Genomic DNA, 57671 nt, shown 5'->3' with positions numbered 1-57671 from the left:
TTGGAATTAGAAAAATCAAAATCACAATAGTTCTTTGTGCCAAATTTAGTTATAAGATAATAATTTTTACTATTCGTTGCTTCCAAAAATTCATCAAAACTATCCCACACAACCAAATTCAACTTACCCCAATAATCTAAGCCTGCCCTTTTAACATGCTTATCATCAATAGAAAAACCTAATGGTCTGATTAAATGAAGTTTTGTATTAGTACCTACACAAGTTCGTGCAATATTACCAGTATTAGCTGGAATTTCTGGTTGATATAAAACAATATTATTCATTATACACTAAAACGGAAGTTTGCCACCAAACATTCTTCCAAGACCCTTTCTTTTAGATTTATCGTTCATCATTCCACCAAATTGTTTCATCATCTTACGCATTTCCTCAAATTGCTTTATAAGTTTATGGACTTCGCTTATAGGTCGTCCACTTCCTTGTGCAATACGTTTTCTACGTGGAACACTTATTATATCTGGATTTTGTCTTTCTTCAATAGTCATTGATTTTATAATAGCCTCAATATAGACAAATTGTTTTTCATCAACAGCATCTAAATTCATATTCTTAAGTTTACCCATACCAGGGATCATACCTAATATATCTTTAAGACTTCCAAGTTTTTTCACTTGTTCTAATTGAGATAGAAAATCTTCAAAAGTAAAACTTTGATTTAAAATTTTATCTTGCATTTTTTTAGCTTCATCTTCATCAATGTTCGCCTGTGCTTTTTCGATAAGAGTAAGTACATCCCCCATACCTAAAATACGGGAAGCCATACGTTCTGGATGAAATAATTCTAAATCATTCATTTTTTCACCCATACCTACTAATTTAATTGGTTTTCCTGTAATTGATTTTATTGATAATGCAGCACCACCACGAGTATCACCATCTAATTTTGTTAATACTATCCCTGTAATATCTAACTGTTCATCAAATGAAGTCGCAATATTTACAGCTTCTTGTCCAATCATAGAATCAACAACTAAAAGAATTTCATCAGGAGATACTGTCGTTTTAATATTTTTTAATTCATCCATCAATATTTCATCAATATGAAGTCTACCAGCTGTATCAATTATTACATAATTATAATAGTTTTCTTTAGCGAATGCTAAACCTTTTTTAACTATATCTACAGGATCTTTATCAACATAAAATACTTCAATATCAAGTTGCTTACCTAAGGTTCTAAGTTGTTGAACTGCCGCAGGACGATAAACATCGGCAGCAATAAGAAGTGGTTTTTTCTTCATCGTTTTTTTAGCTTTCAAAGCAAGTTTACCTGCAGTTGTGGTTTTTCCGGCACCTTGAAGTCCGACCATCATAACAGTTGTGATCTTCCCGCCTTGATTAAGTTCTACATTAGAGCCTCCAAGCAATTCAATCAATTCTTCATTTACAATTTTTACTATTTGTTGAGCAGGTGTTAATGATTTCATAACTTCTGTTCCAACAGCACGTTCGCTTATTTTTTTTACAAATTCCTTAACTACTTTAAAATTAACATCAGCTTCTAAAAGTGCAAGACGTACTTCTCGCATCATTTCTTTCACATCAGATTCAGAAACTTTTCCTTTACCAGTTAATTTGGCTATAGTATTTTGTAATCTTTCCGATAAATTTTCAAATGCCATACAACACTCTCCTAATTTTCTAATTTTATTAACTGATCAACGTATTCTAATACTTCATTATTATCAGTTATTTTTTTTATTTCATTCAACAAAAATAATCTTTCGTTATTTAATTTTACTAATTCCAATTTTTCTTCAAATTGCTCAAGCTCTAAAATAGTTCGTTTAATATTATTTGAAACAGCTTGTTTTGATATATTATAATTCTCCGAAATTTCTGTTAGTGATAAATCGTTAAAAAAATAATCATTCAAATATTGTTTTTGCTTGTCGCTCAAAAGATCAGAGTAAAAATCATAGAGTTGTGAAATTTTTATAATTTGTTCGATTTCCACAATTATCCTCCAGTTAAAAAAATATAAATCTACATCCTTATATTATACGATAAAATCGTAATTTTTTCAAACTTGATAGTGATTTTAAATGCTATAATATACTAATTATAATTATTTTACAAACATAAATAAAGAAACATAATTTCCTTAAAATTAAAATTGTATAAAAAAGTGGTTCTTTATCAAACACAAAGTTATGAATTTTTCATAACTTGTCCCCGATAAAGAACCGAAATATAAAATATATTCCTTGTTTTATTTTAACGTATTTGAAAATATTTCAATTAATATTTTGTTATATTCTAAAATTTCTTAGAACTATTCCAAATGTTGTTAAATTATGAAAGACAGCTAATAGATTAGAAGAAACCACATTAGTCAGTCCAAACATAATCAAAGAACTATTAATAAATATTGTTTGATGAACATTATTTTTCATTTGATTTCTTAAATTTTTGGAAATCTCATCTAACATTAATAATGATTTTAAATTATCAGCCTTTAGTACTATATCGCTTATCTGTTTTGACAAATCAGCACTTTCATTCATAACGATACTGATATCACTTTCAGACAATGCTGCAGAATCATTTAGTCCATCTCCTATCATTAGTACTTTCTTACCTTGTTCTTTTTCTTTTTTGATGTACTCAAATTTCGTTACAGGTGTCATACTAGTATTTACTTCATCAAAAGTAATATTATTCAAGATTTTTTGTGTTCTAAACTTATTATCTCCTGTTAGTAAAACTACTTTTTTCCCTAGATTTCTAAGTTTTTTAACAACATACGCTGCTTCTTCTCTGAGAGGAATATCTACACAAAATATAGAAATCAATTTCTCTTTATATCCTAAAAATAATAAATTATAATATTCTTGTTTTTCCTCAATAATTTTTTGTTGACTATCCGTTATAATTATATTTTCTTCTTTTAATAGTTGCAAACTACCGATAACAACTTTTTCACCATCTATATGAGATATAATTCCCTTTGAAGCTATATGATACAACTCAGTATGCATCTCTTCGTGTTCTATTCCATCTTCTTCTGCCTTATTAACAACAGCATTAGCAATAGGATGATAAATATGTTCTTCCAAACATGCACCTATTTTTATAACTTCTTCATAATTATATTCATAAAAAGGAATTACTTCTTTAATATATGGTTGAGACACTGTTATTGTCCCTGTCTTGTCAAAAACAAAAGTATCTATTTCCGCATACTTGTCTAAAGTTGCAGAGTTTTTTACAACAATTTTTTTATCAATAAGATTTTTAATTGTAGTTAAATACGCAACTGGTGTAGATAATTTTAATGCACAAGAATAATCTACCAGTAGAAATGATATCGCTTTACTAAAAGATCTAGTTAGAAGATAAGTAAGTCCCATCGCAATAAAATTATATTTTACTATTCTATCCGCTAATTGTATATACTTGTAGTGATAAGTATTCTCTTTTTTTTCAGATTCTTTTATAAGCTGAATGAGTTGATGAATTCTTCCATTTATTTGTGGATTTTCTACTCTTACATATAATTCACCATGAACAACAATAGTATTAGAATAAACTTTATCATTTATATTTTTACTTATAGGGAATGACTCGCCAGTAAGTGAGCTTTCATCGATACTTCCTATCCCACCAACCACTATTCCATCAAATAAAATTTCATTCCCTTCAGAGAATAAAGCTACATCGCCTTCTTTTATTTCGAAACTTTTTATTTTTTTCTTTATTCCATTATCGAGAATCCATACATCTTTATCTTCAGAAATTAAACTTTTTTCTAAATCAGTAATTGATTTCTTTTCAGACCAGTTATTAAGTTCTTCTCCTAATTCCAAAATAAACATTATAGAACTTGCAGTACTTCTTTGTCCAGTTAACAGTGACACCAAAACTGCTGCAGAATCTAGTGATTCCATCGTTAATTTTCTCTCAAGCAATAGTTTAGTTGTAGATTTAAAATAACCAAATGCCTTCCACCATGTCCAAACAGCTTTTATTGGAAGCGGTAAAATCAATTCAGAAATAGCTCTCCAAAATACTGCATTTGATATTATAGTATATGGACTATCTTCTTTTTTTAAAGTAGGATTTTCATAACATGTTTTTATATCAGAAACATTAATTTTAGTAAGAAAATCTTTTATACATTCTATACTCTTAGAATTGAAAAATATATTAAAAGTGAATTCATCCTGATAGAATTCTATCTTTTTTATTTCCTTTATCTTTTCTACTTGTTTTTTAAAATAAGATCTTACATCTGGAGTTATACGAATAGTAGTTCTTATTCGTGCACGCTTACTTGATAAATGCACTATTTTAAAATACATTCTATTTTTCTCCTATTGATAATAAATTACTTTCTTGCTTCTCTTTCTCGTACAAGTCTTTAGCATCAGCAACTACATCATCAGTATGTTGTTTTATACTAGAAATAGTACTATCTACCTCATCTTTAACTTTATAAATTTTTGATAATGCTAGTGAATAACCTTTTTTAGCATCTTTGCTTGCAAGTAATTTTAATCCAATTGTCCCAAAAGCAACACCGCCTGCAAAAACTCCTGGAGTTTTTAATGCAGATTTCGCTATTTTTAATATTTTAATTGACATAAATTTGTCCTCCTTTTATTGTTGTACTTACAGTATTTATTATAACATTTTTAAAATTGTATGTAAATTTCTAATTAAGCTAATAATTCTTATCTATGTATTAATTATGTAATCACATGTAATCCAGTGCAGAATTATCAATTGTTATGATTATCTTTTCCGTGACATAACTTTCAGCAAAATAATTATTTATATATTTTAATAAAGGATGTAATTTTCTATATTCATTCTCTTGGAATTTTATAGCTATATTAAATTTATATTCATTGTTTATTTTATAAAATAAACTTCTATTTGGTCCTAAAACATTCAAAGTACTATATTTCTCTTTTAGAAAATTATAAATGGCTTTTGATACATATTCTACTTTTTCTTCATCATATCCTTTTATTGTTATAAAAGAAATTTTACAGAATGGAGGATAATCGATTAATTTTCTTCTTTTTAACTCATAATCGTAAAAATCAGAATAACTATGTCGTATTGCATAATCCATTATATTACTTGAAATATTAGTTTGAAAAACTACTTCTCCTTTTTTTTCACTTCTTCCTGCACGTCCAGCAGTTTGCACTAGTAATTGAAATAATTTTTCATTAGCTTTAAAACTAGGTATAGAAATCAAGCCATCTATTGATAATACACCTACTAAAGTTATATTCGGAAAATCTAATCCTTTAGAAATCATTTGTGTCCCTAACAACAAATCTGATTTATAATTTTTGAAGTCAGTTAAAAGTTGTTCGTATGCTCCCTTTTTACTAGTAGTATCAGAATCCATTCTTGTAATTCTAATTTCTGGAATTTTTTCATGTAAATATTCCTCAACTCTCTGTATTCCATAATTTCCTGATACAAGCTCAGGTTTTTCGCAACATTTTTTAACACTTGCAATTTTTTTATGAAAACCACAAAAATGACATCGTAGTGAATTATCATGTTTATGATAGTTTAAACTAATATCGCAATTTTCACACTTGTAAAGATATCCACATGAAAAACAACGAATAAAATTCGTATATCCCCTCTTATTCATAAGTAACAATATTTGTTCCTTCTTAGCTAATTTTTCTTTTATTTTATTTAAAAGCTGCTCAGCTATTACATCTTCTTTATTATAATTATGTGTAACTTCAATTTTTGGTAAATTATTATTAAAACGATGTGTAAGTGTTAATAGATTTTCTTTATTGTTTTTTTCAAAATAGTAGTATAAATCTACATCAGGTGTTGCACTTGCGTATATAACAGTACATTTATTGTATACAGCACGCTTTCTTGCGATATCTTTTGCATCGTACCTAGGTGTTTCAGTTTGTTTATAACTATTTTCATGTTCTTCATCAATAATTATTAAACCTAAATTTTCAAAAGGTGCAAAAATAGCAGATCTAGTTCCCAAACAAATTTTAACCTTACCATCTTTTATTTTTTTCCATTCCACATATTTTTCTTTAATAGATAACCTAGAATGAATAATTGCAATATTATTTCCAAAGATATTTCTAAATTTTTTTTCTATTTGTGGTGTTAAAATAATTTCTGGAACAAGAACAATCGCTTCTTTTCCAGAATTTATTGTCTCTTCAACCAATTTCAAATAAATTTCTGTCTTGCCAGAACCTGTAACTCCATGTAACAAATATTCATTAAAAATATTTTTATTCAAATTAAAAGAGATTTTATCAAAAATTTTCTTTTGATAAATGCTTAATAAATTTCTATTTTCATGAATCTTGATATCTATTAACGTATTTACTTCCTCTTCAATTATTTTTATTATTTTTTTATCAATTAAACGTTTTATTACACCATCCCCTATTGAAAGCAAATCTTTAACCTTAAATTTTTGTATTTTCTTATTAGAAATCAAATAATCAACTAAAATTTTTTGTTTTGTTGTTAATTTTTTATTCTCATAATCTCCCAGTATCAAAAACTGTTCTGTTTCTTTATTGCTAATTTCTTTAACTTTACTAATTAATCTAATAGCCTTTAACGATATCAAGTATCCTATCTGTTCTTGGGTCAAATTTTTTTCTAATTTTTTCTTTTCAATAAAGTTATTCTTAAAATATTTTTCATAATCAAGAAGTAAAGTTTTATTTGAGTCAAGAAGCTCATAAAATTCTACATATTTATTTTTTAAAATTGTCGGTACTAAAGCTTCAATAACTTGGATTCTTGTACAAAATAATTCGTCAGCCATTACCTTTGATAAAAGTAGCATTTCTTTTGTCAAAATTGGAAAATTATCCTTTAATCTTTTAATATATCTAAAATTATTTAAGTCGCCATCAAAGTGTTCAAAAATATCTATAATATATCCTTGTACTATACGAGTTCCGAAAGGAACTTCTACACGATAACCAACTATATTTTCTCCAGCAAATTCATCAGGAATTAGATAATAAAAACTTTTATTTACACTATAAGAATTTACATCCACTATAACTTCTGCAAACATAAAATATTCCTCCTTTCTTTTCTTATCATCAAATGAAGTATAATTATAAAAATTTATCTTGTCAAATTTATTATTAAACACTGACTAGCAAAATGCTACCCAGTGTTTATTCTTTTTTACTTGACAACTGTTTTTATTATTTCTAACGCTATGTTTTCTTTATTAGTTTTGTCAATTTTTTTAATATTATTTTTCTTATCTATTATATATACTTCGTTATCATCCGAGCCAAAGCCTATATCATTTTTCGAAATATCATTGGCTACGATATAATCTAAATTTTTCTTTACTATTTTTTCTTTTGCATAATCTAAAATATTATCGGTTTCTGCGGCAAAACCAACTACAATTTGATTATCTTTTTTATTTTCACCAATATATTTTAATATATCTTTTGTTCTAGTAAATTCTACAGATAAATTTTCATCTTGCTTTTTCACTTTTTTATCATAAACATAAACTGGTGTATAGTCAGACACAGCCGCAGCTTTTATAATTATATCACAATCCTCAAAGTTATTTTTTACAGCTTCAAACATATCCCTTGTACTTACTATTTTTATAACTTTAATATTTGGGTACTTCACCTCAATATCAATGCCAGTGATTAATATTACCTCTGCTCCCTTTTTAGCGAATTGATTAGCTATCGCAACCCCCATCTTTCCACTTGATGGATTTGTAATACATCTAAACGGATCAATAAATTCTTTAGTAGGGCCTGCTGTAACTAAAACCTTTTTCTCTATTAATTCTTTATTGTTTATCCCAAAAACACTTTCCGTTATTTTTAAAATACTTGGAAATTTTCCACGTCCAATATCTCCGCACGCTAAAAGACCTGAATCAGGTTCTACAAAATTAAAACCCAGTTTTTCTAACTTGGTTATATTTTCTTGAGTTATAGGATTTTCATACATATTGGTATTCATAGCTGGTACAATAAATACTTTGGTAAAATCTGGTACTGCGAGCATTAATGAAGTAGCAAGATCATCTGCAATACCATTTGCAATTTTAGAAATAATATTAGCTGTAGCAGGAGCAATAATTATCTTATCAGCCCACTTTCCTAAATCAATGTGTTGAATTTCATTTTTATCTATTTCATCAAAAGTATCTGTATAAACTTTATTTTTTGTCAAAGTTTGAAAGGGTAGTTCTGTTACAAATTTTCTAGCATTATCTGTTAGAATAACCTTAACACTATGTCCTTGTTTTACAAGATTACTAGATAAATCTATAGCCTTATAGGCAGCAATTCCACCAGATACAATTTGCAATATGTTCATCTTCTTCCTCCATTTTTTATTGTATGTATATAATAGCAATTTTAAAACCAAACTAGTAAATATCGCTGTCTTTATTCCCAGGACCAAAGACAGCAAGCTCTAACTTAGATAATCTTTTTAATATATCAAGATTAGTTACTTGAACAGGTTTTTCTTCCTTAACTGTATTCTTCAAAGCATCAATTTTAATTTTCAAATTCTGATTCTCTATTTCCAACTCTTTTATTCGAGTTAAAAGTTTATCAATTTTCATGTAATCTTCGATTATCAAATCTAAATAATCATTCACATCATCTTCACTATACCCTTTAGCCCTACTCTTTTTAAATTCTTTTTCATAAATATTTTTTGCTGTTAAATTAAGTTCTACACTCATGCTATAACTCCTTTACTTAAATTCTGAAAAATAGGCCACACAACTAATAAAATAAAGCGGTGCAGTTTCTGCTCTCAAAATTCTCTTACCCAATCCTACCACATTAAATTCAGATTTAGTTAAAATATCTATTTCTTTTTCAGATAAACCACCCTCACTTCCAAAAATAGCGATAACAGATTTGTTATCTAAATCACTAGTTAACAGATTTTTTAAATTAATATTTTCTTCGTTTATAGATTCTTTTTCATAAGCTACGACTTTATAATCATGTAATTTTGAATAATTCAATAATTCACTTAAATTATCCACGTATGCAATATCGGGAATAAGATTCCTTTTCGACTGTTCAGCAGCTTCTTTTATAATTTTACGCCAACGCTTTAGTTTTGATTCTATCTTATCGTTTTTAATTTTTGCTATATTTCTTTCAGAATTAAATAAAACTATACTACTAACTCCTAATTCTGTTAATTTTTGAATCAAATATTCTATTTTGTCATTTTTCAAAGGTGGGATTGCTATAGTAATTTTTGTAGTTAATTCATTAGTACCTAGCACCTTCTTATATGGTTTTACTACTACTGCCTCAATATTATTATCAACAATACTGCAAATATATTTTATTTCATCTCGAAAAACTACATAAACCATATCATCATTTTTCTTTCTCATTATTTTTACAATATGATTACTATCGCTTTTAGAAAGCACATATGTTGAATTACTATTAAATTTTTCATCTAAAAAATACTGTTGCATAATTTCTCCTAAATTATTTTTTTACTCATATACAATTTTACTCTATTATTGCTTTTAAAGCAACAAAGAGTTGATTAAAAGAAAAAATATAACTTCTTTATCAAGGATTCTGATAAAAATATATCTACTAATTCAATCCTCTTTGGTTAACATTTCTTAATGAAGTTATCACTTATCTATTCTTTACATTTTTTCCTAATGCAAATCTTTATTTTATTTCTCTAAAATTATTGTATGCAATCAAAATTAAAAAGATTACATCAAAAAAGATATAACCTTTCCTTTTTATCCTAACAACTCATTTACTTTTTGTTGAATCGTGTTGTAGTCATATCCTGCATTTGTTAATCTGTTGACTCTGTCTTGACCATTACCCCAAACTCCTGCGATAACTTCTCTCGCAACATCTTCATCTAATGAGTTACTCCCTGGATATGAACTTGCTGTTACTGGCTCGGAGCTACTCGCATTTCCTAACATTTCATCAACCGTTGATCCTAAAGTCGCAAAGTAGTTCATGCGTTCTACAAAGTAACTTTTTACGCTATCAGTAGGCCCTCCGTGAAGTGCCATACTACGATGTGGACAACTAGTCGAACTGAATTCGTGATGTAAGCGAACTATGTTTTTATTAATAGGCAGTCCGTAAAAAATCAAGTCTTCTGTTTCTTGTCTTAATGCCATATCTTCGTTTTCTAAAAAATCTGCGTCTGATACTTTCATACTCTCACAAACTTCATATCCAATCGAGTGAGTGTTGCTCCACCACTCCCCTGTGTGTGATAACCGATGTTGTATGTATCAATTACTCTTGCTATACAGTTTCGATTACAGTAGTAATGTGCAATCCCTAACGCTTTATCTCAATATCTTAACCAAGATACATACTGATTTGAAGTCACACTTCCTGCATCGTTATGTATTACAACGAAGTCTGTACTCGCAAGTTGTCCTGCATTCATTAATGTTTCGTTTATTTTTTCTATCATCTTATTTGTCCTCCTTGTTTAATTGTTGTAAGATGTTTTGTAATTTTTCTGGAATAGGTAGTCCTAGTTTTGCTGTGTTTTCTAAAATAGAAATTCCCTCATTTGATAGATAAAAGAAGATTATAGCTGCTCTAAGTACCCCTACGTGACCAAGTATATAAACATCAAGAATGTTTTCCCCAATTAAATAAAACAAGAATAAAATTAATGAATAAGTATAAAGTCAAAGTGGCTCTATATGTACACTTTTAAAAAATAATTGGAAGTTAGTTTTAGAAGATAGGGATAAAGTAAGTCATGATAAGTTTTTCTATAATAAAAGTTTAAAAAGGTTTATTACTAAAAAAGATTTGTTAGAGTAACTGAACTTGAAAAATTCGATACTACGGGATTGTCTAGTGGTGTCGCTAAGGCTGTTAAAACTATGAAAAAACATAAGGTATATATGCTTAATAGTGTTAGATTGTATTTTCTAATGGGACTTTGGAGGGTTTTAATAATAAGATTAAATTGCTTAAACGTATTTCTTATGGTTACTCTAGCTTTTATCATTTTAGATTGCGTATTTTAGTTATGTCGAGATTGTTTATCAACGATAGTAAAAATAAGAATATTAAGAAAAAAGAAAAATGTGCTAAGCGACTTTGAGTCGTCTAACACATTTCTTGGAAATTTTCCCCTATCCCTCTCGTTTGGCAAAGAGCCGTTTTTGTAAGTTCCCACTCTTAATTCATACTTTGAAGTACTAATTCTCTATTTCTAGAATACCACTTCTCGTTTTAATTCCAAACTTAAGAAATACTGATGTTGTCAATATTTTAGAAAATTATATTTTCTACTTTCTTCAATATATAATTTCTAGATAAAAAGCAAAAAGTCTACTCATAGTATCAAAAAGTTAAAGTGCTTCTCAATATATAATTACTTTTTTAATTTCCTGGTTTTGAAGGAACATATCCTTCTATATGCTCTTTTGCCAATGCTTCATGTTCTTCATAAGTTTTTGAGAAATATGCCTTCCCGTCTTTCGTTGCATGTAAGAAATATAAATAATCTGTGTTTTCAGCATTATTTAAAGCCTCATAAGACGACATTCCCGCTGATGAAATTGGACCAGGTGGTAAACCTTTCACCACATAAGTATTGTATGGCGATTGCAATGTTAATTCTTTTTGTGTTGGTGCCCCTGTTAATTTATCAGCTGCATAATTCGCTGACGGATCTGTCTGCAATCTCATACCCTGTGCAAGTCTATTTAAAAATACACTCGCAATAATTTTATTTTCATCCGCTTTAGTAGATTCTTTTTCTAATATACTAGCCATTGTAATGTAGTCATGAATAGAAATCTGAGTCTGTTTCCCGTTAATAGTCCATAATTTATTATTTTTTTTATACATAGGTACTACTTTTTCATTAGTTGCACGAACCATTTTAGTAATTAAAGTTTCCGCAGTTTCATTATCATCAAGATTATATATAGCTGGATACAAATATCCCTCAAGTGCATACTTAATATCTCTTCCATAAATTTCTTCTGTTATCAACTCTGGAAATTGATTTTGAAGTTTTTTAATAAATTCACCGTCATTCACTTTTTCTAAAAATTCTTCACTATTAATTTTATTACTTTTTTGAAGATTTTGTGCTATTTTTAAAATACTATCTCCTTCTATCACAGTAAGAGTATTACCAGATTTAGCATTTTCTTTATTACTAAGTTCATCCATAATTTGCGAAACACTCATACTAGGTTTAAGATTGAAAGTTCCTACGTAAAATGATGAACCCGTTCTTAAGCGTGAATATAATTTAAAAACCAACTCATTTCTAATTAAACCTTTACTTTTTAACTCTTCTGCAATTTTTTGGCTTCCATAATTTTCTTTTACTTCTACTTTAACATCATCATTATCACTCTTATCAACAGGCGTTATCATATAATAAAAAAATGATAGTACAGAAATTGCCACGGCTACTAGAATTGTTAAAAATATAGGCAATATAGGTGTTTTCTTTTTATTTTTCTCTCGTAGTTCATTTCTACGTCTTACTTTATCTTCTCTCATTTTTTACTCACTTTCATCATAATAGAAAGTATCTAATACTTCAGAAATCATATCATACTCTTCATCAGTCTCTACTGGTTCAAACCTCATATTTTCCTCATCTTCATTTATACATATCATCGGAAAAATACTAATTTCATCTTCATCAATAGTTGCTTCTTCTGCAAAAATATAGTAAAGATTTCCATTTGTAGGATTCGTAAATTCCAAAATTTTACGATATTCTTTTTCTTCACCTTCTAGTGTACTTAGCGTATACACTTCCTCTGTATTATCAATACTGATATTTTTTATATCTTTCTCTTGCATTACTATATCCTCCACATAAATTATTTAATTAAATTTGTCTAAATATGTTTGCAGTATTAAAACCGCCGCCATTTTATCAATGACATCTTTTCTTTTTTTTCTAGAAACATTGGCTTCTAATAATACTCTATTAGCTCCCATTGTTGTCAATCTTTCATCTTGTAAAATTATCTCTACATTTTTTATTTTATTTTTTAATACATCTACAAAATATAAAGTAGCCTCTCCTCTAAAACCAACACTGTTATCCATATTTTTAGGTAAACCTACAACAATAGTTCCTACATCATATTCTTTAACCAATTCTTTAAGATGTTTAATTTTAAAATCTTTAATTTGTTCATTAATATTTATAGTCTCTATTCCTTGAGCTGTTAATCCTAAAAGATCACTGACAGCAACGCCAATAGTCTTAGAACCATAATCAAGTCCCATTATTCTTTTTTTTAACATTTACGACTCCTGAATAAAAAAATATAATAAATATTCTAATATATCATCCATCTCTATTAATCTAATTTGCTCTCTTGCATGATTATCTCTTGGAATATATATTGGATCACCAGTTTTTATATATCCCATAAGTTGATTTATAGGATCATATCCTTTTAATTTAATTGTTCCAACAACATTTTTTAATATATTGTGAATATCACCTTTATCATAAAAATTACTATCAAACAATCTTGTTTCATCGAAATTTGTCATAATTCACCTCCGACTACGCTAGTTCTACAATTACTCCTACTGCATTTTCCCCTGTATGTGTTGAGATAATTGGAGTTGTTGTAAAAACATCCTCATCTTTAACTTCATAACCAAACTCATCTTTTAATTGTACTCTTACTAATTCTACATACTCATCAGCTAAGGTGTTGGGTAAACTAATACGTTTTATTTTTCGAGCATCCTTTTCTTCATTGATTCTTTTTATTAATGTTTGAACTAATTTTTTCTTACCACGGACCTTATCAATAGCAACAAGCTCGGTTTTTTTCAACTGAGTTAGGACTTTAATATTTAACAAACCACCTATAAGTGCAGCTGACTTACTAAGTCTTCCACCTTTTACCAAATTATCTAAATTATCAATAGTAACATAAGTTAAAATATTGTCAGCTTCTTTTCTCAAATTTTCTGCTACATCACTTACCAAAATTCCTCGTTCTAATTGTTTAATACAAGATTCCAATAAATAAACCATCCCTCTTGTAGTAGTTCTAGTATCTACCACATAAATGTTTTCAAATTCAGAACTTGCTGATAATGCAGTGTTATATGTTCCACTCAATGCTGATGAAATGGTCAAAACTATAAGTTTGTACCCCTGTGCACTCCATTTTTCAAAAACTTCTAAAAATTTTCCAATAGAAGGTTGACTTGTTGAAAAATCTTTAGCTGTTCTCATTTTTACTATATATTCATCATTAGCAATGGTTTTATAATTATAATCCACACCATCTATATTAATAGTCAGTGGTACTACTTCTACATCAAATTTATCAATTTCATCAAAAGTTAAATCACTAGATGAATCAATAATAATTTTTACCTTTTCCATTTACCTATTCCTCTCTTTTTCTTTTATAGTGTAAAAATGTATAATCATATTGATTGTTTTCATCTTTTTTAAATCTCTGTTTTTCTATAAGTACCCACTCTTCTTCAGAAAAATCAGGAAATTTTGTATCAGCTTCTACAATAGTATCAACTTCGGTTATAAACATTTCATCACATTTATCAAAATATTTACTATAGACAGCTCCTCCACCAAAAATAAAAACTTTTGAAGTTGCAGTATTTTCTAAGATTTTATCATCCGTATAAATTTCAATATTTTCATAACTTTTCAGTCGTTCAGGATTTCTAGTTAATACCCTATTTATTCTATTTGGTAGTGCTCTTCCTATGCTTTCAAGAGTTTTTCTTCCCATAATAATAGTTTGTCCTGTAGTAAGTTCCTTTACTCTTAACATATCATTTTTTAATCGCCAAGGAATCGTGTTTTCATTACCTATAGATTTTTTTTTATCATAAGCTACTATTAACGATAACATATTTTTCACCTCTAAACCGCAATTGGTGCTTTTATAAATGGATGCGATTCATAATTAATAAGTTCCACATCCTCTATCCTCAAATCAAAAATACTCTCAAAATCATGTATTCTCAAATTTGGTAATGGATATGGAGTTCTTGATATTTGTTCATTAACTTGATTAAAGTGATTCTTGTAAATATGTGCATCACCTAACGTATGAACAAACTCTCCAACTTCTAAACCACACTCTTTAGCTATTAAGATAGTTAGCAATGAATATGATGCAATATTAAAAGGTACTCCTAAAAATACATCACCACTTCTTTGATAAAGTTGACAACTTAACTTCCCATCATTTACATAGAATTGAAAAAGAGAATGACATGGAGGAAGTGCCATTGTGTCGACTTCAGCAGGATTCCAAGAAGAAACAATTAACCTTCTTGATGATGGATTTTCCTTGATTTGATCAATAACATTTTTTAACTGATCAACACCATTAAAGTTTCTCCACTGCTTGCCATAAACATTTCCTAAATCACCATACTTTTTAGAAAATACTTCATCATTTAATACTTTTTCTTTAAAGATAGCCATCTGTTCTTTGTACTTCTTTCCAAATTCCTCATCAACTAGTACCCTATGCCCAAAATCTGTCATATCAGGTCCAGCATATTCATCACTTTCTATCCATTTTTTAAAAGCCCATTCATTCCAAATATTATTTTTATTTTCTAACAAAAACTTAATATTTGTATCACCTTTAATAAACCATAGCAATTCTGACCACACTAAGTTGAAATTTACTTTTTTAGTTGTTAGAAGCGGAAAACCTTTTTGCAAATCAAATTTCATTTGATAACCAAAAATACTTTTTGTCCCCACTCCTGTTCTATCATCCTTTTCTATTCCTTTATCAAGAATAGTTTTACATAAATCTAAATATTGTCTATCAGCCACATTAATTCTCCATTACGCTTTATAATTATTCTTTTTTAAATATTTTGTTAATTCTTTTATTTTCTCTAGTGAATTTCTTCCAAAATGATGTTCTATACCTTCTACTTCTTCATAGATTTTTTCCTCTTGAACACCTATTATACGAAGAAAATCTTCCAAAAGTTCATGACGAGTTAATGCGTACTCTCCCATCTCATGTCCTTGCTTTGTTAAGGCTATACCTCTATATTTTTCATAAATTATATAACCTTCTACATCAAGTTTTTTTAACATTTTTGTTACTGTCGATGGGTATACTGCAAGACGCTCTGCAATATCTGCCGATCTCGCATATCCTTTATTTTTTATTAAAGAGTATATTACCTCTATATAATCTTCCATAGTTGGAGTTGCTTTTGACATTTACTTACCTCCTTATAAAATTTTAAATGGTGATTTTTCAACATTTGACTTTTTCACTTCTACATCTAACTCAGCGATATACTCATCTAGCAAGTCTTTTACCAAATGTTCCGAAAAATGTCCAATATCTATCATATTTTTTTTAAGTTCTATTGCATCAAGGGCTACATGATAGCCAACATCTCCTGTTAAATATATATCAACCTCAGGCATTGAATACATAAAATCTGCTCCACTACCTCCCAAAATTGCTACAGTCTTTATTTGTTTATCATTTCCTATTACTGCAGAAACAGTCTCCAGAGAAAACTTTTCCTTTAAATATTGAATAAACTCATCTAAAGTTTTATTATTCTTAAAATCTCCTATTCTTCCTAATCCAGATCTATTATCAAATTCATGTTCAAAAAGAACTCGGATATTTTCTAATTCTAATTTCTTAGCAAGAAAATCATTTAAACCATATTCTGCAGAATCCAAATTTGTATGAAACGATATTACAGAAATATCATTTCGTATTAAATCTTTGATAATATTAGATTTGAAATCATCTGTAAAATTTAGAGTTTTAAGCGGTTTAAATATTAATGGATGATGAGATACAATCAAATCAATATCATTATTAATTGCCTCTTTAACAACATCACTCGTTACATCAAGAGAAATTAAAACTTTTGATACATTCTTATTATAATCTCCCAACATTAAACCTACATTATCCCATTTCTCAGCTAACCTCACATCTGCCAATTTATTTAAATGATCAAATATATTCTTTACAGTGGTCACAAATCCAACCTCCTTTTTTCTATCATACTATTATATCATTTTATAAAAAAATTTGCTACAATAGAACTTATTTGTAATAAAAATAACATAATTAAAAAATAGCAGAATATTACATCAACATATAAAAATTTTAAAATTTAATGATTGTATTTAATTTTTAAGTTGATTACAGGTTAACATTATTATTTAAAATTGATATGATATTTGATTAAAAGTTTTGATTAGCAAACAATTTATCACTGCATATGCTATGAATATTAAAAGTTTCAGCATCAATTACTTCTTTTTTCTTAAAAATAGCAAAACCACTAAGATACAAATAACAACACCCAATATTGCCGGTTTCAAAATTGATAATCCACTATTACCACTAAATACTACACTATGTATAACCTTTAGAATTGCTCCAACTATAATAACATTAATTAGTAATTTCCATTTTCTTTTCCAAGTAGCGTAAATTAAAAATACAAAAAACATTATTACTGCTGCAATAACAAAAATTTTACCTACTTCCCAACCATTTGTTAAGTAATTTTTTTCAAAATTTAAAAAACTTATAACACTAGCATTCACTTTATCAGGTATAGGAAACCAAAACATGCTGGTAAACAAAGAAAATATTGAAATAGATATAGTTGAAAAAGATTTTTTATACGCTCCAATTACTATAGGTATAACGAATAATGGTCTGATATACCAACTTAGAACATTATGATGTCTCGCAAATGCCCACTCAAAAAAATTTTTACTAGCAAAAAAATAAAAAATAATAAAAAATGTTGCTATAGCGAATAATATCGCTATTGTTGCATCATATCTTTTCTTATTCATATTATTTCACCTCCTTATATTAAATTTATATATATATTTAATAGTACATACAACACTTAATACATATTTTGTCAATATAAATATAAATCACGCACTATATATTTTAAAACATTCTAATTTAATAAAAATATTCTAAATAACTAATTCTACATTAAAGTTCGTTTTTATTTTATTTGACTCATATTTATATTATATTACTATCATTCTAATTATCAAGAATTTGCTCTATAAATTGTTGCTTTGTGCTCTCACTCTCTAGACTTTTATTCTATTATATATTATTATTATATTATTAATTTGTTTATTAGGAGTTGAACAGTATGCAAACAGTTGAAGGATATTTAAATAAAATAATTTTTCATAATAAAGAAAATAATTACTATATACTTTCTATTTTTCTTAATGATACTTATGATTTTATCGAAGGAGATTATCTTAGCGTTGTTGGAACTTTTGATGATATAGATTTTGTTGAAGAAGAACTATACTCTTTTAAAGGTGAAATCGTACAACATAGAAAGTATGGAACACAACTTTCTGCCATAATGGTTGAACCCATTATTGAAAAGGATAAAGAAGCTATAATCTCATATCTTTCTAGTTCCATCTTTCAAGGTATTGGTAGGAAAACTGCTGAACTTATCGTTGAACATTTAGGGGTTGAAGCTCTTGACAAAATATATGAAGATAAAGATTCTTTATATAGCATCAAGGAAATTCCCACCCAAAGAAAAAATACTATTTACTCCACCATTTTAGCCAATAAACAAACTCAGGATATTATTCTAAAATTAAATGAATACAATTTAAGTAACAACCTAATATTAAAAATTTACAACTTCTATAAACATAATACAATTCGTACTATTACAGAAAATCCTTATTCTTTAATTAAAGATATAAAAGGAATAAACTTTAAAACTGTAGATAAGATTGCTGAACATAACAAAATACCAGCAAACGATAGAGAAAGAATTTTATATGGATTTATTTATACAATAAACACTTTTTGTTTTTCTACTGGAAATACTTATATAAAAAAAAATAGTTTGCTCTACAATACTTTTAACATCCTATATTCCTCACGAAATGAAGCAGTTGATAAAAATGATATTCTTAATGCTTTAACTTATTGTTTGGATATGGGAAAACTTATTGAACTAGAAGATAAGATTTTTCTTCCTGAAATATATTATTCAGAATACGCAATTTATAATGATATAGAAAAAAGATTAGAAACTAAAAATTCTATTGATATTAGTGATGAACTTCTAGAAAAGTATATTAAAGAAATTGAAGATGAATTAGAAATTGAATACGATATTGTACAAATAGCTGCGATAAAAAATTCTATTTTAAATAATTTCTCAATATTAACTGGTGGTCCTGGGACTGGTAAAACTACAATTATTTTAGCAGTAATAAAAATTTTCCAAAAAATAAAAAACTACAGTTTAAATGATTTATTAGATGAAAATAAAAATATTCTTACACTTTGTGCACCTACTGGAAAGGCTGCAAAAAGAATGTTCGAAAGTACAGGTTTTTACGCTTCTACAATTCACAAAGCTATAGGATGGACTAATGAGGATGAGAATATGGAAGAATTCGTCAGTGATAAGAGTATAAAATCAGAATTAGTTATTATTGATGAAGCAAGTATGATTGATGTTTTTTTAATGTATAATCTACTTAAAATTATTAATTCACAAGCTAAAATAATTTTAGTTGGTGATAATGATCAACTTCCATCCATTTCTCCTGGAAATGTTCTAAATGATTTGATAAATTCAAAAAAAATTTCTACTGTAAAATTAAATAAAATTTTTAGGCAAAGTGAAAATTCAAGTATTATAAATATATCTCATTCTATTAAAAATAATATTCCATTTGACATACTTGAAAATTTTGATGACAAAGAATTTTTAATGGCAAATAAAAATGAAATTTTGGATGTAATTACCACAACTTATAGCAACCTTCTAGAACACACTGGAAAAGAAAAAATTCAAATTCTTGCCCCTATTTATAAGGGAAATTCAGGAATTAATGAAATTAATAAAACTATCCAAAATTTATTCAATCAAAATGAATTTTTTGTAGAATATGGCGAATTAGTTTACAAAATCGAAGATAGAGTTATGCAATTAGTTAATCGACCAGAGGATAATATTTTTAATGGTGATATTGGCTATATTTATGATATTTTTAAAGAATCTGGAAAACTTAAAGTAGTGATTGATTACGATGATAATTTTGTTACTTATGAAAAACAAGAATTAAATCAAATTACTCTTGCTTATGCTTGTTCTATTCATAAAGCTCAAGGATCGGAGTTTGATAATGTTATTGTACCATTTATTGACTCTTATAATTTCATGTTAAATAAAAATCTAACTTATACTGCGATAACCCGTGCTAAGAAAAAACTAATACTCTGTGGCAACCCAAATGTTTTTTATAAATCAATTGAGCCTTCCAACGTTGTGACAAGACAAACTGCATTAGAGTGGTTCTTTGTACATAATTCAAATGACAGTAACTCAAATGTAACTCTTAGTGAAGAATACTTTCTAACTTATCAAAATATAAATCTAATTGATCCAATGATTGGGATGGAGGATATAAAACCGGAAGATTTTCTTTAATCATTATAAAAAAAGGGTTTTGATATGAAAATATAATCATCTTTTTCCTATTTCATAAACCAATTAAATTAAAACAAAGTGTTTGATCCAAAAAAATCGAAACTTATTAATTTTTAATCAAAACAGTGAATATATTCTTATTAATTATTGTACAGTACACTTAATTCACTTTATTTAGAAAAAATAAAATTTATTTTAAAACTTTCGTTATGAAATTATATAAGTTTCTTTTTTTCTTTTAAAACCATTAGTATAAATTACTGAGTGGCGATTCAATAAAATCATAATTTTTTTAAATAAGATTTTTTTGAATCGCCACTTTTATTATTAAACAATTTTATCAAAACTCAAAAAAAAACTTCCAACAACTAGTAGTAAATTTGAAACAATAATAAGTTTCAAATATTCATAATTGTTGGAAGTTTTTTTACATTTTTTCTAATTCTCTTGCTATTCTATCTATTTCATTGATATTCAAAAACCCTCTAGCTATAAAAGTTCCACTGTTGGAATTAATTGAATTATTTACAGCAGAAATTACCAAATTAGTAAATGTCTCTACCCTAGTTACTTTGCTAGTTAACTCTGTAATATTTTCATACTCTGTATTTTCTTTTGTTAATGTCTTTAAAGAAGCAATTTCTGTATTAATTTTTTCTTTTATTTCATTGAACTTAGCAACCTTATCACCTAAGTTTCGTGATTTATTAAGATCTGTCTCAATAGTACCTGCAAGTTCATCAAAAGTAATTAAATCTTTTGAAAAAGTTGAAATTTTTTCTTTTACATAAGAACTAGAATACTTTGTTTGGACAATGTTATAATTTTTATTATTTACATCATTCGTATTAAAAGACACAGTATTCTTGTTTTTAGACACAACTTCTATATCAAAATTTTTATTATCAAATTCTTTTGAACTAATATTATCCGATAAAACTTCTTTTCCAGAAAAATTATTTAATTTCAAAGTTTTTAAAATTTTATCAAAATCTTCTTTACTAATTAATTCTTCAGTAGAATAAATAAGTAGCCTATTTTTTTCCGGATTAAATTCTGTTTTCTCTAGCTGATTAATACTTACTGAATTAGTCAAATTTTGTAATTGATCTTGTGAAAAAGTTCCCTTATTACTACAACCTTGTAAAATAAACAAAGCCGTTATTAAAACTATTAATCTTTTCATAACTTTAATCTAGAATAATTCTGGTGCAGAAGTGATATTTAGATTTTCATCAATATCAAATACCAAAGGAGTACCTGTTGGCAAATTCAACTCTAAGATTTTCTCATCAGAAATATTCAATAAATATTTGATTAATGCTCTCAAACTATTCCCATGTGCTGAGATAAGGACATTTTTCCCTGCTTTAATTTGTTTTGAAATATCACTTTCCCAATATGGAAGTACGCGATCAATAGTAAGTTTTAAGCTTTCTCCGGTAGGGATTTCTCCTTCAGGAATATCTTTATATCTATCAATGTTTCCTGGGTACATTGGGCTATCTTTCTCTACTTGTGGAGGTGCTACGTCAAAACTTCTTCTCCAAATATGAACTTGCTCATCTCCGTATTTTTCAGCAGTTTCTGCTTTATTCAATCCTTGAAGAGCACCATAATGTCTTTCATTTAATCTCCAGCTTTTATGTACTGGAATCCATAGTAAATCTAATTCTTCTAAGAAAAGATTCAACGTTTTGATGGCACGTTTTTGATATGAAGTATATGCAACATCAAAAGTTAATCCAAGTTCTTTAAGTGTTTGACCGCCTTTTATTGCTTCTTGTTTACCTTTATCAGTAATATCTACATCTACCCATCCAGTAAATCTATTTTCAAGATTCCATTGGCTTTCACCATGTCTAGTTAATACTAATTTCATTAAGAAATCCTCCTAGTGTTATTATTATATTGTTCATTATACAATATTTTCAAAAATTAGTACATACTTTTATCATTAAAAACTTCTAAGAAAACGTTATATTATCAATTTTTATTTAACCTTTTATACTAACTTAAAAATTATTTCTATCTTCACGATATGATTGAATAAAAACCATAAGGATAAATTTTTGCAAATTAAATTCTTGATAAAAAATTTATATTTAATATTCTTAATAAATATCTGAACATTTATCATACTTTTAATTTATTAAATTAAATTTGTATAACACTCCATTTATTAATATTACTAATAACCAACAAAAAAGATTAAAGATAATACTAAAAAATATTCTTTAATCTTCTTCATTATTACTAAATAATACATTATTGACTGAGTATTATGCTATACAATCTTTTTATATACTTTATAATGCAAAACTCACCATACTGTAATTATAAAAAATAATTTTTAAAAATTTACTTTGCTATAAATATATCCGTATACAAAATAAAGTTTTCTTAATAAACTTTTTTATTTACTTTATGTTTTTTTACAATTTTTAACTTATTAGTTTCAAAGAAAGTAAATACTTTCGCTAGTAGAAACATTATAATTAGCCAATACAAAATCATATCATTACCTTCTTTCTTTTTATACGTAAAACTTAATTTATCTCATATCTACATAATAACATACGGAAAACCGAAAATCAAGTATAAAATTCATATTTCTTAATTTTTTTTAGTTTTTTCCTAAAATAACCTTGATTTTTAGTACGGTTTACTTTATAATTTATTATAAGAATATTAAAGAATGGATGAATGCATATGACGACAGTATTTAGTATAAGATTTAAACAATGCTTAAAAGAAAAAAATATAAAACAGGCCGAACTAGCACGCTCTACTAAAATCACTCCATCATCAATTAGCGATTGGTCAAAAGGAAAATATACACCAAAACGTGATAAATTACTTGCAATTGCTGAATATCTTTCAGTTAATCCAAACTGGCTTGTTGGAGAATGTGATAATATGGAAATAGAATCTTCAAATAATTTCATTGATGATGATGCTGAAGATATTATTGATAATATCTCTAAAGTCCCTATTTTAGGTACTATCTGTGCAGGAGATGGTGTTTACATAGAAGAAGAGTATGATGATCATATTTTTATTGATCAAGGAATGCGTGCTGATTTCGCACTTCGTGTTAAAGGTGACAGTATGATTGAAGCTGGAATTTTTGATGGAGATTTAGTTTTTATCCGTCAACAAAATTCTGTTAGAAATGGAAAAATCGCAGCAGTTCGACTTACAGAATGGAACGAAGCATCGCTAAAAAAAATATTTGTTAAAAATGATAATGTCATTTTATACCCTTGCAATCCTGATTATGAACCCATTGTTACTCGAAATGTCGAAGTAATTGGAGAATGTGTCGGTGTGTACAGAGAATTATAGTCAACTTTCCTACGATACAAATAAAAAGATAAAAGAATGTAATTACATTCTTTTATCTTTTTATTTATATTCAAACATAGCCATTCTATCATGACCATTTATATCTTTATACACTTCTACCATATAATTATTCTTTTTTCCTAAATCTTCTATTTTTTCTCGTTGATTATAACCAATCTCAAAGAATAGAAACCCATTCTTTTTTAAATATGTGTTACTTCCTTCTATTATTTTTCTATAAAAATACATTCCATCTTCATCAGCAAATAAAGCAAGATGCGGATCATAATTCAAAACATTTTTTTTGATTGTATTTTTATCAACATATGAAATATAAGGTGGATTAGAAACTATAATATCAAATTGATTATTTATATTATCAAACAGATCCGACTGTATAAATTTAATATCTGCATAATTATTTTTTGCATTTTCCTGTGCTACCTTTAATGCCAATTCACTTATGTCACTAGCAGTAACATCTACATTATAATCTTCTAATTCTTTTTTTAAAGTTATACCTATTATCCCACTACCAGTACATAAATCTAAAATTTTAATGTTTATTAAATTCTTATCTTTTACATATTCTATTATTTTATGAACAAGTTCTTCTGTTTCCATTCTCGGAGAAAGTACATCCTTGGTTACTTTAAATTTTCTATCATAAAAATATTCAAAACCAACAAGATGGCTAAGAGGCATATCATCTTCTATATGTTTTTCTATCAACTGAAAATATTTATTTTCTACTTCTAAACTTAATTGCTCAGATAATTTTGAATTAAAACTTTGCGAAGTTTCATCAAACATATACATTAAAAGAAATTTTGCTAAACTTTCTTCTTTTTCTTGTCTTCTCAAAAGAAGACAAGCCTTCATTATTGCTTGCCTTCTATTCATTATAGCTCTTCACCTTTATTAAGTTCTGCCATTTTCTCTGCTTGCTCAGCAATACGAAGTGCTTCTAAAACTTCATCAAGTTTTCCTTCCATGATCTGATCCAGTTTTTGAATAGTTAAACCTATTCTATGATCGGTAACACGATTTTGAGGATAATTATAAGTTCTTATTCTTTCTGAACGATCACCAGTTCCAACTTTTGATTTACGCTCAGCATCAAATTTAGCTTGTTCTTCTTGTTGATATTTATCATAAACACGTGCGCGAAGAACTTTCATAGCTTTCTCTTTATTTTTAATTTGAGAACGTTCATCTTGCATAGATACTACCACACCTGTAGGTATGTGAGTTAGACGAACAGCCGACATAGTCGTATTAACCGATTGTCCTCCCGCTCCACTAGATGCAAAAGTATCCACTCGAATATCATTTTCATTAATATCAATTTCTACTTCTTCTGCTTCTGGTAACACTACTACCGTTGCTGTTGAAGTATGAATACGACCACTTGATTCAGTTGTTGGAACACGTTGTACACGATGTGCTCCACTTTCAAATTTCATTTTAGAATATACATCTTCTCCTGAAACGATAAAAATTGCTTCTTTTATTCCACCTATTCCTGTTTCAGAGCGTTCAAGTACATCTACTTTCCAACCTTGTGATTCTGCAAAACGGGTATACATACGAAGTAAATCACCAGCAAATAACTGTGCTTCATCTCCTCCTGCTGCACCACGGACTTCAACGACTACATTTTTACCATCATTAGGATCTTTAGGTAATAATAAAATTTTTAATTCTTCTTCCATAGGTGCAAGCGTAGGTTCCAATTCTTTGATTTCCTCTTGCATCATTTCTTTCATTTCTTTATCTTCTTCCATTTCAAGAAGCTCTTTTGTATCTTTAATTTGTTGAACTATATTTTTGTATTCTCTAAATACTGCTACAGTTTTTTCAATTGAACGTTGTTCTTTAGAATACTCCATAAGTTTCTTAGTGTCGCTAACTACATCAGGATCACTAAGCAATTCATTTAATTTTTCATAACGTTCTTCAACTATTTCAAGTTGTCCTAATATTTCCATTTTTTCCTCCTAAATCTACTTTTCTATTTCATGACAGTGACGACATCGAGCCTCATAAGATTCACTAGCACCTATAACTACTATCGGATCATCATATTTTGCTGGGTGGCCATTTATTAATCTTTGACTTCGACTAGCTTCTTTTCCACATTTATTGCAAACAGCATGAAGTTTTGTTACCATTTCACTTATCGCCATAATTTCTGGCATTGGATGAAATGGTTCAGCCTTAAAATCCATATCTAATCCAGCAACAATTACCCGTACGCCCCCATCTGCTAATTCATTTATGACTTTTACAATATCATTATCAAAAAATTGTATCTCATCAATACCTATAATATCATATTTTTTATCTTTTATATAGCTATATATTTGTTCTGCATTATCTATGCTAATTGACTCATAACTATTTCCATTGTGAGTTGCTACTTTATTTTCTTCATATCTTTTATCAATACTTGGTTTAAATAATAAAACTTTTTGTTTTGCAATAACTCCACGTTTAATTCTTCTTAATAGTTCTTCTGATTTTCCAGAAAACATACTTCCACAGATACATTCTATCCAACCAAATTTTCTATTTTCCAACATAATACAAATCTCCTATTAAATAATCACATAATTATTTCTTCATACCAATAGTATTTCATAAACTTTAATAAAATTATTTCTAACGATAGCCGATTATATTCTGTAACTACATAGAATAAAAACAGACAATCCAAAAAGATAGCCTGTTTTACTTTTCTTACTTGATACCGTATTTTTTGTTGAAACGTTCGATACGACCATCTGCTTGAGCAAATCTTTGACGCCCTGTGTAGAATGGATGTGTGTCTGAACTGATCTCAACTTTTAATAATGGGTACGTATTTCCATCTTCCCACTCAATAGTTTCTTTTGATGGTTTTGTAGAACCGCTTAAGAATTTGAAACCACTAGTAGTGTCCATGAATACAACTTTACGGTAATCTGGATGAATTCCTTCTCTCATTATTATCTTCTCCTTCTGCCCTGAACACTTTAAAATATGAACAGAGTTATTTTTAAGTGAGTTAATCACATACCTACTTATTATAATTAATTCTTTAGAAAAAATCAAGTACTTTAGCAAATAATTGTCAATTTTTTTTGTTGACACTTAGTAATCACAAATTGGGATACCAAATTATCTATAATAAAAGAAGATAAAACTATTTTTATTGCAAAGATTGGTATACTGTAAGCATTTCCTCTTTATTACTATTTCCTCACTCTAATAGTAATACATTCTTTCGCAAATTTGATTCAAAATTTCATCAACAGCAATTTTCAAGTCATTATTCTCCTTATTGTTTATATTATTTGAAATAATATCTGAAGTTAACCTTACTGCAAGTTCGTCATAGTCAGAAAAATATATATTAATGTACTCTTCTTTTTCTTCAAAAAAAACATATTTCATAGTTTTAGGTGCATATTTTTTTAATATGTTATACTCTTCTTTTGTTATTAATCCTTTATTCATATTTCTCATCTCCACATGCTTCTATATGTAATATTATATTAAAAGCCGTATTATTTTTCAAATAATTCTCTAAATTAAAAAATAAAAAGAGAGCCTCAAAAATCATGTATTATAAAAACAATTTTGTAGAGTTACTCTCTTACAAAATTATATTATCAATTAATAAAAAAATTATAATTTTGAACAAATAAAAATTACAAAATTATATTATTTCTATTTAGAAATAACTTCGAAATATTGACTATTTAAAATATCTACTTTGTCTAGTTTTGAAAATTAGCATCAAACTATTTAAAATCTTTGAGTTAATCACTCTTTACCTCTTTAGTTGCTACATTTTCTCCAAACCAACGTTTTGATATTTCTTGAAATTTTTCTTCTTTATATAATTCTTTAAATGCTTCATTAATTTTTTTTACAAGTGTTACATCAGTTTTTCTTGCTCCTACTGCAAATGCTTCACTTTCATAGCCAGCATTCATAATATCATAATCTTCTAGTTTATTTTGTTGTTTTAAATAATAATTTGCATACACTCTATCAATAAGTAATGCATCTATTCTATCATTTTCTAGGTCAATTAATGCCTCGTTAAAGCTCTCATATTGAGTTACATTATTATTTTTTACTATGTCTTTAAGAATTTCTGTTTTTTCATTAAATACATCATATCCAGATGAACCATTTTGTGCACCAAGTATTTTATCTTTTAAATCATTTTTTGTATTTATGTTTTTTGATTTTTTAGTTACAATAACTTGCTCATTAATCATATATTCATTAGTAAATTGAACAATATCTTCACGTTCTTTTGTTTTCGAATATCCATTCCAAATAAGATCTATATTTCCATTTTTCAATTCAGTTTCTTTTAAATCCCAATTTATTGGTTGCCAGTCAACAGTAATACCATATTTTTCAAATACAGAATTTGCTAAATCAATATCAAAACCTATATTTTTTCCATTCTTATCTTGAAAACCCATAGGTACAAATGTATTATCAAAACCTATAACTAATTTTTTATTTTTTTCAAAGTCTTCCCAATTATCTTTGTTAGGCTTATCACGGCCTCCAGAAGCACATCCTGAAAGAATTAGTAAAAATGTGAATAATAAAATAAATAATTTTGTTAATTTCATCACAATACCTCTATCCTCTTATTTTGGTTCTACTTTTAATATGTCATCAGCAATATTTTCTGCAAATTGCAAATCATGGGTAACAACTATTTGAGTTATACCTAATTTTTTGTTTTGTAATATTAATTTTTCTACTTCTAATCTTAGTTCTGGATCAAGTGCACTTGTTGGCTCGTCATATCCAATAATCTTTGGTTCTATCATCATCGCACGTGCTAATGCTACACGCTGTTTTTGACCACCAGATAGTAAATGTGGATAGCTGCTTATCTGTTTTTCCAAGCCTAGACGACTTAGCAAATCTTTTGCCTTATTCGCAGAATCTTCTTTAGAAATTCCCATCGTATAGACAGGTGACAAAATTAAATTTTCTAAAACTGTAAGATGTGGAAATAATTGAAAATCTTGAAATACAAAACCTAGAAGATTTCTTTTCTCTAGTTCATCTAATGGTAAACTCTCACCATTATAAATAATTTCTCCAGAATCGATAGTTTCCAAACCAGCTAACATGCGTAGTAATGTAGTTTTTCCACCTCCAGAAGGTCCTACTATTGCAAGAATTTTATGTTCTTCAACTTTTAAATTGAAATTAGAAAGTATCATTCTATCTTCAAACTTCTTACTTATATTTTTTAACTCTAACATATTTACCTCCTGTCGTAATTATAACGCTTTTCAACATATTTTGAAATAATAGTTACAATCCCTATTAATATTAAATAAATAGCACCAGCTACAAACATAGGAATAAGGCTAGCATCACGATTCGCTGCTGTTCGACTTGCTAAAATTAAATCACTTATACCCAATGCATAGACTAAAGACGTATCTTTCACCAAACTCATAATTTCATTAAAAACACTAGGTAATACTATTTTTATAACCTGTGGTAAAATAATAAATCTTATTGTTTGAAAATATGAAAATTTTAAAACCTTTGCTGCCTCGTACTGCCCCTTAGGAATAGACTCAATTCCCCCACGAAAAATTTCTGCAAAATATGCTGCATAATTAAGTGTAAATGCAATAATTGCTGCTGGTAATCTATCAAAACGTATGCCTATATTTGGTAAGACATAATAAATAAAAATTAATTGTAATAATAACGGTGTTCCTCTCATTACCCATATGTAAATACTAATAAAACAATTTAATATTTTTATATTAAATCTCATTACAAAAGCAACAATTATACCTAGCGGTATCGATAGAATTAACACTAAAAAGAAAACTTCTAAAGTTATTAATGCACCAGCGATTAAACTGGGTAATATTTCAAATAAGTACTCCATTAATCACCCTCCTAATATTTTTCTAATCACTTACTAAAAATTCTTTATTAAACTTGTTATATATACAATATTTATTAAAAAATTCTAAACATTAGATTTCAGAATAACCAATATTATAACAAAATTGTAGAATTTTTTGCAAACAAAAACCCCTTGTTTTCAAAGGGGAATTTTATTATTTGTTTAATTTTGATTCGTGGAATTTTTTCATAATTCCTTCTTTAGATAATAAACTTCTAACTGTGTCAGAAGGTTGAGCTCCATTACCTAACCATTTTAATGCTAACTCTTCATCGATTTTAACTTCTGCTGGATCTTTTACAGCATTGTAAGTACCGATAGTTTCGATAGAACGTCCATCACGTGGAGATCTTGAATCAGCAACAACGATACGGTAGAAAGGTGATTTTTTAGCACCTAATCTTTTTAAACGGATTTTTACTGCCATGTTTGTACTCCTTATGTTTCAACTTTTTATTATTTTAATATATGTGTGTTTATGAAGTGTTTAATGAAAAAGTTGAATCTATATGCTAAGTTTTCTAAGCTAGTAACTATTCTAACATTATAAAAATAGAAAGTCAATACTTTTTCAATAAAAATGTCAACTTTTTTTGTTGACTCCTTAGAATTAGTTATATAAATAATTTTCACATGTCTGTAAATAAAAAATATTTAATAGAAATGAGACTGAAATAATTTTGAGTTGCTTCAAATTACTTCAATCTCACAATCTTAATCTTCTAATACCTTTTCGATTTCTGCTAATATTTTTTCTTTTCCTATCTTTGTTACCGAAGAAAACGGAATAATCGCCATGTTATTGGTTAGATCTAATTCTTTTTTGATTTTTGCTGTATTTTTTGCTAATTCATTTTTAGATATTTTATCAATTTTTGTGAGTACAACAACAAATGGAATTTCATAATAATTCAGAAACTCATTCATTTCAATATCATCTTGTGATGGTTTGTGTCTACTGTCCATAAGATGTAAAACAAAACCTAAATTCTCACTATTAGTAAAGTACTCAACAATCATATCATATAATTTTTCTTTTTCACTTTTTGATAACTTGGCATATCCATATCCTGGGACATCAACTAAAACGACTTTTTCATCTACATTAAAAAAATTAAGTGTGCGAGTTTTCCCAGGTTTTGAAGAAACTCGTGCATAATTTTTTCTTTCTAAAATTGTATTAATAAACGATGATTTTCCAACATTTGAACGCCCACACATTGCTACTTCTGGTTTTGTGTGCTCTGGATATTGTTTTTTTGATACTGCACTTATTAATAAATCTACATTATGTGTATTTAACTTTTTCATTATATTTCTCCAAATACTATATTGAATACTTGTTTAATATTATCTACAGAATGAATAGTTAATTTCTCCAAAATTTCTTTTGGAATATCTACTAAATCTTTTTTATTTTTAGTTGGAATGATTATAGTATTAATATTCATTTTTTCCGAACTTAAGATTTTTTCTTTTACTCCACCTATAGGAAGAACTTTCCCATGTAATGTCATTTCTCCAGTCATAGCAATATTATTATCTACGACTTTTTTGGTAAGTGCAGAATAAACTGAAGTTGTTATCGTAATACCTGCAGAAGGACCATCTTTTGGAATTGCACCTTCTGGAACATGAAGATGAATATCTATTTCAGAAAAATTAATTTTATTTAATTTTAATTCTTCTGCATTAGATCTTAAATATGAAATCGCCATTTGTGCTGATTCCTTCATTACATCTCCAAGTTTTCCAGTTAAAATAATCTTACCATTCCCACGTGAAATACTAGTTTCAATTTCCAAAGTATCACCACCAACAGAAGTATAAGCTAGTCCATTTACCAACCCTATTTCAGGTGTAGAGTTTTTATCTTTCATACTATATTTTTCTGGTCCAATAAATGATTCAAGATTATTTATACCAACTTTAACTTTTTCTTCACCTTTTAAAATTTGAAGTGCTGCTTTTCGGCATATAGATGCAATAACTCTATCTAAATTCCTAACACCAGCTTCATAAGTATAACCATTTATTATTTTGTTGATAGCTTGTTTAGAAAATGAAATATTAACTCCTTTTAAACCATTTTCCTTAATTTGTTTTGGTATTAAATATCTAACTGCGATATTTTCTTTTTCTTTTACAGTATATGATTCTAATTCAATAACTTCCATCCTATCACGAAGTGGAGCAGGGATCATCCCAAGATTATTTGCAGTTGCAATAAATAGCACTTTCGATAAATCAAAAGGAATATCTAAATAATGATCTATAAATTCATTATTTTGTGCTGGATCTATCACTTCAAGCATAGCTGCTGCTGGGTCACCCTTTATATCAGAAGCCATTTTATCTATCTCATCAAGTAGAATAACAGGATTTTTTGTTTTAATTTTCTTTAATGATTGAATAATTTTTCCAGGAAGTGCTCCTAAATATGTTCTTCTATGTCCTCTGATTTCAGCTTCATCACGAACTCCTCCAAGAGAAATACGGATAAAACTTCTCCCCATTGCACTTGCAATAGATTTTGCTAATGAACTTTTCCCTACTCCAGGAGGTCCAGATAAACAAAGGATTGGTGATTTCATATCTTCTCTCAATTTTTTTACAGCAAGAAACTCTAAAATTCTTTCTTTTATTTTTTCTAACCCATAATGATCGTCATTCAGAATCTTCTCCGCATTTTTTATATCAAGAGCATCTGGAGTTAACGTATTCCAAGGAAGAGCTACTACTGTGTCTAAATATGTTCTTATAATAGAGTGTTCTGGACTCATGATCGGAGTTTTCTCCAATCTATCAATCTCTTTCAATAAAACATTCTTATCCTCTTCTGACAAATTTATTTCCAAAATTTGTTTACGAAGTTTTTCTATATCATCATCTTCAGGAGAAATCTGTTTTAATTCATCTTGAACGACCTTCATTTGTTCACGTAAAAAATATTCTTTTTGTTGATTATCAAGATTTTCTCTTACTTTATTATCTATTTCACGTTTATAGCCACTTCCCACTAAAAATGCCTCTAAACTTCTATTAAGAAATATAGCTTTTTTCTCCAAGTCTAATAAATATAAAGCTCTTTTCTTTAATAGTTTATCAAGAGGGAAGTATTTTATATTCTTATTAATAAATTTTTCTAAATTATCCGTTTTATAGTAGTCAATCTCGAAATGTTCTCTTTCCAAATATTTCTCAAAATTTTCTTTTAGTTGGTTTAAAACTGTTTCTTTATCAAATCCATTATCAATAGTTTCTTTTACCGTAATATCCAAATATTCAACTTGATTATCACTATAAACCCCACTTTTTACCTCTGCAACTCCATAGCAGTGATATTCATATTTATTATTTTTTTTATCTATTGAAAGCTGTCCATATGTCCCAAAAAACACATTAAATCCTTGGCTATCAAACATATCATCTTCAGAAAACTCTTCATCATAGGCATCTATAAGTTTTCTTTTACTAGTTACAAAAACCGAAATTTTTTCTCTTTTTACTCCATTAATTGCTTTCAAAAATTTTTTGTCCGTCACATCAATTGTATAAGTATTAGTTGGAAAGAATAAATCTCTATTTTCTAATAAATAATATTTTGTCAAAACGAACTCCTCTCTAACCTAATTATTTTAATAATGGTTTAGTTTTATTAATAACATTATCGTACGTTATAGTACATTTTTTTACATTTTTTGCACTAGGAATATCATACATAACGTCAAGAAGTAATTCTTCTATTATTGAGCGTAATCCTCTTGCTCCTGTTTTGCGTTTTATGGATTCTCTTGCAATTTCTTTTAAAGCCTCATCTTCAAAAATTAACTTCACTCCATCTAGTTCAAATAAATATTCATATTGTTTAATTACAGAATTTTTTGGTTCAGTTAATACTCTCACTAGATCATTTTCATCCAGTTCTTCTAAATAACAAACCACTGGGATACGACCTATAAATTCTGGAATAATTCCAAATTTCACTAAATCTTCATGCTTTACTTTCGAAATGATATCTTCATCATTTTTTAATTCATCACTCTTAGAAAAACCAATTATCCTTTCCCCAAGACGTCGTTTTATAATTTCTTCAATTCCTGAAAATGCTCCACCAATAATAAATAAAATATCTTTAGTATTTATTTTTATCATTTCTTCGCCAGGATGTTTTCGACCACCTTGTGGAGGGACACTTGCCACTGTACCTTCTAAAATCTTTAACAAGGCTTGTTGAACACCTTCTCCTGAAACATCTCTTGTTATGGAGACATTCTCGCCTTTCTTGGCGATTTTGTCTATTTCATCTATATATATAATTCCCTTTTCTGCTCTTTCTATATCATAATCTGCATTTTGAATAAGTCGAAGCAAAATATTCTCAACGTCTTCTCCTACATACCCTGCTTCTGTAAGAGTTGTTGCATCAGAAATAGCGAATGGTACATCAAGCATTTTTGCTAAAGTTTGTGCTATTAAAGTCTTACCAGATCCAGTACTACCTATCAAAGCAATATTGCTTTTTTGAAGTTCAATATTTTCACCATTTTGTTTAGCATTTATTCTTTTATAATGATTATATACTGCTACTGCAACAGATTTTTTTGCTTTATCTTGGCTTATTACATATTCATTTAAATGTTTCATTATTTCATGAGGTTTCAATAATTTAAAATTTGGTTTATTCATTGCATTTTGGTAGCCAATTTCCTCTTCAATAATTTCTGAACATAGTTCAACGCATTCATCGCAGATAAAAACATCATTACCTGCTATCATCTTAAAAACTTCGTTTGATGACTTTCCACAAAAAGAACACTCTATTCCTTTAACTTCATGTTCCATAATTACACCTCACAATCTTGAACTTTATCTTTATATCTTATTATCTTTTCATTATCATTGTAACATAAAGCCCAAAAAGATACACCCCATTATATCATATTTAGGCTTTTTTTTCTAGCAAAGAACAACAAACATTCCTCACAAAAATACATTTTTTTAATATTTGATATCAATAATTTCTTTTGATAATGAAAACTAAGATACAAAACTTAAAATTTAGTATCTTAGTCAATTTCTACTTATTTTTTTTCGCTATTCTCTTAAACATCTGAACATAAAGTCCCATGTAAATAATTATACAAAGTATAACATACATTACCGTCATAATTACACTCCCTTCAATTCCAAATACACTTCCATTATATAAATTTTTATTCGAATTAAGCTCAGCATCTAAAAGTGTATATGAAAGTCTTATACCACTAATATTTATTCCAAATATAACACCAACAATAAAATTCCATGCACCATGAAATGCACCTACTAACCAAATATTATCCGTATACCAAAATAATAACGATAGCATAAAGCTTGCTATAAAAATATTTAGTGAAGCAATGTAAGTCATTCCTGTATTAGCAGCATGAAATACTGTAAAGAAGATAGAATTTACAATAACACCCCACCATTTTCCTTTTGCACTTGCAATTCTATTCATTAAATATCCACGAAATACTACTTCTTCTGTTAATCCTTGAATTAAAAATAATATTATTAAAATAATTATCATAGTATAATTTCTATTATTTGATAACTTAAAACCAAAACCATCAAAAAACAAAATTATAACTATAATTGTTACAGAAACTACAGCAGCGAATGTTAAACCCAAAATGTAATTTTTTATAATATCTTTCTTTTGAAACCCAAGTGTTAAAAATTTATTTTTTTCTACATATTTAACCCACAATAATATAAATAATAAACCAATAATAAATGACAACAAATTACCAATGGTATTATCTTTAACAAAAATCTTTACAAAATAATCCCAAGAAATCCCTTGTACAAATAAATATGTAATAACTACTAATATTGCACTCCACCAAACTTTAGGTTTATTTTTTTTCAATAATTCTAAACTGTTCATAATTCCTCCAAAATTGATATCATTAACATTTTATTCCATTCCAAGCACGCTGTCAACATTGTTTTATTTTATCATAAATTTTTCTTTTACAGATTATTATTCCATGATATAATTATTAGTATAAAAATTCAGGAGGAATAACAATGTCATTTTTTTCAAAATTAGGTGAAAATATTATACTTCCCAAAGATGTTTTAATTCAATCTAAAGAAACTGCTGCTGTGGAAGGTGCAATAAATGCAACAATAGGTATCGCTACTAAAAATAAAAAAGCTATAGCTCTTCCAGAAATAAATAATATAATTAAAGAAGTAAATCATTTTGATTATCTCCCATATTCTCCTACACCTGGACTGCTTGAATTAAGAGAATTATGGAAAGAAAAAATTTTAAGTGATAACAAAGCGATAAACTCATCTTACTTATCATTACCAATGGTAACCACTGGTATAACTCAAGGAATTGATATAGCTGCTAATCTTTTCACTGAAAAAGATGATGCACTCTTGTTATCAAATTTATTTTGGCAAAATTATTCACAAATATACTCAATAAAACTTAATAATCAAATTTATAAATACAATCAATTTGATAATAAAAATAATTTTAATTTGGAAAATTTTAAAGAAACACTAAATAGTATTAAAGAAAATAAAATATCAATAATTTTAAATTTTCCAAACAATCCAACAGGATATACACCGTCAAATAATGAACTTAACAAACTAGTTGATATTATTGATGGTTTTGCCAAAAATAATCCACAAAAAAATATAATAACTATTGCTGATGACGCATATTTTGGCTTGTTCTTTCAAGAAAATCATAAGACTCCAACATTGAGTGCAACATATAAACTTGCTGACAATAAAAATTGTTTAGTAGTAAAATTAGATGGCATTACTAAAGAATATTACGGTTGGGGACTTCGTGTTGGTTTCATTACTTATTATGTAAAGGATAATGAATTACGGAATATAATTTTAGAAAAAACACAAGGCTACCTGAGAAGTACTACTTCATCACCTGCGAATCTTTCACAACAAATTTCACTAAAACTTTTGAAAAATAAAAATGTACTTCTTCAAAAAAAGGAAAATGATAATCTTATTAAAGAAAGATATAGAATCTTAAAACAATCTATTAAAGAACAAAATCTCGAAGATGATGTTACGATTTTACCATTTAACTCTGGATACTTCTTCACAATAAAAATGCCAAAAGAAATAGATGCTCATAAATTTAGATTGAAATTTTTACACGAGTATAAATATGGAGTCTATTCAATGGACAATGAACATATTAGAATAGCTTTCTCTTGTTTAGACAATGAATTAATTCCAAAATTAATTAGTAATTTTAAACTATGTATAAAAGAATTTAAATAGAGAATAAAATAGAATTAGAATAGAAAATTTATAAATTTCCTATTCTAATTCTATTTTTCATTTTTTGATTTCCTATCTAAGTAAAAACATTAAGATTATAATTTTAAATAAAAATTTTATCTTTTCTAATATAAAATGCAATTATAATATAAAATATTATCTCACTCTTACTATTATGAGTAAGAATATACCTTCTATTTATTCTACTAACCATTTTATCTTTTTGTACTTTTTAACATTTCAACCATATGATTATTAGCGTTAAGTTCTATTGTATTATCTAGTGATAAAAATTCATAACTACCATATTTATTATCCAATGCTGCTTTTATTAAATAGTCTGTAACATTAGGATTTTTAGGTAAAATCGGCCCATGGAGATAAGTTCCAATTAAGTTATTATAAAGAAGCCCTTCTTTTTTATCATCGTCGTTATTTCCAAAACCAACTATCACATTACCTAATGTCTCATAATTATGATAAGTTCTTCCACCATGATTTTCAAAACCTACTATGCTTCCAAATTTTTCAGATTCTACTAGTATATTTCCAATCAAACGTGGTGCATCTTTTTTTGATTCAGTATAAAAATCTAGAATATTTAATCCAGCTAATTTTTCTCCATCAATAGTTTTATAGTACTCACCTAAAAATTGATAACCACCACAAATAGTTAAGGCTGGAATGCCATTTTCTATCGCTGATTTAAATTCACTTTTTATTTTACTAAATTCTTCGGTTGCAATAGATTGTTCTCTATCAGAACCACCTCCAATAAAAAACATATCACAATTAGATAATTTTATTCCATCAGTTGAAGTGATATTTTCCACTTTTAAATCTATACCACGCCATTCACATCTTTTTTTTAATGCGATAACATTTCCAATATCACCATATAAATTTAGTTTATCTGGCATAAAATGATATAATTTTAATTCCATACAACTAATTCTCCAATTCTTTTTGTGTTTCTGCCAATGCTGTATAATTAGGTATTACTATTGCATATTTTTCTTCATATTTTTTTAAGGCAGAAACTGCATGATTTATACTTTCTAATACAATAACATTTGCATCTACTTCACTGTATTTCAGTCGAAGTGCGAGCTCTTTAGCACGTTTACCTGAACAAATAATATTTTTAATATTTTGATTTGCTAAAATATTAAAATCTGTATCCCAAATCCAAGAAATATCAAAACCATCTGCACCATTGTCATTAAGAACTAACAAATAATTTATTTCATCTTTTATAGAATTTCCAATAGCTAATGATGCATTAAGTCCTGCTGGATTTTTTGCTAAATTTAGTAATGACGTAGTATTTTTAGAAATTTTTATACTTTGCATACGACCATTTTTTGATGTGTAGCTGCCTAAACCATTTTTAATTTGTTCATCCTCTAATCCGAGTTGTTTTAACAATGTATACGCCGCTATTAAATTATAAATATTATAATCACCTGCAAGATTCGTATTAAAACTTTCTTCATTATTTACACTCATTTTGATAAACGGTTCTACTTTTGCACCAGTTACCTCATAATTGCACTGTTGATGTTTAAAACCACATTTTTCACATTCATAAAAACCTAATTGGCTATAGTGAATGTGTTCATATGTAAGTTCTGTTCCACAGTTTGGACAAAATTTCGATTCTGATATTCCATAGTCAGAAAAATCATATGCATCCTTTGCTATCCCAAAATAAATATTATCTTTTCCATATTTTGATAAACGTGTTACAAAAGGATCATCACTGTTTAAAATTAATTGAATATTTTTCCCCTCTAATTGTTCACCAATAGTTGCAATTAAGGTGTCAATTTCTCCAAAGCGATCTATTTGATCTCTAAAAAAATTATTTATTACAAATTTGGTAGGTGTGATGTATTTCATAACTCGACGAATAGAACCCTCATCTATTTCTATTACAGCTAACTTCGTATCATTTTTCGATTGAATAGCAAACGTAGAAATAATTCCATCTAGCATATTTGCTCCTTCAAAATTATTAATAAAGTTAGTTCCAGCCTCTCTTAATGTATGCCCTATCAAATTAGAAGTAGTAGTCTTACCATTAGTACCTGTAACAAAAACAATTTCATCATATTGTCTTGCTAATTTTATCAATACTTTATCATCGAATTTTCTAAGTATTTTTCCTGGCAGATCTGTTCCTCTTTTACCTACCAATTTACTAGTTGCCCTAGTTAATTTTGCTAAGTTTTTATATAATGCTAGCATATATTCTCCTTTTTATTTTTAAAGGCTATTTTGTGAAGTATCAAACTTATAACCTATTCCCCAAACAGTCGTAATCATTTTTGCCACTTTCGGAGAAATTTTATCAAATTTTTTTCTTACCCTTTTTATATGAGTATCAACAGTTCTTAAATCTGTATAAAAGTCATAATCCCACACTGTTCGTAATATCTCACTTCTTCTAAATGCCTTATCTGGAGATTTAGCTAAAAATAAAAGTAAATCAAATTCTTTTGGTGTTAAAAATACTTCTGTATCATCAACAATAACTTTGTGAGAATTAACATCTATTATCAATCCTGGGAAAACTAATACATCCTTTGTATATAACTCTGGTGTATAGAAAACACTTCTTTTTGTCCTCTGCAAAATAGCATTTATCCTAAGCATTAACTCACGTGGACTAAATGGTTTTATGACGTAATCATCAGCACCTAGTTCAAAGCCCTCAACTCTACTTTGCTCATCAGCTTGTGCTGACATAATTATGACAGGAGTAGCTTTTGTTTTTCTAAGTTCAGTCAATATTGTCTTACCATTTAACATTGGTAAATGAACGTCTAATAACACACAAGAATAATCCATATATTTTAAACGCTCTAAACCATCTTGGCCATTATCTGCCTCATCAACAATATATCCTTCCTTTTCTAAATACATTACTAATAACTTTCTAATTCTTTCTTCATCATCAATTATTAAAACTCTCTCTGCCATTTATTATCACTTCCTATTTTTTACTTATCACCATTTTTCGCCTTATTTATAAGTCTTTTCACTTCATGAATTGTAAGAATTCTGTATTCGCCCTTTTTCAATCCTTCTAAACTTAAATCCTCTATTGATTCACGTTTTAATTTCATAACTTCATATCCAAGTACTTCAAACATCTTTCTAACTTGTCTATTTTTCCCTTCATGGATAGTAAGTCTAACTAATGTATTAGAACTCTTATTTTTATTTTTTACTATACTTACTTCCGCTGGTGCTGTTTTATAGTTATCTATTCTCACACCAGAACGAAGTATTTTCAAATGATTATCTTCTAATCTACCATTTATTTTTACAACATACGTTTTTCTTATTTTATGTCTCGGATGTGTTATAAGATTAATAAATTCCCCGTCATTTGACATAATAAGTGCTCCAGAAGTATCGTAGTCAAGCCTTCCTACTGGTACTACCCTTTCATTTACAGATTCAAAAAAATCTTTTACACACACCCTATCTTTTTCATCTGCCATTGATGTAATGACTTTTTCTGGTTTATAAAATAAATAATATCTTTTATTTTCTTTTAATAACCTAACACCATCTACTATTATCACATCACTTGGTTCTGCTTTTATACCTAATTGGGTTACTACTTCCCCATTTACTGTTACTTTTCCATCTAATATCAACTGTTCTGCTTTTCTTCTCGAAGTATAACCCGATGCAGCTATCAATTTTTGCAGTCGTTCTGCCATTATTTTCCTCCTACTTTTCTAAAAATTGTGTCAATTCCTCATTACTTATAGTGTTTGATTTAGGCAATTCTTCCAAACTTTCTAAACCAAAAACATCTAAAAATAATTCTGTTGTTTCGTATAATTTTGGTTTCCCTATAGCATCTAGCGTTTTATTTGAGACTATCAGTTCCTTATTTATTAATGAATATAATATAGAATCACTATTTACTCCACGTATCTTTTCTATTTGAAGTTTTGTTATTGGTTGATTGTATGCAATTATTGCTAATGTTTCCAGAGATGCTTTTGATAATTTTACCAAATTTTTCGAAACTATCGCTTTTTTTATAACTCCATATATGTCTTCTCTAATGAGCATTTTATACACTGAACCAAATTTTTTAATCACTAAAGAATTTTCTTTTTTATTATATTCTTCACTGTAAATATTTAGCATATTCTTTGCTTCATAATTTTCTATTTCCATAAAAGTTGAAAAGAAGTCTATACTTAGACCCTCTTCACCTTTCATAAAAAGCAACGCTTCTATTATTTTTTTTGTTTCATCTAATAACATACTATTCTTCCTTTAATTTGTATTCTAAAGAGATTTCATTATCATCTTCGCTACATATTAATTCTTGATCCTTTATCATGGTCAGTAAGCTAATAAATACTAAAACCAATTCTTGTCTTTCATGATAACTTTCTATTAATTCAAAAAAAGTTAACTTTCTTTTAGTGATAAATTTTTGAAGTAAATTATCTTTTACTTCTTCTAAAGAAACTTCTCGTCTATAACTAACTATTTTTTTATCATCATTATTTTTTTCTTCTAACGATTTTAAAATTTTTTCCATCGCTTTTAATAGTTTTTCAGACGGCATCCTTAATTCTCTAATGCTTCCAACATTTTCAAGATCTATACTTTCTTTTTCTAAAAACTGTGCTCTATTATGTTGAAGAGTTTCTAATTTTTCACTAAGTTCTTTGTAATTTTTATATTCAATAAGTTGTTGTACGAGATCTTCTGGTTCTTCATATTCATCATCATCAAATACAGGTAGTAAACTTTTACTTTTTATATGAAGTAATGTCGCAGCCATTACAATATATTCTTCTGCATTTTCTAATGAAAAATTTTCCGTATTATTTATATATTCAAGATAACTTTCAGTAAGCTGTGCGATTGGAATATTATAAATATCAATCTCCATTTTCTCAATAAGGTGGAGTAACAAATCAAGCGGACCTTGAAAAACCTCCAAATTAACATTATACATTTTATTATTTATTATCCTCTTTATTTCATTGCTTTTCTTGGATGATTATTTATCACCCTTTTTAGAGTTTTTTTGTCCTGTACATTTTTTAAATATAACTTAAGACTATTTATATTTTTTAATCCTAATATTTCTTGAACTTCTTCCACAGGAACTTTATCTTCTAACAGATGTATAGCTAAAGAATTTCTAAAATTCATCGTATTTAATTCTTTTTTTAATTTAAGTTCTTGTTGACGTTTTTTAAATATTTTCCAAAACCCTTGACGACTAATACCTTGACCATCATGATTTAAAAACAATTTACCAGAACCTGTTGTCGATATTCCTATTTTTTTCAATTCTTCTAAATAATTTTTTAGTGCATCTACAGATTCTTTATTAAGTGGAACTGTTCTATAACCATTTTTTCTTTTATATTTTAAATATCCAATTTCTAAATTGACATTTTTCATTTCCAAGTTTATACATTCTGTAGGTTTTATACCAATAGAGTATGACAACTCAAAAACTGCTTTATCCCTATAATCGGTCAAACTTTGAGCGTCAATATCTAAAATACGTGCTATTTCCTCTCTTGTGAAAATCACTAACTCCTCTTTAGTATCCCTATTTATTTTTATATCAACATTAATTTTATTTGAAATAATCTTTTCATCATATAGATAGTCAATAAAAATATGAACAGTTGATACTGCTCTTGACAATGTTGCCGGAGAATATTTATTTTTTCTTAAATATTCTATGTATTGCGAAATAAATTCTTCATTTAACCAAGAAGTATAGTTTTCTATTTTATGTTCAGACTCCTCTATGTATATGAATAATTTTTTCAAATCTCTAAGATAAGCATTAATAGTATTTTGTGAAAAATTTCTTTGATTTAATAAGTTTTCTTGAAATTTTTTTAATGTTCTTTGACTCATAAAAATCCCTCCCTAGTATTTTAATGTAAAATTCCCTAATTTACTAATTTTGCTTTCTATATAGATTATAACATCTCAAAAACTTTATGTAAATGTATTTTATTTAGTTTTTCTAGTAAACTTCTTCTGTATTATTCCCACAAAAAATATATTTACTACCATTACTATAATTGGAGTGAGAATAGCTTTGTGCCAATAGTATTTAGACATCGCCGCTCCGAATAAAACTCCAAACAAAAATACTGATATTACTAATGCATATGTCATAAAAGGAACTTTACTATTTTTTTGTTTTAAAAATAAATACTTAAACATGTGCTCACTCATTGATCTTAAATTTCCTGTACAGAATACACTAGCAAATGCTAAATTATTAATTTTTCTAAATCCATCAAATTGAATTGCACAAATAAATGAAATAACTATAGGACGAATATCGATTCCAAAAATAGATTGTTTTATAAAAATAAAAATTAAAGCAAAAATTTGAGTACAAAGTAATATATAAATGTGTTTAAATATTGATAACTTCTTATATTTCGATTCTATAAATTTACTAACCAAAACCCCTACTATAAAAGAAAATATAGGAACAAGATAGTGTCTTACTGCCCCGAAATCACCATCAATCAAACCAATACCAACAAAAATCAAATTTCCAGTTTGGGCATTTGCAAATATTCCACCACAATTTACATAAGTATAAGCATCAAAAAAACCACCAACAAGTGTCAATAACAAACAAAAAACTAATTGCTCCTGTACAGGAAGTTTTTCGTTTATTATAGTTTTACGTATATCCATATTGTTTTTTGTATATTCCTCCGTAATAAATTTTTATTAATCAAATATTGTTTTCCAATCTTTAGAATTGTAACAGTCAAAACACATCTTTAATTGCTCATAGGTATTTCTTGCCGTTGATAATTCTGGAAGACTATCTAATGAGAAAAATTTAGCATCTAATGTTTCAGTATTTTCTTTAAAACTATGACTAATATACTCACATAAAACAAAAATTTTCACCATTCCAAAAGGAAAATCAACAGAATGATGTCTATTATAATCTTGAACTGCAATTATTTTGACAGGGTTAACAACTGCACCAGCCTCTTCACTAGCTTCTTTGATAACATTTTCTTTGACACTTCTCGCCACATCTTGATACCCACCTGGTAAAGACCACTTTCCATCAAACTGCTCTCTGACTAATAAAATCTTATTATCTTTTATAATAGCTGCCCTATTTTCCACCTTAGGTGTTTGATATCCTAACTCACCAGCAAAATCAAATTTTATCTTTTCAGGTGATATATCATATTTATAACTCAACATTTCACAAGAAATTTCTCTAATTCTTTCAGAACGTTCTCTGTCGAATTTATCTTTGCTATACGCTAATGAACATTGTGCTAAAAATTGCAACTCTTGTGCCCAACTTTTCCAGATACTATCACGATAAACCTTAACCACATCTTCAATATTTTTTATAAAAATTGCATTTTTTACATCAAGAAAATCATAATCGTGTTTTAACAAAAAAACATTCGTGTAAGTTTCACTTAAGTTATCTTTATCCGCAGTTAAAAATAATATATTACTTTCTATGTTTTTATTTTGTGTTATAATTTCAAAATTTATACTCTCTATGGAAAATAATTTTTTTAACTCTTCGGTTACTTTATCTTCTAAACTTTTATCAATCAATAATTTTTGATACATAGCACTTACCTCCGTTTTTAAATAATATTATAACATAATTAATATTATTTATGCTATTAAATTAGAAATATTTAAAAAAACCTTTAAATATACTTTTATTTTATTCTCGATTGAACTTTTAGCATATTCTATTTTAAACATTTTTATTTTAAATTTTAATTTATACTAAACTTCTTGTAACTTTTTATTATTAGTTGTATAATAGTTATTGTAAATATATAAAAGGAGGGATTAGAATGAAATATATTGTTTCTCTAATCTGGGCATTTATTTTTTCATTTGTCACAATATTTATTATCACATCAATTTTAGGAAGTAATGGACAAACATATTCTGTTGAAAACTGTGCTATTCTTTCAGTTTTATTTACTATATTTGTTGCATTACTAGAAGCTGTTGGTTTTGATAAAAAACGTAGTGAAAACTAAATTTTTAAATTATAAATTATTATTAAAATTTCTAAGAAGGTAGGTTTCCGAAGTTTTTTAAAAACTTCTTTCCTACTTTTTTATTTTAGGAGTGAATTTCATGGAAAATATTTTAGCAACGATGTGCTATGTTGATAACGGAGAAAGTTATCTTATGCTTAAACGTACGAAAAAGGAAAATGATATACACGAAGGATTAACTATTAGCGTTGGTGGAAAATTTGAAGCAGGGGAAAGTCCAGAAGAATGTGTAATCCGTGAAGTAAAAGAAGAAACAAATCTTGATATAATAAAACCACGTCTTAGAGGAATAATTACTTTCCCACTATTTGACGGTGAAAAAGACTGGTACACTTATGTATTTACCGCTACTAACTATAAAGGAAAAATTACTGAAGATTGTAACGAAGGTGATTTAATTTGGGTAAAAAAATCTGAAATGAAAAATATAAAAACTTGGGAAGGTGATTACATATTTTTAGATTGGTTAGTAAAAGAAAAACCATTCTTTTCTGCCAAATTTAGTTATAAAGACAAAAAATTTATTGACTATGATGTAACTTTTTATGAATAAAGGAGAACTTAAAATGAATATAGAATTGAATAAAACATTTGAAAAAACTTATCAAGTAAAGGTTGAAAACAGTGCTAAAAACATGGGAAGCGGTGATTTAGAAGTTCTGTCTACCCCTAGTTTAGTTGCGTTTATGGAAAATTGTGCTAAAGAATATTTAAATACCTTCCTTTCTGAAGAGTTAGGGAGTGTCGGAAGTAATATTAATATTAATCATCTTGCTCCCACTTCCATAGGAAAAGAAATCATAATAAAAGGTATAATTACAGAAATAGTAAAAGAAAAAATTGTTAATTTTTCATTAGAAGCATTTGAAAATGATAAAAAAATTGGAGCAGCAACACACACACGAGTTATTATTAATAATAATAAATTTATGAAAAGACTATTTGATTAACAAGTATGAAAAAAAATATCTTCAAAAAAATTATTTACGTTACTATTGTGCTTGGACTAACAGGTTTAGTTGCATTTGTTATTTACGCATCTTCTTATTACAAAGCTGATGAAAATGTAAGTAGATTAATTAAAACTGAACAAATAGTTGTCGAAAACGACTCTATTAAACTTATACCAAAAATACACCAAAAAAATATAGGAATTATATTTTATCCAGGAGCAAAAGTAGAATATACTTCGTATCTGCCTATGTTGAATAAATTAAAAGAAAATGGATATACTGTTATCTCACTTAAAATGCCATTTAATATGGCAATTTTTGGAAAAAACAAAGCAAATGAGATTTATGATAATCATCCTAATATAAAACATTGGTACATTGCAGGGCACTCTATGGGAGGTGCTATGGCTAGTTCATATGCGTCTGCTCATCAAGATAAAATAGAAGGTCTAATATTATTAGGTGCCTACCCTTATGGAGATTATCCTTTAAATAAAACATTAACCATTTATGGAACTCTAAACACCAGTGTCGCTGAAAAAATTAATTATACAGAAAATGTTGTTAAAATTGATGGGGGCAACCATGCTCAATTTGGCAATTACGGAAAACAAAAAGGTGATGCTGAAGCACATATTAGTCCAGAAGAACAACAAAATGAAACTGTTTCTACCATAATAGATTTTATAAAAAATAATCGACAAAATATCTACTAAGAAAAATACAATCATATATAAACAAAATTGTTTCTCATTTGAATCGTTTTGCTATTAAAATGAAGAAGATTTAAGAGTAAAAAATGAAATAAATAGAAAAAATTATCTACGATTGTTTCAAATATTAATTTAAGAAAAGATAATTTTTCCTATGCCCAAAAGTAGTTTCCTAAATTTTAAAAGAAATTGAAAATTAATTAATAGCTAGATAAATTATTATTTTAATAAAATAGAAAAAGCTTACACATAATGTGAAGCTTTTTAATTAAGTCAATTTTACATTTTAATATTCATTTGAAAAAATTAATTCTAAGAAATAATTTTTTAGAACCTTAATATATGTTCCCTTCATTCCTAACGATTTAGATTCGATAATTCCAGCACTTTCCAATTTCCTAAGTGCATTTACAATAACTGAACGTGTTATTCCTACTCTATCTGCTATTTTACTTGCGATAAGTAAGCCTTCTGTTCCATCTAGTTCTTTAAAAATATGTTCAATAGCCTCTTTTTCTGAATACGATAATGAATTAAGAGCCATATTTACCATATCTTTATCACGAGCTAGATTCTTTTCTTTATCTTGTTTTTCATGAAGTATTTCAATTCCAACAACAGTTGATGCATATTCAGCTAATACCAAATCATCATCTTTAAAGTCACTATCCATTCTTCCAATTACAAGAGTACCTAAACGTTCGCCTCCACCTCTTATTGGTAAAATAACGGTGTAAGTATTTCCTTCAAATCTCTCTTCTTCCTCTTCAGGAAATATAGACAGTTCATTTTTAAATGGAATATTTACCTTCGTCGCATATACTTTCATAGTTGCATCTAAATATGCTTTCGGTACTTTTCTATCACGAATAATTTTTTCCATACGTTCATTTGAGTAATCTATAATAGAATCATATCCTAAAATATTTCCCTCAACATCCAAAATATAAACAACAGAATCTAAAATTGGACTAAGACGCATGGCCATTGCTTCGAAATCAACATTTTCATGTCGACCTTCTTGTAAAATTGTACTTATTTTTCTTGTTTTTTGTAATAAACTCGCCATTATCTTCTCCTTACAAAAAATACTTTCCTCGCTTATTATAACATTTATTTGACAAAATTGTAAGACTTTTTAAAAAATTTTATTTAACAATTTTGAAATTTTCTAAAATTTCTAGCGATCTTTTGGCATATCTTTCATATTTTTCTTTTTTATCTTTGATTCTTTCCTCTAATGATTTTATAATTCCAAAATTAGCATTCATAGGTTGGAAGTTTTTATTCGTATTATCAACTATATAATTAGCCATTGCTCCTATCATAGTCTCAGTTGGAAATATTACTTCCTTATCTTCTTTATTATACAAAGCATTTAAAGCTGCAACTATACCAGAAGCTGCACTCTCTACATAACCTTCTACACCTGTCATTTGTCCTGCAAAATAAATATTTTTTTCTTCCTTTAAACGATATGTTTTTTCTAACAGCTGTGGAGAGTTCAAATATGTATTTCTATGCATTACTCCATAACGTACTATATTAGCATTTTCTAAACCAGGTATCATATTTATAATTCGTTTTTGTTCACCCCATTTTAAATGTGTCTGGAATCCTACTATATTGTACAGCGTACCTTCACTGTTGTCTTGACGAAGTTGAACAACTGCAAAAGGTCTTTTATCCGTTTTAGGATCTTCTAAACCAACTGGTTTCATAGGTCCAAATAATAAAGTTTTTTCTCCACGTTTTGCCATTTCTTCAAATGGCATACATCCTTCAAAATAAATTTCTTTTTCAAAATCTTTCAAAGGAGCAGCTTCGGCTGTTATTAATGCATTGTAAAAATTTTCAAATTCTTCTTTTGTCATCGGACAATTCAAGTAGGCTGCTTCACCTTTATCATATCTTGATTTTAAATATACTTTATTCATATCAATAGAATCTTTTTCAATAATTGGTGCAGCTGCATCATAAAAGTAAAGTCCATCTTGATTTGTATATTTTTTAATATCTTCACTTAGTGCATCAGATGTTAAAGGCCCTGTTGCCACTATTACAGGAATTTCTCCTTTTGGAATTTCTTTTAATTCCTCTTCAATTACATTAATGTTTGGGTGATTTTTTATATTATCAGTTATCATTTCAGAAAACTTATCCCTATCTACTGCCAATGCACCTCCAGCAGGAACTTGTGTTGCATCTGCACATTTTATAATTAAAGAATCTAACATTCTCATTTCTTCTTTTAATAATCCTACAGCATTAGTAATATTATTCGCTCTTAGCGAATTTGAACATACTAACTCAGCAAAATTTTGAGTTTTATGTGCTGGTGTCATTTTTTTAGGACGCATCTCATATAAATCAACCCTTACTCCACGTTTTGCTAATTGCCATGCCGCTTCACTACCAGCTAACCCTGCCCCGATTACAATTATTTTATTATTCATTAATTATCTCACTTTCTCCAATTATAATAAGTCTGAAAAATCTTCTTTTATTATCTTTTCTTCTTTCATATCTTGAGTTATAACTCTACCATTTTTATCAAATAGATACGTTTTAACACTTGCCAATGTTTCTTCCATAAGCTCAGAATAATCATCACGTGCTTCATATGCAGATATTTTTTCTAATCTTGGTTTAGTTTTTGGTGCCTTTGGAGTAAAAATTGTACAACAATCTTCAAATGGAAGATTAGAAATTTCTAATGTATCTATCTCTTTTGCAATTTTTATTATATCAACCTTATCCATTGTTAACAACGGACGTAAAACTGGCATATTAGTTACATTATTAATACAATTCATTGATTCTAAAGTTTGGCTAGCTACTTGACCTAAAGATTCCCCTGTTGCAATAGCGAGACATCCTTCTTTTTTAGCAACATCCTCTGCTATACGTAACATAAATCTTCTTGTTGAAGTCATAGTATAGTTAGATGGTATTCTTTTAACAATTTCTGTTTGCAGTTTCGTAAAGTTTACCACATGAAGTTTAATTTTACCTACTACTTCACTCAATTTTTTTGTTAAATCAAATATTTTTTGTAGTGCTTCTTCCGAAGTAAATGGTGGTGATTGAAAATGAATCATCTCTACTTCTACACCTTTAACCTGTAGTGTATGTGCTGCCACAGGTGAATCGATTCCTCCAGATAAAAGAAGCAATGCTTTTGACGAAGTATTAACTGGGAAACCTCCTATACCCTTTATAAAATCTGTAAAGATAAATATTCCCTCACTTCTCACCTCAACATTAATAACAAAATCTGGATTTTTTACATCAACTTTTAAATTTTTATAATTTACTAATACATGACTTCCAAAAATATTATTAAGTTCATTAGTATTATGAGCAAAATTTTTATTAGGTCGTTTAGTTTGTATTTTAAAAGTATAACTTGTATCTTTTTTTGTTTCTAACAAATTATCAATAACTTTCTTCGCTTCTTCTACATCCAGTGATGCACGCAAAACAGGTGAAAAATTATGAATACCAGGAACCTTTTTTAATTTCTCTATAATTTGTTCTACGTGTTCATTACTATCTAGATGAATATACATTCTATCCCTTTTTGTTTGAACATGAAATCCTCTTAATCCTTGAAGATTATATCGAATATTTTTAGTAAGTTTTTTTAAAAATTCATTTCTATTTCCTGATTTTAGAGTAAGTTCTCCATATCTAACTATTATATGACTATATTCCACTTTCTATTACCTCTTTAAATTTTTTATTGTACTCATCTTTAAATACTTCTATAAATTTATCAACTTCATCTTCTCTAGTTTCATAAGAAAAACTAACTCGAATACTTCCTTCGATATTTTCTTTTGATAAACCTCTTGCATATAATGCTTCATTTAAGTGAAATGTTTTTGATGAGCAAGCACTCGTTGTAGAAATCATAATTTCACGTTCATTAAGTGCATTAACTATTGCTTCACCTTTTATTTTTGGTAGGCTAATATTAATTATTGAATGGCTAAAATTATCTTCTAGAGGAGAATTAATAACGACGTACTCCAAATTACCTAATTCATTTATAATTTTTTGTTTATACTTTTTATGAAGAATTTTTACACTTTCTACATTTTCATAAGACAATCTTAACGCCTTAGCTAAACTGACAGCTCCTGCAACATTGACCGTTCCACTTCGCAATGAATTTTCTTGACCACCACCAAAAGTAATATTATGTACATTTCGTCTTGATCTTAAATAAAGTAAGCCTACACCTTTTAAACCATGAAATTTATGTGCCGATATTGCATAACTATCAACTTTAGTCAAATCTATTTTCTCTTTCAACACTCCTTGAACACCATCCACATGAAAATGAACCTTTGGATAATCTTTTAAAATTTCTATTATTTTATCAAGCGGCTGCACAGCACCAAAAATATTGTTAACATGCATTACGCTAACTAAAATAGTTTCCTTTGTCAGCAAAGACTTAAAGTGATCTAAATCTATAAAGCCATTCTCATCTACATTAACATAGTCTAAAATAAAACCACGTCTTTCTAATTCCCTAAAAGTTTCTAAAACAGATGGATGCTCAATTTTTGAAACTATAACCCTATTACCAAAATCTTTTTTATGTTGAGTACTCCCCAAAATTGCTATATTATTACTTTCCGTTGCACACGAAGTAAAGAATAAAGTATCTTTATCAACACCTAATATGTCACCAACTTGAGTACGTGCCGCTTCCAAAAGTTTACTAGCAGTTTTTCCATATTTATTTATACTAGCTGGATTTCCATAATAAGTATTATTAACCTCAACAAAAGTTTTTAAAACTTCCTTATAAGGTTTTGTAGTTGCACAATTATCTAAATATATCATCGCTTCTACCTTTCTCGCTTTTTATTGAAAGTGGAGCTAAGTCATTCCCAATGTAAAATTATAATATTTTACAAAAAATATCACTTATTTTTTCCACAATCACTATAAACCACTATAAAGTATATAATAAAATCAAGATTTTATCAATAAAATATGCAGTTACCATTACACTTATTTTTTATAACAATCTCTAAATTTTTTTAAGACATTCTTAAATTTGAATTTGTTACTTATAAAAAATAAATTCCAGAAAAACTAACACTTGTTAATGCGAATTTCACTGGATTATTTTATAATTTTACATTAATTATTATTTATCTTTATATTCATTATCAACAACATCTTTTAAAATCTGATCCCATTTTGGAAGATTTCTATCAACACGGACTGCTCTATCACTTTTTGTACCAAGTATATTATGTGATGTACTTGCTAAAGCAATTATCACTCCATCTACATAAAACTCATAAGAAAAAACTGTTTTTATACCATTATGTTTTTCTATCCATGTTTTAATAAATATATCTTGACTTTCAAATCTAATATTATTTTTTATAGAATATTTTACATCAACATCTGCATAGTACAAATTGTAATCAATCAAAGTATCAATATCTATTCCCAAACTATTCAAAAAATATTTTTTAGATAGATTAAGCCAATCATAAATATATTTATTGTCCAAATAACCTGCTGTATTAAAAAATTTTTTTTCCAATTTAAATTTTATCGTTTTTTCGTACATACTATCTCTCCTTTTTTATTAAATCTGAAATAGCGTTCATTAAAATCTCTGTTATTTCATCATGCGTTTTCCCTTGTTCTTTAAGAGAAGTCGCATCTATTTCGTCACCAACAACAATTTTTATACTAGAAAATAATCTGAAATTTTTACTCGGAATAATCGCAAAAGGAATAATTTTTGTTTTAGCTCTTGTTGCTATAAATGATGCACCATTATGCGACTGTCCCAAATCCAACTCTTTTGAATGAGAGCGAGTACCTTCTGGAAAAATCCCTACTACCTCACCATCTTTCAATAATTTTATACTTTTATTTATTGCTGTTCTATCAAATGTTCCTCTTTTAATTGGAATTGCTCCAGTCGATTCTAATGCTTGCTTTACAAAAAATATATTAAATAACTCTTCCTTAGCAATAAAACGAATTTTCTTTTTAAAAAGTGCTGGGAATAAAAGTGGATCATGGTTACTCAAATGATTACCAGAAATAACAACACCTTTAGCATTCTCTATTTTTTCTCCATTTACTATTGTCACTCTAAAAAATATTTTATAAAATAATGACAACAATATCTTTACAAAATTATACATCTTACACTCCTAATTTATTTTCTTAATACCAATTTAATGCAAATCAACTTTCCTCTGCATAAAAATTAAACATAATGAGCTAATTACTTTCTAATTGAACTCTTTTTATTATATTTGTCATATTATTTACAACTTCATCTATAGTTAAATTAGTTGTATCAATTAAAACTGCTGATTCAACTTTTACTAATGGTGCTATGTCTCTATTTTCATCTTGCCAATCACGTGCTTTGATATCTTCTTTTACTTTTTCAAAATCTATATTAACTAAACCTTGCTTTTCAAAATCTAAAACACGTCTTCTAGCTCTTTCTTCTACTGAAGCTGTTAAAAATATTTTTACATCTGCATTAGGCAGTACAACTGAAGCAATATCACGTCCATCCATAATAATATTATTGCTATTTGCCAAATTTCTTTGAGTATCTATCAAAAACTCTCGAACAGCAGGTGATTTTGCAAATAAAGATGTGTATTTAGAAACTTGTGCAGTACGAATCTTATCGCTTACGTCTTCCTTATTCACAAAAACATATTGACGTTTATTATCGAACTTTACTTCAAAATCAACACTTTCTAATAATGTAGTTATTTTTTTTTCATCAAGTTCTTTAAGATTATTATTTAAAAAATTATATGTTAATGCTCTATACATTGCACCTGTGTCAACATAATTATATCCTAACTTTTCTGCTACCATTTTTGTTATTGTACTTTTTCCAGAACCAGCTGGACCATCTACGGCTACTGATATATACTTCATCATTTACCTCTCACACTAAATTTTCACTCTATATTATAGCATATACTAGGCTTAAACTCTAGTTTTACATTTGAAAAACAAAAGAAAGAACAAAAATAATTAGATGATTTCAAAAATCAATTTAGATAACTAACCTTTAAAATCATCTTATTTACATCTTTATTTTTCTAATTATTTATTTTAAATCTAATTTCAATCCAGCTAGTTTATCCTTTAGAGCATTATTCTCTAAACTCTCCTGTTTCATATACTTTCTCATATCCATTTTGCTAGCTTTATCTTTCTTATTGTTTTTTATTCTCTTATCCACTTCTTTTTGTTTTAGTGAATTACCACAACTACATCTATAAGTTGCATTTTCTCCATTTCCAAAAAGTGTCATTTTTTTATGACAATTATCACAACGAAGATTTGTTAATCGGCTAATTACCTTTCTATTTTTACAACTAGGATTTGAACATTTCAACATCTTAGTTCCTTTTTTATCAACTTCTAACATAAAACTACTACATACTTCACACTTTTTACCACTTATGTTATCATGTTTAAATTTATCTTCACTACGTTTTATTTCTTCAATACATTTTCTAGTATATTCCTTAATATCTTTCAAAAACTTATCTTTTGATAATCTATTTTTTGCAATATTATCTAATTGTTTTTCCCAGGTTGCTGTCAAAGATGGACTTTTTAAATTTTTAGGAACTAGATTTAACAATTGTTTTGCTTTATTCGTAGTTTTTATTTTTCCATTATCAAGAACCAAATAATCATTAGTAAACAACTTCTCCAATATATCTGCTCTTGTTGCAACCGTTCCTATTCCATTAGTTTCTTTTAAAATTTTTCTTTCATTTGCATCATCGACGAATTCAAATGGATTTTCCATTGCATAAATCAAACTTCCTTCTGTATAATAACTTGGAGGTGTAGTTTGTTTTTTATTATAACTCAGAGAATCTAAACTTTGTTCATTATCGCTAAAATTAATTTTTTTATCTTCCACTTCATCCATACTTAAACTCTTGTATCCCAACTGAATAACTCTTGTACCTTTAGCAGAAAAAACTTTACCATTTAAATTAAAACTATAGGTCGTTTCTTCATACTTATGTTCGGGTAAAAGATTTTCCAAAAATCTCTTAACTACTAAATTATAAATTTTTAACTCCATATCAGATAGTGACATATAATTAGGTTTTTGTTCTGTTGGAATAATAGCATGGTGATCGCTTACTTTGGAATTGTTTATAATTCTCTTAGTATTTAAAGTCTTGTTATTCAAAATTCCTGAGATGGTCTCTTTGTATTCTCCACCTATTGCTCTAAGTCTATCAAAAATTGTATTTTTCATATCATCCGTTAAATAACGGCTATCCGTACGAGGATATGTCAAAATCTTATGACGTTCATATAAACTTTGCATAATATTTAAAGTTTGTTTTGGAGAAAGACCAAAAATCATACTTGCCACTTGTTGAATATCTGTAAGGTTATACAAGGGTTTTGGAGTAGATAGCTTTTGTTTAGTAATAACTTTATCAAATTTTATATTTCTATTTCGATTTTCTTTTACAAATTTATCTGCTTTCTCCAGATTAAACTCACTTTCTCCACAACTGAATTTTATACCACCAATATTACACTCAAAAGTATAGTAGTCTTTTGGTTTAAAATTTTTAATCTTTTCTTCCCTTTCAAATACCATCTGTAGCGTTGGTGTTTGAACACGTCCGCAATTCAAAGAAGCGTTATATTTTAAAGTTAATGCTCTTGAAGCATTTATACCTACTAACCAATCGGCATTTGCACGTGCTACACCTGAGTAATACAACCCTAGATACTCAGTACCATTCTTTAAATTTTTAAAACCATCTTTAATAGCTTTATCTGTTACAGATGAAATCCAAAGGCGTTTAATATTTTTTTTACAATTAGCTTTTTCTAGAATATATCTAGCAACTAACTCCCCTTCTCGTCCTGCATCTGTCGCAATAATTACTTCATTAACATCTTTTCTATTAAGTGCATTTTCTACAACCTTATATTGTTTGAAAGTTTTTTTTATAATTTCAGTTTTCATAAACTTGGGAATCATTGGTAAACTTTCTAAATTAACATTATTAAATTCTTTATATCTATCTGGTGTTTGTAATGTTATTAAATGCCCCAATGCCCAAGTAACAACATACTTACCACCTTCAAGACAACCATTTTTATTATTTTTAGCACCTAAGTTTCTCGCAATATCACGAGCAACTGAGGGTTTCTCACAAAGTACTACACTTTTCATTAAAATTCCTCACAAAATTAATTTTTAATCATCAAAAATATAAAAATTTATTCTCTTAATAATTTTGTAAAATAAAATTATTCAAAATCAAATAAAATTTTATATCTTTTTTACTTTACTATATTATTACTCATAAAAATTAGTACAAACTAATAGTTTTCTTATATTCTATTATAAGCTATATTCAAAAAATTAGCTAGTATGCACTTATTATCAATATCAATAATTAATAAATTTAGTTGTAAATTATTTTTAAAAATATTATAATTTAATTATTGATTATTGGAGGTATTACTTATGAAACTTTACTTAGCAGGAGCATTATTTAATGAAGCGGAAATCGCCCAAAGACTTAAAGAAGGAAAATTACTAAAAGAACATTTTGGCAATAATTTAGAAATTTTTAATCCTATTGAGCAACCATTTAATGAAGATAAACAAACACTTCCTACACCTCAAGATATATTTAACGCAGATACAAAAGCAGTAGAAGAATGTGATATATTCTTAGCTGATATTACTAATGAAGATAGTGGTGTTATGGTTGAACTTGGGTTAGCGATTGCACTAAATAAAAAAATTATCGCCATCAACTCTGATATTAGATTAAAATCTGCTAATAAATATGATATTCCTAGCTACGCAATGAACCATTATGTTCTTGGTGGAATTTTAGAAAATGGAAAATTAGTATTTAGTTTTGAAGAAGCAATAAAAGAATTAGAAAATTTATTCTGTTTAAGAAAATAAATTTCATTAATCTAACAAAAACAAAAAACGAGAGCTAGCAAATAAAAGCTCTCGTTTTTGTGAATTTATAACTACTTTGTTATTTTGTTCTTTTTCTCATTAAGGTTATTAATAATCCAAATGCTATTCCTACTATTCCAACTGTTGCTGTATAAATTGATTTTATCCCTGTATTTGGTAATACCTTTTGTCCATTTATATTGTTTATATTTGTTGTATTGCCTGTATGAATATTACCAGTTGTCTGATTACCTTTTTTGCTTACTATCGCAAATTTACTAAAGTGTGATACTTCAAATACCACTTCACCATTTACTACTTTTGATGGAATTTTTTCTAATGTTCCATCCTCTTTTACATGGTATACATCCACATTAGTTTCACCATTTGCCAGTGCTATTCTTACTGTTCTTGTTTTATTTATACTTACTTCTTTTCCACCTTTTGTCATTCCTAAATCTAATATTCTTACAGTATTAGCATTTAATTGTTTTTTTATTCTCTCTATTAATGATCTATCTTCTACCTTTCTTACTTTTAAGCCATCCGCATTTACTTTTTCTTCAAACGTTACTGTTACTTTTCCTGATTTAAATTGTTTTTGTAGTCCTGATTGCATCTGTTTGTTATTGTCAGATTTTGGTGTTTTCGGCATATTTGGTTTTACATTACCTTTATTATTGCCATCTTTCGGTGGCGTTGGTTTGCCTGGTTTTTCTTTATCTTTATC

At 27.6% G+C, this 57671-nt stretch carries 64 protein-coding genes (1 of these 64 running past the window's edge); 9 read left to right on the top strand and 55 right to left on the bottom strand.

Going from position 1 to position 57671, the window contains the following annotated elements:
- From trmL to H612_RS09740, 12 genes are all read right to left on the bottom strand, one after another.
- Positions 1–287: the 5' portion of a tRNA (uridine(34)/cytosine(34)/5-carboxymethylaminomethyluridine(34)-2'-O)-methyltransferase TrmL gene (trmL, locus tag H612_RS0105100; protein WP_027130459.1), read on the bottom strand. Its footprint begins 190 nt before the window's first position; only the first 287 of its 477 coding nucleotides appear in the window; it begins with the start codon at positions 285–287; the stop codon falls past the left edge of the window.
- A gap of 3 nt (positions 288–290) precedes the next feature.
- Positions 291–1643, bottom strand: coding sequence for a signal recognition particle protein (ffh, locus tag H612_RS0105095; protein ID WP_027130458.1), 1353 nt, complete (start codon positions 1641–1643; stop codon positions 291–293).
- An 11-nt stretch (positions 1644–1654) separates the two neighbouring features.
- Positions 1655–1978: a YlxM family DNA-binding protein gene (ylxM, locus tag H612_RS0105090; RefSeq protein WP_027130457.1), complete on the bottom strand. Its 324-nt coding sequence runs from the start codon at positions 1976–1978 to the stop codon at positions 1655–1657.
- Between the two features lie 295 nt (positions 1979–2273).
- Entirely contained in the window at positions 2274–4325 is a 2052-nt protein-coding gene (locus H612_RS0105085; RefSeq protein WP_027130456.1) for a heavy metal translocating P-type ATPase, read from the bottom strand.
- 1 nt (position 4326) lies between these two features.
- The gene (locus H612_RS0105080) at positions 4327–4608 is read right to left on the bottom strand and encodes a DUF6110 family protein (RefSeq protein WP_027130455.1); all 282 of its coding nucleotides are present in this window, start codon (positions 4606–4608) and stop codon (positions 4327–4329) included.
- A 112-nt stretch (positions 4609–4720) separates the two neighbouring features.
- Positions 4721–7075, bottom strand: a complete 2355-nt coding sequence (gene priA, locus H612_RS0105075) for a replication restart helicase PriA (RefSeq protein WP_027130454.1) — start codon at positions 7073–7075, stop codon at positions 4721–4723.
- Positions 7076–7191: 116 nt separating this feature from the next.
- Complete coding sequence (gene coaBC / locus H612_RS0105070; protein WP_027130453.1) at positions 7192–8367, bottom strand: bifunctional phosphopantothenoylcysteine decarboxylase/phosphopantothenate--cysteine ligase CoaBC; 1176 nt, start codon at positions 8365–8367, stop codon at positions 7192–7194.
- A gap of 52 nt (positions 8368–8419) precedes the next feature.
- On the bottom strand, positions 8420–8743 hold the full coding sequence (locus tag H612_RS0105065; protein WP_027130452.1) for a DivIVA domain-containing protein: 324 nt from the start codon (positions 8741–8743) through the stop codon (positions 8420–8422).
- Positions 8744–8755: 12 nt separating this feature from the next.
- Positions 8756–9505 (bottom strand): RsmE family RNA methyltransferase, encoded by a 750-nt coding sequence (locus H612_RS0105060; RefSeq protein WP_027130451.1) that lies wholly within the window; start codon positions 9503–9505, stop codon positions 8756–8758.
- A 285-nt stretch (positions 9506–9790) separates the two neighbouring features.
- On the bottom strand, positions 9791–10228 hold the full coding sequence (locus tag H612_RS09745; RefSeq protein WP_084167248.1) for a hypothetical protein: 438 nt from the start codon (positions 10226–10228) through the stop codon (positions 9791–9793).
- A gap of 140 nt (positions 10229–10368) precedes the next feature.
- On the bottom strand, positions 10369–10494 hold the full coding sequence (locus H612_RS10385; RefSeq protein ID WP_281170295.1) for a hypothetical protein: 126 nt from the start codon (positions 10492–10494) through the stop codon (positions 10369–10371).
- Between the two features lies 1 nt (position 10495).
- Positions 10496–10690 (bottom strand): phage holin family protein, encoded by a 195-nt coding sequence (locus H612_RS09740; protein ID WP_245570453.1) that lies wholly within the window; start codon positions 10688–10690, stop codon positions 10496–10498.
- A gap of 287 nt (positions 10691–10977) precedes the next feature.
- Between H612_RS09740 and H612_RS10380 the strand changes: the two genes are divergently transcribed.
- On the top strand, positions 10978–11142 hold the full coding sequence (locus H612_RS10380) for a transposase (RefSeq protein ID WP_425402102.1): 165 nt from the start codon (positions 10978–10980) through the stop codon (positions 11140–11142).
- Positions 11143–11423: 281 nt separating this feature from the next.
- Here the strand turns inward: H612_RS10380 and mltG are convergent, their stop codons facing one another.
- The 10 genes from mltG to H612_RS0105005 form a co-directional block, all read right to left on the bottom strand.
- Positions 11424–12563 (bottom strand): endolytic transglycosylase MltG, encoded by a 1140-nt coding sequence (gene mltG, locus H612_RS0105050; protein ID WP_027130450.1) that lies wholly within the window; start codon positions 12561–12563, stop codon positions 11424–11426.
- 3 nt (positions 12564–12566) lie between these two features.
- Complete coding sequence (locus H612_RS0105045; protein ID WP_027130449.1) at positions 12567–12872, bottom strand: DUF1292 domain-containing protein; 306 nt, start codon at positions 12870–12872, stop codon at positions 12567–12569.
- A gap of 24 nt (positions 12873–12896) precedes the next feature.
- Complete coding sequence (ruvX, locus tag H612_RS0105040; RefSeq protein WP_027130448.1) at positions 12897–13325, bottom strand: Holliday junction resolvase RuvX; 429 nt, start codon at positions 13323–13325, stop codon at positions 12897–12899.
- Entirely contained in the window at positions 13326–13580 is a 255-nt protein-coding gene (locus tag H612_RS0105035) for an IreB family regulatory phosphoprotein (protein ID WP_027130447.1), read from the bottom strand.
- A 13-nt stretch (positions 13581–13593) separates the two neighbouring features.
- Complete coding sequence (locus H612_RS0105030; RefSeq protein WP_027130446.1) at positions 13594–14433, bottom strand: DegV family protein; 840 nt, start codon at positions 14431–14433, stop codon at positions 13594–13596.
- A gap of 4 nt (positions 14434–14437) precedes the next feature.
- The gene (locus tag H612_RS0105025) at positions 14438–14929 is read right to left on the bottom strand and encodes a dihydrofolate reductase (protein ID WP_027130445.1); all 492 of its coding nucleotides are present in this window, start codon (positions 14927–14929) and stop codon (positions 14438–14440) included.
- 11 nt (positions 14930–14940) lie between these two features.
- The gene (locus tag H612_RS0105020) at positions 14941–15873 is read right to left on the bottom strand and encodes a thymidylate synthase (RefSeq protein ID WP_084167245.1); all 933 of its coding nucleotides are present in this window, start codon (positions 15871–15873) and stop codon (positions 14941–14943) included.
- 12 nt (positions 15874–15885) lie between these two features.
- The gene (gene mntR, locus H612_RS0105015) at positions 15886–16275 is read right to left on the bottom strand and encodes a transcriptional regulator MntR (RefSeq protein ID WP_027130443.1); all 390 of its coding nucleotides are present in this window, start codon (positions 16273–16275) and stop codon (positions 15886–15888) included.
- Between the two features lie 12 nt (positions 16276–16287).
- Complete coding sequence (locus tag H612_RS0105010; RefSeq protein ID WP_027130442.1) at positions 16288–17064, bottom strand: Nif3-like dinuclear metal center hexameric protein; 777 nt, start codon at positions 17062–17064, stop codon at positions 16288–16290.
- A gap of 276 nt (positions 17065–17340) precedes the next feature.
- Positions 17341–17898 (bottom strand): hypothetical protein, encoded by a 558-nt coding sequence (locus H612_RS0105005; RefSeq protein ID WP_027130441.1) that lies wholly within the window; start codon positions 17896–17898, stop codon positions 17341–17343.
- 320 nt (positions 17899–18218) lie between these two features.
- Between H612_RS0105005 and recD2 the strand changes: the two genes are divergently transcribed.
- Complete coding sequence (recD2, locus tag H612_RS0105000) at positions 18219–20546, top strand: SF1B family DNA helicase RecD2 (protein WP_027130440.1); 2328 nt, start codon at positions 18219–18221, stop codon at positions 20544–20546.
- A gap of 427 nt (positions 20547–20973) precedes the next feature.
- On the opposite strand, the gene H612_RS0104995 is transcribed toward recD2, so the two are convergent.
- Entirely contained in the window at positions 20974–21732 is a 759-nt protein-coding gene (locus tag H612_RS0104995) for a membrane lipoprotein lipid attachment site-containing protein (RefSeq protein ID WP_051210145.1), read from the bottom strand.
- A 9-nt stretch (positions 21733–21741) separates the two neighbouring features.
- The gene (gene gpmA, locus H612_RS0104990) at positions 21742–22428 is read right to left on the bottom strand and encodes a 2,3-diphosphoglycerate-dependent phosphoglycerate mutase (protein ID WP_027130438.1); all 687 of its coding nucleotides are present in this window, start codon (positions 22426–22428) and stop codon (positions 21742–21744) included.
- Positions 22429–23258: 830 nt separating this feature from the next.
- Here gpmA and H612_RS0104980 point away from each other — a divergent pair.
- Positions 23259–23894 carry a LexA family protein gene (locus H612_RS0104980; protein ID WP_027130437.1) on the top strand — a complete coding sequence of 212 codons (636 nt, stop codon included), beginning with the start codon at positions 23259–23261 and terminating at the stop codon, positions 23892–23894.
- A gap of 60 nt (positions 23895–23954) precedes the next feature.
- Here H612_RS0104980 and prmC read toward each other — a convergent pair whose 3' ends face one another.
- The 13 genes from prmC to H612_RS0104910 form a co-directional block, all read right to left on the bottom strand.
- Complete coding sequence (gene prmC, locus H612_RS0104975; protein ID WP_027130436.1) at positions 23955–24797, bottom strand: peptide chain release factor N(5)-glutamine methyltransferase; 843 nt, start codon at positions 24795–24797, stop codon at positions 23955–23957.
- Positions 24797–25885: a peptide chain release factor 1 gene (prfA, locus tag H612_RS0104970; RefSeq protein WP_035500365.1), complete on the bottom strand. Its 1089-nt coding sequence runs from the start codon at positions 25883–25885 to the stop codon at positions 24797–24799. Before prfA ends, prmC begins: the two co-directional genes overlap by 1 nt.
- Before the next feature lie 15 nt (positions 25886–25900).
- Entirely contained in the window at positions 25901–26479 is a 579-nt protein-coding gene (locus H612_RS0104965) for a thymidine kinase (RefSeq protein WP_027130434.1), read from the bottom strand.
- 157 nt (positions 26480–26636) lie between these two features.
- On the bottom strand, positions 26637–26882 hold the full coding sequence (locus H612_RS0104960; protein ID WP_003145327.1) for a type B 50S ribosomal protein L31: 246 nt from the start codon (positions 26880–26882) through the stop codon (positions 26637–26639).
- A gap of 261 nt (positions 26883–27143) precedes the next feature.
- On the bottom strand, positions 27144–27395 hold the full coding sequence (locus H612_RS0104955; protein WP_027130433.1) for a hypothetical protein: 252 nt from the start codon (positions 27393–27395) through the stop codon (positions 27144–27146).
- A 305-nt stretch (positions 27396–27700) separates the two neighbouring features.
- On the bottom strand, positions 27701–28537 hold the full coding sequence (locus tag H612_RS0104945) for an amino acid ABC transporter substrate-binding protein (protein ID WP_027130432.1): 837 nt from the start codon (positions 28535–28537) through the stop codon (positions 27701–27703).
- 18 nt (positions 28538–28555) lie between these two features.
- Positions 28556–29185 (bottom strand): amino acid ABC transporter ATP-binding protein, encoded by a 630-nt coding sequence (locus tag H612_RS0104940; protein WP_027130431.1) that lies wholly within the window; start codon positions 29183–29185, stop codon positions 28556–28558.
- Between the two features lie 2 nt (positions 29186–29187).
- Positions 29188–29832, bottom strand: coding sequence for an amino acid ABC transporter permease (locus H612_RS0104935; RefSeq protein WP_027130430.1), 645 nt, complete (start codon positions 29830–29832; stop codon positions 29188–29190).
- Between the two features lie 175 nt (positions 29833–30007).
- Complete coding sequence (gene rpsP, locus H612_RS0104930) at positions 30008–30280, bottom strand: 30S ribosomal protein S16 (protein ID WP_021752330.1); 273 nt, start codon at positions 30278–30280, stop codon at positions 30008–30010.
- A 287-nt stretch (positions 30281–30567) separates the two neighbouring features.
- Positions 30568–31164: a ribosome biogenesis GTP-binding protein YihA/YsxC gene (gene yihA, locus H612_RS0104925; protein WP_035500363.1), complete on the bottom strand. Its 597-nt coding sequence runs from the start codon at positions 31162–31164 to the stop codon at positions 30568–30570.
- Positions 31164–33464 (bottom strand): endopeptidase La, encoded by a 2301-nt coding sequence (gene lon / locus H612_RS0104920; protein ID WP_027130428.1) that lies wholly within the window; start codon positions 33462–33464, stop codon positions 31164–31166. Before lon ends, yihA begins: the two co-directional genes overlap by 1 nt.
- A gap of 22 nt (positions 33465–33486) precedes the next feature.
- Positions 33487–34698: an ATP-dependent Clp protease ATP-binding subunit ClpX gene (clpX, locus tag H612_RS0104915; RefSeq protein WP_027130427.1), complete on the bottom strand. Its 1212-nt coding sequence runs from the start codon at positions 34696–34698 to the stop codon at positions 33487–33489.
- Positions 34699–34933: 235 nt separating this feature from the next.
- Positions 34934–35788: a CPBP family intramembrane glutamic endopeptidase gene (locus tag H612_RS0104910; RefSeq protein WP_027130426.1), complete on the bottom strand. Its 855-nt coding sequence runs from the start codon at positions 35786–35788 to the stop codon at positions 34934–34936.
- Between the two features lie 143 nt (positions 35789–35931).
- Between H612_RS0104910 and H612_RS0104905 the strand changes: the two genes are divergently transcribed.
- Complete coding sequence (locus H612_RS0104905; protein ID WP_027130425.1) at positions 35932–37176, top strand: aminotransferase class I/II-fold pyridoxal phosphate-dependent enzyme; 1245 nt, start codon at positions 35932–35934, stop codon at positions 37174–37176.
- A 215-nt stretch (positions 37177–37391) separates the two neighbouring features.
- Here the strand turns inward: H612_RS0104905 and H612_RS0104900 are convergent, their stop codons facing one another.
- The 9 genes from H612_RS0104900 to H612_RS0104860 form a co-directional block, all read right to left on the bottom strand.
- Entirely contained in the window at positions 37392–38120 is a 729-nt protein-coding gene (locus H612_RS0104900) for a type 1 glutamine amidotransferase (protein WP_027130424.1), read from the bottom strand.
- Positions 38121–38124: 4 nt separating this feature from the next.
- The gene (locus tag H612_RS0104895; protein WP_027130423.1) at positions 38125–39426 is read right to left on the bottom strand and encodes a MurT ligase domain-containing protein; all 1302 of its coding nucleotides are present in this window, start codon (positions 39424–39426) and stop codon (positions 38125–38127) included.
- An 18-nt stretch (positions 39427–39444) separates the two neighbouring features.
- Complete coding sequence (locus H612_RS0104890) at positions 39445–40161, bottom strand: response regulator transcription factor (RefSeq protein WP_027130422.1); 717 nt, start codon at positions 40159–40161, stop codon at positions 39445–39447.
- Positions 40162–40181: 20 nt separating this feature from the next.
- On the bottom strand, positions 40182–40913 hold the full coding sequence (locus tag H612_RS0104885) for a pseudouridine synthase (RefSeq protein ID WP_027130421.1): 732 nt from the start codon (positions 40911–40913) through the stop codon (positions 40182–40184).
- A 10-nt stretch (positions 40914–40923) separates the two neighbouring features.
- The gene (gene scpB / locus H612_RS0104880; RefSeq protein ID WP_027130420.1) at positions 40924–41472 is read right to left on the bottom strand and encodes an SMC-Scp complex subunit ScpB; all 549 of its coding nucleotides are present in this window, start codon (positions 41470–41472) and stop codon (positions 40924–40926) included.
- Position 41473: 1 nt separating this feature from the next.
- The gene (locus H612_RS0104875; protein WP_027130419.1) at positions 41474–42178 is read right to left on the bottom strand and encodes a segregation and condensation protein A; all 705 of its coding nucleotides are present in this window, start codon (positions 42176–42178) and stop codon (positions 41474–41476) included.
- A 20-nt stretch (positions 42179–42198) separates the two neighbouring features.
- Positions 42199–43104 carry a tyrosine-type recombinase/integrase gene (locus H612_RS0104870; protein ID WP_027130418.1) on the bottom strand — a complete coding sequence of 302 codons (906 nt, stop codon included), beginning with the start codon at positions 43102–43104 and terminating at the stop codon, positions 42199–42201.
- A 99-nt stretch (positions 43105–43203) separates the two neighbouring features.
- The gene (locus tag H612_RS0104865; RefSeq protein ID WP_027130417.1) at positions 43204–43908 is read right to left on the bottom strand and encodes a YoaK family protein; all 705 of its coding nucleotides are present in this window, start codon (positions 43906–43908) and stop codon (positions 43204–43206) included.
- 36 nt (positions 43909–43944) lie between these two features.
- A complete protein-coding gene (locus H612_RS0104860; protein WP_027130416.1) occupies positions 43945–44826 on the bottom strand; it encodes an NUDIX hydrolase in 882 nt (293 codons plus the stop codon).
- A gap of 236 nt (positions 44827–45062) precedes the next feature.
- On the opposite strand from H612_RS0104860, the gene H612_RS0104855 reads away from it, so the two are divergent.
- The 4 genes from H612_RS0104855 (at position 45063) to H612_RS0104840 (ending at position 46944) form a co-directional block, all read left to right on the top strand.
- Positions 45063–45254 carry a DUF2929 family protein gene (locus H612_RS0104855; protein ID WP_027130415.1) on the top strand — a complete coding sequence of 64 codons (192 nt, stop codon included), beginning with the start codon at positions 45063–45065 and terminating at the stop codon, positions 45252–45254.
- A gap of 100 nt (positions 45255–45354) precedes the next feature.
- Positions 45355–45828, top strand: coding sequence for an NUDIX hydrolase (locus tag H612_RS0104850; protein WP_027130414.1), 474 nt, complete (start codon positions 45355–45357; stop codon positions 45826–45828).
- A gap of 13 nt (positions 45829–45841) precedes the next feature.
- Positions 45842–46225 carry a thioesterase family protein gene (locus tag H612_RS0104845; RefSeq protein ID WP_027130413.1) on the top strand — a complete coding sequence of 128 codons (384 nt, stop codon included), beginning with the start codon at positions 45842–45844 and terminating at the stop codon, positions 46223–46225.
- A 5-nt stretch (positions 46226–46230) separates the two neighbouring features.
- Entirely contained in the window at positions 46231–46944 is a 714-nt protein-coding gene (locus tag H612_RS0104840) for an alpha/beta fold hydrolase (protein ID WP_027130412.1), read from the top strand.
- 283 nt (positions 46945–47227) lie between these two features.
- On the opposite strand, the gene codY is transcribed toward H612_RS0104840, so the two are convergent.
- From codY to H612_RS0104800, 8 genes are all read right to left on the bottom strand, one after another.
- Positions 47228–48010, bottom strand: coding sequence for a GTP-sensing pleiotropic transcriptional regulator CodY (codY, locus tag H612_RS0104835; RefSeq protein ID WP_027130411.1), 783 nt, complete (start codon positions 48008–48010; stop codon positions 47228–47230).
- 79 nt (positions 48011–48089) lie between these two features.
- Positions 48090–49397, bottom strand: a complete 1308-nt coding sequence (gene trmFO / locus H612_RS0104830; protein WP_027130410.1) for an FADH(2)-oxidizing methylenetetrahydrofolate--tRNA-(uracil(54)-C(5))-methyltransferase TrmFO — start codon at positions 49395–49397, stop codon at positions 48090–48092.
- A gap of 21 nt (positions 49398–49418) precedes the next feature.
- Positions 49419–50660: a tRNA uracil 4-sulfurtransferase ThiI gene (gene thiI / locus H612_RS0104825; RefSeq protein ID WP_027130409.1), complete on the bottom strand. Its 1242-nt coding sequence runs from the start codon at positions 50658–50660 to the stop codon at positions 49419–49421.
- Entirely contained in the window at positions 50650–51801 is a 1152-nt protein-coding gene (locus H612_RS0104820) for a cysteine desulfurase family protein (RefSeq protein ID WP_027130408.1), read from the bottom strand. The genes thiI and H612_RS0104820 overlap by 11 nt, the downstream gene beginning before the upstream one ends.
- 310 nt (positions 51802–52111) lie before the next feature.
- Positions 52112–52546: an acyl-CoA thioesterase family protein gene (locus tag H612_RS0104815; protein WP_027130407.1), complete on the bottom strand. Its 435-nt coding sequence runs from the start codon at positions 52544–52546 to the stop codon at positions 52112–52114.
- Position 52547: 1 nt separating this feature from the next.
- On the bottom strand, positions 52548–53135 hold the full coding sequence (locus H612_RS0104810) for a lysophospholipid acyltransferase family protein (protein ID WP_027130406.1): 588 nt from the start codon (positions 53133–53135) through the stop codon (positions 52548–52550).
- A 79-nt stretch (positions 53136–53214) separates the two neighbouring features.
- Positions 53215–53898: a (d)CMP kinase gene (cmk, locus tag H612_RS0104805; protein WP_027130405.1), complete on the bottom strand. Its 684-nt coding sequence runs from the start codon at positions 53896–53898 to the stop codon at positions 53215–53217.
- A 175-nt stretch (positions 53899–54073) separates the two neighbouring features.
- Positions 54074–56191 (bottom strand): DNA topoisomerase III, encoded by a 2118-nt coding sequence (locus H612_RS0104800; protein ID WP_027130404.1) that lies wholly within the window; start codon positions 56189–56191, stop codon positions 54074–54076.
- Positions 56192–56488: 297 nt separating this feature from the next.
- Between H612_RS0104800 and H612_RS0104795 the strand changes: the two genes are divergently transcribed.
- Positions 56489–56941 (top strand): nucleoside 2-deoxyribosyltransferase, encoded by a 453-nt coding sequence (locus H612_RS0104795; protein ID WP_027130403.1) that lies wholly within the window; start codon positions 56489–56491, stop codon positions 56939–56941.
- Between the two features lie 79 nt (positions 56942–57020).
- Here H612_RS0104795 and H612_RS10075 read toward each other — a convergent pair.
- A partial coding sequence (locus tag H612_RS10075; protein ID WP_027130402.1) for an LPXTG cell wall anchor domain-containing protein occupies positions 57021–57671 on the bottom strand: 651 nt, incomplete at its 5' end.

Origin of the sequence: Gemella cuniculi DSM 15828 (assembly GCF_000425665.1) — a bacterium.
GTDB classification, from domain to species: domain Bacteria; phylum Bacillota; class Bacilli; order Staphylococcales; family Gemellaceae; genus Gemella; species Gemella cuniculi.
The sequence above is the reverse complement of the archived record's forward strand: the minus strand, read 5'-3'. Positions and strand labels throughout refer to the sequence as shown.

What these genes read in the sequence shown, in the direction of transcription:
- H612_RS0104820 (WP_027130408.1), bottom strand. Translation starts at nt 51,801, where the DNA reads ATGATATATTTAGATAATTGTGCAACTACAAAACCTTATAAGGAAGTT.
- H612_RS0104810 (WP_027130406.1), bottom strand. Translation starts at nt 53,135, where the DNA reads ATGTATAATTTTGTAAAGATATTGTTGTCATTATTTTATAAAATATTT.
- H612_RS10385 (WP_281170295.1), bottom strand. Translation starts at nt 10,494, where the DNA reads ATGATAGAAAAAATAAACGAAACATTAATGAATGCAGGACAACTTGCG.
- cmk (WP_027130405.1), bottom strand. Translation starts at nt 53,898, where the DNA reads ATGAAGTATATATCAGTAGCCGTAGATGGTCCAGCTGGTTCTGGAAAA.
- prmC (WP_027130436.1), bottom strand. Translation starts at nt 24,797, where the DNA reads ATGAATAGAAGGCAAGCAATAATGAAGGCTTGTCTTCTTTTGAGAAGA.
- gpmA (WP_027130438.1), bottom strand. Translation starts at nt 22,428, where the DNA reads ATGAAATTAGTATTAACTAGACATGGTGAAAGCCAATGGAATCTTGAA.
- H612_RS0104895 (WP_027130423.1), bottom strand. Translation starts at nt 39,426, where the DNA reads ATGCTAGCATTATATAAAAACTTAGCAAAATTAACTAGGGCAACTAGT.
- H612_RS0104980 (WP_027130437.1), top strand. Translation starts at nt 23,259, where the DNA reads ATGACGACAGTATTTAGTATAAGATTTAAACAATGCTTAAAAGAAAAA.
- H612_RS0104900 (WP_027130424.1), bottom strand. Translation starts at nt 38,120, where the DNA reads ATGGAATTAAAATTATATCATTTTATGCCAGATAAACTAAATTTATAT.
- mntR (WP_027130443.1), bottom strand. Translation starts at nt 16,275, where the DNA reads ATGTCAAAAGCAACTCCAACTATGGAAGATTATATAGAGGTAATATAC.
- H612_RS0105005 (WP_027130441.1), bottom strand. Translation starts at nt 17,898, where the DNA reads ATGAATAAGAAAAGATATGATGCAACAATAGCGATATTATTCGCTATA.
- ffh (WP_027130458.1), bottom strand. Translation starts at nt 1,643, where the DNA reads ATGGCATTTGAAAATTTATCGGAAAGATTACAAAATACTATAGCCAAA.
- H612_RS0105060 (WP_027130451.1), bottom strand. Translation starts at nt 9,505, where the DNA reads ATGCAACAGTATTTTTTAGATGAAAAATTTAATAGTAATTCAACATAT.
- H612_RS0104905 (WP_027130425.1), top strand. Translation starts at nt 35,932, where the DNA reads ATGTCATTTTTTTCAAAATTAGGTGAAAATATTATACTTCCCAAAGAT.
- H612_RS0104960 (WP_003145327.1), bottom strand. Translation starts at nt 26,882, where the DNA reads ATGAGAGAAGGAATTCATCCAGATTACCGTAAAGTTGTATTCATGGAC.
- H612_RS0104855 (WP_027130415.1), top strand. Translation starts at nt 45,063, where the DNA reads ATGAAATATATTGTTTCTCTAATCTGGGCATTTATTTTTTCATTTGTC.
- clpX (WP_027130427.1), bottom strand. Translation starts at nt 34,698, where the DNA reads ATGGAACATGAAGTTAAAGGAATAGAGTGTTCTTTTTGTGGAAAGTCA.
- H612_RS0105080 (WP_027130455.1), bottom strand. Translation starts at nt 4,608, where the DNA reads ATGTCAATTAAAATATTAAAAATAGCGAAATCTGCATTAAAAACTCCA.
- codY (WP_027130411.1), bottom strand. Translation starts at nt 48,010, where the DNA reads ATGGCGAGTTTATTACAAAAAACAAGAAAAATAAGTACAATTTTACAA.
- H612_RS0104850 (WP_027130414.1), top strand. Translation starts at nt 45,355, where the DNA reads ATGGAAAATATTTTAGCAACGATGTGCTATGTTGATAACGGAGAAAGT.
- H612_RS0105045 (WP_027130449.1), bottom strand. Translation starts at nt 12,872, where the DNA reads ATGCAAGAGAAAGATATAAAAAATATCAGTATTGATAATACAGAGGAA.
- H612_RS0104795 (WP_027130403.1), top strand. Translation starts at nt 56,489, where the DNA reads ATGAAACTTTACTTAGCAGGAGCATTATTTAATGAAGCGGAAATCGCC.
- H612_RS0104955 (WP_027130433.1), bottom strand. Translation starts at nt 27,395, where the DNA reads ATGAATAAAGGATTAATAACAAAAGAAGAGTATAACATATTAAAAAAA.
- H612_RS0104885 (WP_027130421.1), bottom strand. Translation starts at nt 40,913, where the DNA reads ATGGCAGAACGACTGCAAAAATTGATAGCTGCATCGGGTTATACTTCG.
- H612_RS0104840 (WP_027130412.1), top strand. Translation starts at nt 46,231, where the DNA reads ATGAAAAAAAATATCTTCAAAAAAATTATTTACGTTACTATTGTGCTT.
- H612_RS0105025 (WP_027130445.1), bottom strand. Translation starts at nt 14,929, where the DNA reads ATGTTATCGTTAATAGTAGCTTATGATAAAAAAAAATCTATAGGTAAT.
- ruvX (WP_027130448.1), bottom strand. Translation starts at nt 13,325, where the DNA reads ATGTTAAAAAAAAGAATAATGGGACTTGATTATGGTTCTAAGACTATT.
- priA (WP_027130454.1), bottom strand. Translation starts at nt 7,075, where the DNA reads ATGTTTGCAGAAGTTATAGTGGATGTAAATTCTTATAGTGTAAATAAA.
- H612_RS0105030 (WP_027130446.1), bottom strand. Translation starts at nt 14,433, where the DNA reads ATGGAAAAGGTAAAAATTATTATTGATTCATCTAGTGATTTAACTTTT.
- H612_RS0105065 (WP_027130452.1), bottom strand. Translation starts at nt 8,743, where the DNA reads ATGAGTGTAGAACTTAATTTAACAGCAAAAAATATTTATGAAAAAGAA.
- H612_RS0104800 (WP_027130404.1), bottom strand. Translation starts at nt 56,191, where the DNA reads ATGAAAAGTGTAGTACTTTGTGAGAAACCCTCAGTTGCTCGTGATATT.
- H612_RS0104910 (WP_027130426.1), bottom strand. Translation starts at nt 35,788, where the DNA reads ATGAACAGTTTAGAATTATTGAAAAAAAATAAACCTAAAGTTTGGTGG.
- yihA (WP_035500363.1), bottom strand. Translation starts at nt 31,164, where the DNA reads ATGAAAAAGTTAAATACACATAATGTAGATTTATTAATAAGTGCAGTA.
- H612_RS0104875 (WP_027130419.1), bottom strand. Translation starts at nt 42,178, where the DNA reads ATGTATAATGTTAATTTGGAGGTTTTTCAAGGTCCGCTTGATTTGTTA.
- H612_RS0104995 (WP_051210145.1), bottom strand. Translation starts at nt 21,732, where the DNA reads ATGAAAAGATTAATAGTTTTAATAACGGCTTTGTTTATTTTACAAGGT.
- mltG (WP_027130450.1), bottom strand. Translation starts at nt 12,563, where the DNA reads ATGAGAGAAGATAAAGTAAGACGTAGAAATGAACTACGAGAGAAAAAT.
- H612_RS0104945 (WP_027130432.1), bottom strand. Translation starts at nt 28,537, where the DNA reads ATGAAATTAACAAAATTATTTATTTTATTATTCACATTTTTACTAATT.
- rpsP (WP_021752330.1), bottom strand. Translation starts at nt 30,280, where the DNA reads ATGGCAGTAAAAATCCGTTTAAAAAGATTAGGTGCTAAAAAATCACCT.
- H612_RS0104940 (WP_027130431.1), bottom strand. Translation starts at nt 29,185, where the DNA reads ATGTTAGAGTTAAAAAATATAAGTAAGAAGTTTGAAGATAGAATGATA.
- H612_RS0104870 (WP_027130418.1), bottom strand. Translation starts at nt 43,104, where the DNA reads ATGAGTCAAAGAACATTAAAAAAATTTCAAGAAAACTTATTAAATCAA.
- H612_RS0104865 (WP_027130417.1), bottom strand. Translation starts at nt 43,908, where the DNA reads ATGGATATACGTAAAACTATAATAAACGAAAAACTTCCTGTACAGGAG.
- recD2 (WP_027130440.1), top strand. Translation starts at nt 18,219, where the DNA reads ATGCAAACAGTTGAAGGATATTTAAATAAAATAATTTTTCATAATAAA.
- trmFO (WP_027130410.1), bottom strand. Translation starts at nt 49,397, where the DNA reads ATGAATAATAAAATAATTGTAATCGGGGCAGGGTTAGCTGGTAGTGAA.
- prfA (WP_035500365.1), bottom strand. Translation starts at nt 25,885, where the DNA reads ATGGAAATATTAGGACAACTTGAAATAGTTGAAGAACGTTATGAAAAA.
- H612_RS0104815 (WP_027130407.1), bottom strand. Translation starts at nt 52,546, where the DNA reads ATGTACGAAAAAACGATAAAATTTAAATTGGAAAAAAAATTTTTTAAT.
- scpB (WP_027130420.1), bottom strand. Translation starts at nt 41,472, where the DNA reads ATGTTATTAGATGAAACAAAAAAAATAATAGAAGCGTTGCTTTTTATG.
- H612_RS0105085 (WP_027130456.1), bottom strand. Translation starts at nt 4,325, where the DNA reads ATGTATTTTAAAATAGTGCATTTATCAAGTAAGCGTGCACGAATAAGA.
- H612_RS0104935 (WP_027130430.1), bottom strand. Translation starts at nt 29,832, where the DNA reads ATGGAGTACTTATTTGAAATATTACCCAGTTTAATCGCTGGTGCATTA.
- H612_RS09745 (WP_084167248.1), bottom strand. Translation starts at nt 10,228, where the DNA reads ATGAAAGTATCAGACGCAGATTTTTTAGAAAACGAAGATATGGCATTA.
- coaBC (WP_027130453.1), bottom strand. Translation starts at nt 8,367, where the DNA reads ATGAACATATTGCAAATTGTATCTGGTGGAATTGCTGCCTATAAGGCT.
- H612_RS0104890 (WP_027130422.1), bottom strand. Translation starts at nt 40,161, where the DNA reads ATGGCAGAGAGAGTTTTAATAATTGATGATGAAGAAAGAATTAGAAAG.
- H612_RS0105035 (WP_027130447.1), bottom strand. Translation starts at nt 13,580, where the DNA reads ATGACAAATTTCGATGAAACAAGATTGTTTGATAGTAATTTTTATGAT.
- H612_RS0104965 (WP_027130434.1), bottom strand. Translation starts at nt 26,479, where the DNA reads ATGTTGGAAAATAGAAAATTTGGTTGGATAGAATGTATCTGTGGAAGT.
- H612_RS0104845 (WP_027130413.1), top strand. Translation starts at nt 45,842, where the DNA reads ATGAATATAGAATTGAATAAAACATTTGAAAAAACTTATCAAGTAAAG.
- H612_RS0104860 (WP_027130416.1), bottom strand. Translation starts at nt 44,826, where the DNA reads ATGTATCAAAAATTATTGATTGATAAAAGTTTAGAAGATAAAGTAACC.